General features: G+C 49.6%; 49 protein-coding genes (2 of these 49 only partly in view). 18 read left to right on the forward strand and 31 right to left on the reverse strand.

The window, feature by feature from the left end; genetic code table 11:
- On the reverse strand, positions 1-3517 hold the 5' portion of the coding sequence (locus tag F0L74_RS20465; protein WP_149839779.1) for a DUF6443 domain-containing protein. It extends 707 nt beyond the left edge of the window; the window shows 3517 of its 4224 coding nt (coding positions 1-3517); the start codon lies at positions 3515-3517; its stop codon lies off the left edge, out of view.
- A 22-nt stretch (positions 3518-3539) separates the two neighbouring features.
- Positions 3540-6794, reverse strand: a complete 3255-nt coding sequence (locus F0L74_RS20470; protein WP_149839780.1) for an RHS repeat domain-containing protein — start codon at positions 6792-6794, stop codon at positions 3540-3542.
- 663 nt (positions 6795-7457) lie between these two features.
- Between F0L74_RS20470 and F0L74_RS20475 the strand changes: the two genes are divergently transcribed.
- Positions 7458-8402: a metallophosphoesterase family protein gene (locus F0L74_RS20475; RefSeq protein WP_149839781.1), complete on the forward strand. Its 945-nt coding sequence runs from the start codon at positions 7458-7460 to the stop codon at positions 8400-8402.
- Between the two features lie 72 nt (positions 8403-8474).
- Here the strand turns inward: F0L74_RS20475 and F0L74_RS20480 are convergent, their stop codons facing one another.
- The 9 genes from F0L74_RS20480 to F0L74_RS20520 form a co-directional block, all read right to left on the reverse strand.
- The gene (locus F0L74_RS20480) at positions 8475-8807 is read right to left on the reverse strand and encodes a hypothetical protein (RefSeq protein WP_149839782.1); all 333 of its coding nucleotides are present in this window, start codon (positions 8805-8807) and stop codon (positions 8475-8477) included.
- 66 nt (positions 8808-8873) lie between these two features.
- A complete protein-coding gene (locus F0L74_RS20485) occupies positions 8874-9242 on the reverse strand; it encodes a hypothetical protein (protein ID WP_149839783.1) in 369 nt (122 codons plus the stop codon).
- Between the two features lie 283 nt (positions 9243-9525).
- The gene (locus F0L74_RS20490) at positions 9526-10230 is read right to left on the reverse strand and encodes a hypothetical protein (RefSeq protein WP_149839784.1); all 705 of its coding nucleotides are present in this window, start codon (positions 10228-10230) and stop codon (positions 9526-9528) included.
- Positions 10231-10442: 212 nt separating this feature from the next.
- Complete coding sequence (locus F0L74_RS20495; protein ID WP_149839785.1) at positions 10443-11255, reverse strand: hypothetical protein; 813 nt, start codon at positions 11253-11255, stop codon at positions 10443-10445.
- Positions 11256-11346: 91 nt separating this feature from the next.
- On the reverse strand, positions 11347-12429 hold the full coding sequence (locus tag F0L74_RS20500; protein WP_149839786.1) for an efflux RND transporter periplasmic adaptor subunit: 1083 nt from the start codon (positions 12427-12429) through the stop codon (positions 11347-11349).
- A 42-nt stretch (positions 12430-12471) separates the two neighbouring features.
- Positions 12472-15669, reverse strand: a complete 3198-nt coding sequence (locus F0L74_RS20505) for an efflux RND transporter permease subunit (RefSeq protein WP_149839787.1) — start codon at positions 15667-15669, stop codon at positions 12472-12474.
- Between the two features lie 4 nt (positions 15670-15673).
- Complete coding sequence (locus F0L74_RS20510) at positions 15674-17116, reverse strand: TolC family protein (protein WP_149839788.1); 1443 nt, start codon at positions 17114-17116, stop codon at positions 15674-15676.
- A gap of 113 nt (positions 17117-17229) precedes the next feature.
- On the reverse strand, positions 17230-17592 hold the full coding sequence (locus F0L74_RS20515; protein WP_149839789.1) for a hypothetical protein: 363 nt from the start codon (positions 17590-17592) through the stop codon (positions 17230-17232).
- A gap of 112 nt (positions 17593-17704) precedes the next feature.
- On the reverse strand, positions 17705-17914 hold the full coding sequence (locus F0L74_RS20520) for a hypothetical protein (RefSeq protein ID WP_149839790.1): 210 nt from the start codon (positions 17912-17914) through the stop codon (positions 17705-17707).
- A 196-nt stretch (positions 17915-18110) separates the two neighbouring features.
- On the opposite strand from F0L74_RS20520, the gene F0L74_RS20525 reads away from it, so the two are divergent.
- Entirely contained in the window at positions 18111-18602 is a 492-nt protein-coding gene (locus F0L74_RS20525) for a nuclear transport factor 2 family protein (RefSeq protein WP_149839791.1), read from the forward strand.
- A 147-nt stretch (positions 18603-18749) separates the two neighbouring features.
- Positions 18750-21095, forward strand: a complete 2346-nt coding sequence (locus F0L74_RS20530; RefSeq protein WP_149839792.1) for an ABC transporter permease — start codon at positions 18750-18752, stop codon at positions 21093-21095.
- A 7-nt stretch (positions 21096-21102) separates the two neighbouring features.
- Here F0L74_RS20530 and F0L74_RS20535 read toward each other — a convergent pair whose 3' ends face one another.
- The gene (locus tag F0L74_RS20535; RefSeq protein WP_149839793.1) at positions 21103-21786 is read right to left on the reverse strand and encodes a VIT1/CCC1 transporter family protein; all 684 of its coding nucleotides are present in this window, start codon (positions 21784-21786) and stop codon (positions 21103-21105) included.
- 153 nt (positions 21787-21939) lie between these two features.
- On the opposite strand from F0L74_RS20535, the gene F0L74_RS20540 reads away from it, so the two are divergent.
- On the forward strand, positions 21940-22194 hold the full coding sequence (locus tag F0L74_RS20540) for a hypothetical protein (RefSeq protein ID WP_149839794.1): 255 nt from the start codon (positions 21940-21942) through the stop codon (positions 22192-22194).
- A gap of 6 nt (positions 22195-22200) precedes the next feature.
- Here F0L74_RS20540 and F0L74_RS20545 read toward each other — a convergent pair whose 3' ends face one another.
- The 14 genes from F0L74_RS20545 to F0L74_RS20610 form a co-directional block, all read right to left on the reverse strand.
- Positions 22201-22806, reverse strand: coding sequence for an RloB family protein (locus tag F0L74_RS20545; RefSeq protein WP_149839795.1), 606 nt, complete (start codon positions 22804-22806; stop codon positions 22201-22203).
- A gap of 6 nt (positions 22807-22812) precedes the next feature.
- Positions 22813-24141 carry an AAA family ATPase gene (locus F0L74_RS20550; RefSeq protein WP_149839796.1) on the reverse strand — a complete coding sequence of 443 codons (1329 nt, stop codon included), beginning with the start codon at positions 24139-24141 and terminating at the stop codon, positions 22813-22815.
- Between the two features lie 151 nt (positions 24142-24292).
- Positions 24293-25186: a DUF6734 family protein gene (locus F0L74_RS20555; protein WP_149839797.1), complete on the reverse strand. Its 894-nt coding sequence runs from the start codon at positions 25184-25186 to the stop codon at positions 24293-24295.
- An 18-nt stretch (positions 25187-25204) separates the two neighbouring features.
- A complete protein-coding gene (locus tag F0L74_RS20560) occupies positions 25205-25708 on the reverse strand; it encodes a hypothetical protein (protein ID WP_149839798.1) in 504 nt (167 codons plus the stop codon).
- Positions 25698-27902, reverse strand: a complete 2205-nt coding sequence (locus tag F0L74_RS20565) for a peptidase domain-containing ABC transporter (protein WP_246197776.1) — start codon at positions 27900-27902, stop codon at positions 25698-25700. The genes F0L74_RS20560 and F0L74_RS20565 overlap by 11 nt, the downstream gene beginning before the upstream one ends.
- Positions 27903-27926: 24 nt before the next feature.
- The gene (locus F0L74_RS20570) at positions 27927-29222 is read right to left on the reverse strand and encodes a radical SAM/SPASM domain-containing protein (protein WP_149839800.1); all 1296 of its coding nucleotides are present in this window, start codon (positions 29220-29222) and stop codon (positions 27927-27929) included.
- A 135-nt stretch (positions 29223-29357) separates the two neighbouring features.
- Positions 29358-29594 carry a hypothetical protein gene (locus F0L74_RS20575; protein ID WP_149839801.1) on the reverse strand — a complete coding sequence of 79 codons (237 nt, stop codon included), beginning with the start codon at positions 29592-29594 and terminating at the stop codon, positions 29358-29360.
- Positions 29595-29624: 30 nt separating this feature from the next.
- Positions 29625-29867 carry a hypothetical protein gene (locus F0L74_RS20580; RefSeq protein WP_149839802.1) on the reverse strand — a complete coding sequence of 81 codons (243 nt, stop codon included), beginning with the start codon at positions 29865-29867 and terminating at the stop codon, positions 29625-29627.
- A gap of 36 nt (positions 29868-29903) precedes the next feature.
- A complete protein-coding gene (locus F0L74_RS20585) occupies positions 29904-30146 on the reverse strand; it encodes a hypothetical protein (protein ID WP_149839803.1) in 243 nt (80 codons plus the stop codon).
- Between the two features lie 28 nt (positions 30147-30174).
- Complete coding sequence (locus F0L74_RS20590) at positions 30175-30417, reverse strand: hypothetical protein (protein ID WP_149839804.1); 243 nt, start codon at positions 30415-30417, stop codon at positions 30175-30177.
- A 187-nt stretch (positions 30418-30604) separates the two neighbouring features.
- Complete coding sequence (locus tag F0L74_RS20595; protein WP_149839805.1) at positions 30605-30829, reverse strand: hypothetical protein; 225 nt, start codon at positions 30827-30829, stop codon at positions 30605-30607.
- Positions 30830-30865: 36 nt separating this feature from the next.
- On the reverse strand, positions 30866-33280 hold the full coding sequence (locus F0L74_RS20600) for an outer membrane beta-barrel family protein (RefSeq protein WP_149839806.1): 2415 nt from the start codon (positions 33278-33280) through the stop codon (positions 30866-30868).
- A gap of 237 nt (positions 33281-33517) precedes the next feature.
- Complete coding sequence (locus F0L74_RS20605) at positions 33518-33925, reverse strand: DUF3887 domain-containing protein (protein WP_149839807.1); 408 nt, start codon at positions 33923-33925, stop codon at positions 33518-33520.
- A gap of 165 nt (positions 33926-34090) precedes the next feature.
- Entirely contained in the window at positions 34091-34291 is a 201-nt protein-coding gene (locus tag F0L74_RS20610) for a hypothetical protein (RefSeq protein ID WP_149839808.1), read from the reverse strand.
- A 306-nt stretch (positions 34292-34597) separates the two neighbouring features.
- On the opposite strand from F0L74_RS20610, the gene F0L74_RS20615 reads away from it, so the two are divergent.
- Positions 34598-34951, forward strand: a complete 354-nt coding sequence (locus F0L74_RS20615) for a hypothetical protein (RefSeq protein WP_149839809.1) — start codon at positions 34598-34600, stop codon at positions 34949-34951.
- 71 nt (positions 34952-35022) lie between these two features.
- On the opposite strand, the gene selD is transcribed toward F0L74_RS20615, so the two are convergent.
- The 4 genes from selD to F0L74_RS20635 are packed head-to-tail and all read right to left on the reverse strand — an operon-like array spanning position 35023 to position 39575.
- Positions 35023-36060: a selenide, water dikinase SelD gene (gene selD / locus F0L74_RS20620; protein WP_149839810.1), complete on the reverse strand. Its 1038-nt coding sequence runs from the start codon at positions 36058-36060 to the stop codon at positions 35023-35025.
- Positions 36061-36065: 5 nt separating this feature from the next.
- Positions 36066-37109: a tRNA 2-selenouridine(34) synthase MnmH gene (gene mnmH, locus F0L74_RS20625; protein WP_149839811.1), complete on the reverse strand. Its 1044-nt coding sequence runs from the start codon at positions 37107-37109 to the stop codon at positions 36066-36068.
- 35 nt (positions 37110-37144) lie between these two features.
- Positions 37145-38719, reverse strand: coding sequence for a Na+/H+ antiporter (locus F0L74_RS20630; RefSeq protein ID WP_149839812.1), 1575 nt, complete (start codon positions 38717-38719; stop codon positions 37145-37147).
- A gap of 19 nt (positions 38720-38738) precedes the next feature.
- Positions 38739-39575: an alpha/beta hydrolase gene (locus F0L74_RS20635; protein ID WP_149839813.1), complete on the reverse strand. Its 837-nt coding sequence runs from the start codon at positions 39573-39575 to the stop codon at positions 38739-38741.
- A 116-nt stretch (positions 39576-39691) separates the two neighbouring features.
- Between F0L74_RS20635 and F0L74_RS20640 the strand changes: the two genes are divergently transcribed.
- The 4 genes from F0L74_RS20640 to F0L74_RS20655 all read left to right on the forward strand — a co-directional run bounded on the left by F0L74_RS20640 (position 39692) and on the right by F0L74_RS20655 (position 43222).
- Positions 39692-40276, forward strand: a complete 585-nt coding sequence (locus tag F0L74_RS20640; RefSeq protein WP_149839814.1) for a Crp/Fnr family transcriptional regulator — start codon at positions 39692-39694, stop codon at positions 40274-40276.
- Between the two features lie 87 nt (positions 40277-40363).
- Positions 40364-41116, forward strand: a complete 753-nt coding sequence (locus F0L74_RS20645; protein WP_149839815.1) for a pirin family protein — start codon at positions 40364-40366, stop codon at positions 41114-41116.
- Between the two features lie 62 nt (positions 41117-41178).
- Positions 41179-41790, forward strand: a complete 612-nt coding sequence (locus F0L74_RS20650) for a Crp/Fnr family transcriptional regulator (RefSeq protein ID WP_149839816.1) — start codon at positions 41179-41181, stop codon at positions 41788-41790.
- 76 nt (positions 41791-41866) lie between these two features.
- Positions 41867-43222 (forward strand): serine hydrolase domain-containing protein, encoded by a 1356-nt coding sequence (locus F0L74_RS20655; protein ID WP_149839817.1) that lies wholly within the window; start codon positions 41867-41869, stop codon positions 43220-43222.
- 1 nt (position 43223) lies between these two features.
- Here the strand turns inward: F0L74_RS20655 and F0L74_RS20660 are convergent, their stop codons facing one another.
- Positions 43224-44840 (reverse strand): hypothetical protein, encoded by a 1617-nt coding sequence (locus F0L74_RS20660; protein WP_149839818.1) that lies wholly within the window; start codon positions 44838-44840, stop codon positions 43224-43226.
- Positions 44841-45271: 431 nt separating this feature from the next.
- Here F0L74_RS20660 and F0L74_RS20665 point away from each other — a divergent pair, with 431 nt between their 5' ends.
- From F0L74_RS20665 to F0L74_RS20705, 9 genes are all read left to right on the forward strand, one after another.
- A complete protein-coding gene (locus F0L74_RS20665; protein ID WP_213087040.1) occupies positions 45272-48661 on the forward strand; it encodes a SusC/RagA family TonB-linked outer membrane protein in 3390 nt (1129 codons plus the stop codon).
- Positions 48661-50112, forward strand: coding sequence for a RagB/SusD family nutrient uptake outer membrane protein (locus F0L74_RS20670; RefSeq protein ID WP_306462927.1), 1452 nt, complete (start codon positions 48661-48663; stop codon positions 50110-50112). The genes F0L74_RS20665 and F0L74_RS20670 overlap by 1 nt, the downstream gene beginning before the upstream one ends.
- Positions 50113-50143: 31 nt before the next feature.
- A complete protein-coding gene (locus tag F0L74_RS20675) occupies positions 50144-51052 on the forward strand; it encodes a zinc-binding metallopeptidase (RefSeq protein WP_149839819.1) in 909 nt (302 codons plus the stop codon).
- A 12-nt stretch (positions 51053-51064) separates the two neighbouring features.
- The gene (locus F0L74_RS20680; protein WP_149839820.1) at positions 51065-52378 is read left to right on the forward strand and encodes a DUF4302 domain-containing protein; all 1314 of its coding nucleotides are present in this window, start codon (positions 51065-51067) and stop codon (positions 52376-52378) included.
- Between the two features lie 53 nt (positions 52379-52431).
- Positions 52432-53043 (forward strand): hypothetical protein, encoded by a 612-nt coding sequence (locus F0L74_RS33665; RefSeq protein WP_213087041.1) that lies wholly within the window; start codon positions 52432-52434, stop codon positions 53041-53043.
- A gap of 135 nt (positions 53044-53178) precedes the next feature.
- A complete protein-coding gene (locus F0L74_RS20690; protein WP_149839821.1) occupies positions 53179-53874 on the forward strand; it encodes a LytR/AlgR family response regulator transcription factor in 696 nt (231 codons plus the stop codon).
- Between the two features lie 131 nt (positions 53875-54005).
- A complete protein-coding gene (locus F0L74_RS20695) occupies positions 54006-54218 on the forward strand; it encodes a hypothetical protein (protein WP_149839822.1) in 213 nt (70 codons plus the stop codon).
- 198 nt (positions 54219-54416) lie between these two features.
- Entirely contained in the window at positions 54417-56627 is a 2211-nt protein-coding gene (locus tag F0L74_RS20700; protein WP_149839823.1) for an ATP-binding protein, read from the forward strand.
- Between the two features lie 133 nt (positions 56628-56760).
- Positions 56761-57671, forward strand: partial view of a TIGR03118 family protein gene (locus tag F0L74_RS20705; RefSeq protein WP_188316088.1) — the 5' portion only. Its footprint extends 196 nt past the window's final position; the window shows 911 of its 1107 coding nt (coding positions 1-911); its start codon is at positions 56761-56763; the stop codon falls past the right edge of the window.

The raw sequence follows: 57671 nt of genomic DNA on the forward strand, positions 1-57671 counted from the left end.
ACCCAAATGGATAATAATGCGTCTCCTCCAACAACGGACCGGAAGCAACCCCTAACGTTACATTATCAAAGAACACATCCTGCGTGGTCTCATTACTCGTATACACATACATAAAGCCACTCTTCTTCACCACCATCTTATCCACTCCCAGCGTCTGCAGCTCATCCGGCTCTCCCTTCACCTGCCTTACCCCGCTATTATCTTCCACTAAGTTAAACTGATCATCGAATAAAGCAAAATTCAGATAAGCCTTCGGTTTATCCTCCCGGTTCTGGTCAGGGTCCTTTTCCTTTAAGCGCTGATAATCATTGCTATTAAAGTTCCTGAAAGGTGACAAGCTTTCTGCCTGACGAGCGCCATGCGCAGCAGTTGCGGAAGCGCCTCCACCGAACGCGTTCAACAGCGACGCCACCATATCCTCCGGCGTAGCCGGCTTATTATCTCCAGGGCCAACCGATTTATAAAATGCCCGCGCGCCTATCTGGATGGTATCACCCACCATTACCCGCAACACAATAGACGGCCCTATCTTTTTACCACCTTCTTTCGCGCTCAGTTTCGCTACAAACTTGTTTTGCGGTGCAGTCTCATCCTGCGGATAACCTGCCGGTTTATCTGTCCGCGTTTCTTCGGTATTGCTGAACAAGGCCGCTTCTTTTGCCGCGCTCTCTGTTTCCATAGTGGCGGTATACATACTAAAGTCTGTCTGCTCAGTCAGCACCGTCCTTACGTTCCCCAGGTGATCCTTCAGGAAGTAGTCATACACATAAGATACAGGGCTGCCGGTTTTAAACACCGCACGTATCCTGCCTTCTTCATGCCCCAGGAACTGCAGTGTATCGTTCTGATATACAAAACCACCAATATAAGTGGTCGTGGTCACCTTTGCCGGGCTACCTGTATTATCCGTAACCACCTTCTGCAGCTTATTACCAGTGGCATCGTATTTATACTGAATGCTCCCTTTACCGGTAACAGTAATAAGCTCCGGCAGGTTCAGATGATTATAGATGATGGTGTCAATCCCCTTATTAAGGTCCGTAGCCAGGTTACCATTCGCATCATAATCATAATCGTCACCGGTATTGGCGCCATTTACAAAATCGCCCAGTTTGGCGCTGGCAGTAACTTTTGGATCCCCCACAGCTGCCAAACGGTTACTGGCCTCACTGATTTTATAACGATAGCTAAGCTGATCAATAAGTTGTGGTGGTTGTGCGCCTATCATGCCCATCTGGTTCATTGTCATGATGTTGCCATTCGCGTCATAGCTAAGATTGCTCACGGAAAAGTCCATCTGGTCTTTTGTCCAGGCGCTGCTGCCACTGTTCTGCTGCGCATAATCTGCTACTGTTAACCGATTAGCATTATCATAATTATATCCATAAGAGCGCTGAATGCCGTTACTTTTACTTTTCCATTTTATACCCGCTATGTTGCCATTGTACTGGTTGGTGGCATACCCATAATCGTAACTGAGGTCCTGCCCAAACCAGTTGGCGGTGCTGCCGGCGGTACTCACAAAAGCCTTGTTGATGCTCTTTAGCCAGCCACGAAGATTATACTCATAGTTCAGGGTCTCCAGCTGGGTGCTGGCGCCGGTTACGCCCAGTCTTTTTGTTTTCAGCTGTCCCAGTTCATCGTAACTGTTTTCTGCAATTGTTTTAACGGCGCCAGCGTCATTCAACTGTTTTTTAATGGTCTTTACCCTGCCGGCAGCATCATACAACTGCTGGGTCATCACTGTCGTTTGCGGTGTTACCCCACTGCGTGGGTTGTTATGCCGCTGGTAAGTGCTGAGCAGCTTCCCGCTAAAATCATAAAGGCTGGTCACAATGTCTTTTCCACCGCTTACATTATCAGCAATCGTCTGCAGCGTACGGCCTTTATCGGTATAATAAATGGTGGAGGTCAGCCACTGGTCCGTACCCAATACCCTTACTTTACTGCCCGTTACCAGTCCTTTGGTAGTACTGCTGGTGCTGGTAATTACTTCCGCATAAGAGCTACCGCTATATTGAGGCTTGGTAAAATCCCCGGTCACGGCATTCTGCTTACCTGTAAAATTGTAATCATCATAAAAAGTATAGGTAAGCGGCATTAAAGCACTGGCAGGGATATTAGGCAGCGGGTTGGTAACGGTAATATTTGTAACGCCCTGGTTGGCAGAGGGATTAATATCCCCCTCTGTTTCGCCGGCGCCAGTGTCAAAGCCATCCTCAAAGTAAATGCTGTTGGTGGCTTCATATACTGCCCGGCCATCATAGTTAGCCACCACCAGATCGGCCACTCCGGGAAAGGTATAGCTGATGCTCTGGGTACTGCTGGTGGCGCTGTTCATACTGGTCTGCAGCGCATCCCGTGTAGCGGCAGAGCTGTAGAACGCTGTCATGGTGGGGCGGTTCAGCAGATCGTAAAAAGTAGCCATCCATTTAGTATCTTTCTTCAGGTTACCATCACGGCTAAATACCAGGCGGTCCCGCACGTCATACACCATTTCTACCGCAGCGGCCCCGGGTACTTTTTTCACGATCAGGCGGTTGCGGCCATCATACTGGTACTGAAAACACAGTTCATCAGCAATACTCTGGGAAATTACCCAAGTGGACGAAATCAAACCCACCGCCTTGGGAGGGATCACAAACCGCAGGTTCCCCAGGTCGTCGTACACATAGTAAGTACATAGCCAGCCGGCATGCCCATCAGCCGCGCCGGCCGTAAGCTCTACCCTTTTCAGCATCACCCGGCCATCTTTATCCTTAAATTCCACTACACGCAGGCCTCTTTCATCTTTTGTGATATTCTTAAAAAGCGTTCCGGCGGCATATACCCGGGTGGCGCTGCTGGTGGGGATAACAGCGCCAGGCGGCACATCCCAGATACGCACGCCATCGCCGGATGTATTTACCTCATACTGCAGCGTTGCCGGACGGCTACCTCCCTCCTTCGCCCAGCTATTACCAGGGCCGTAGCTTTTCGACACACGGTTCAGCGGCGATGCTTCATATTCTGTTTGTCCATAGTAGATGCTTTCTCCCGCAGCGCCAGGCGTCAATGTAGCATCCTGGTAAAACGCCTGCTGCCCGTTAAATGGATCAGCTTTAAATTTACCGTCATTGGTATTGCCGGTTTTAGGCACGTAAGGCAGGTACTTATATTGCTCACGACCAAACGCATCATATACAACCGGCGCTACCAGGTCTTTAAGACCAGGGGTAATAGCTTTGGTTACGGTTTGCAATGGCCTTCCCAGGCCATCGAAATACTGCGTGCTTTGCCTTACAGCATTTACATCTGTGGATGCGCTTACCGCTGCAGGATCCGCAGAGGGCATGCTGGGCTCCCAGCTGCGGACATAATTGATCGTAGTATTGGTATAGGCAGACGGCACCGTATTGGCTGTGGCAGCAGGCCGGATACTGGTATTGGGCACATTCTGAGCAAATGCAGCCTCGCTTTCTCCCAACACCATCAACCCTGCGGCTATTCTTAGTATAGGTATTATAAATCTTTGCATGTTGTTGTCTTTATAGGGTTAACTATTGGGTAATAGGATTTTGATACTGGTAATCATATTGTTTCAGGATCTTTCCATCCTTGTCCTTCACCAGTTTCAAACGTCCAAAACCATCATATTCAAAATAGGAAGTTTGTGCCTTGGGATCCGTCTGGCTGGTAACGCCTAATAAAGGAGAATAAGTATAAGTACTTACCTGGGCGCCAGTCAAGCCCGTACGCAGTTTCTGCAGTTCCGTCCTCAGCGCCGCATCACTGCCAGGGTTATCTAAAATGTTTTGCGTAATAAATTGTTTGGCAGTGTTATAGTCTGCGCCTTCTATACTTGCTACCGGATACTGACCACTGTACCCCCAAAAATAAGCGTGGTTAATATTGTTCTGCTCATGATAGGATAACAGGTTCCCAGCATCGCTATAGGCGTCAAAATAAACCTGCGGCTTATAGTTAGGATGCAGGACGGGCTGCCCGGCACTGGAAAAGGATGATTCCGTAAGGTCACTTAGCGGAGCAGCTGCCTCTATCTTATAGATCAGATCTGGTTTAAAAAACCCGGAAGCATACTGCCGGTAACTTGTAAATGTGCCTGACAACAGCTTCGTAGCGCCATCCCTCAGTAAAAACGCTTCCTGTTCCACTACCGGAGACAGCAGATGGCTGTTCCTCATTTTCTCCACAAAAGACAGATTACCGGATACAGTGTAGTCATTGGGTCTTTTATATTTTGTAATCAGGGTACTGCCGTCACTCCTTACAACATCCTCCCTGGTGGGCAACCTGTGCACGGCGTTCTGGTAATAGCTTGTCTTTATGGTAGCGATTTTCCCGGAATTACTGTATACAGTCTCTGTATCAGTAACAGGAACCACCCAGCTGGAAACATTATCATAGAACCGCATGTTGTAAACATATTTGGCGTCCGCTACTGTTGCCGCGGTCATTAATTTTACGCCTTTCAATGAGGTGGATTCATTTACGGAATAAGTGTACCCATTCCTTTTTAACACATCACCCTGGGCATTATAAACAATAACCGCAGTGGGTTTGCCATTTAGTGGGTTACCAACACTTGGGATGGTCGGGAAACCATCTGTATACTCCTCCGCATTGTTATAATAATACTCCATTCTACCGTTCTCCCCGTTCTCCCCTGCAAACTCTGTCACTTTTGAATATCCTATAATACCAGATCTGGAAGATAATCCGGAAGGGAACAGGGAGCTTGACTGTACTCCATAAAACCTGGCGGTATAATCACACGGTATAACAACGCCTGTACCAACGATAGGGCTGGAAAATCCTATGTCAATAGAATAATCATACTTTGGCTGGGATAATAATACCCCGGAAGATATTCCATTATCACCTACATAAGCATACCTTCTTACCGATTGATTACCCAGCGCATCGTAATCAGTGATACGTTTAATACGTATGCCGCCTCCTTTCCGGTAGGTCAGCGGAACAGTTTCCTTTTCCTGCCAGGAAATGCTCATATAGAAAGAATATCCCCGGGTGGCCAGTATAGACATGGTGTAGTTTCCCGTATCAAGCATACGGTCTGTAAAAACCGGGCTTGGGTTAGGCTGGTCATAATTTGCACTTGTACAGCCGGCAACAGTATTCAGCGTGCCGTTATCCTCCACCTTCCACACATTTGTATAACCCAGGCTCACAACATCCGTAACATTCGGATCAACCTTCTGATAACTGCACATGATACTGACGGGTATCCTGTCTGTTGGTGGTATCATGCCCACGGAGGAAAGATGGAAGTTGGCTGTTATCACATCCCCGGAAGGATGATTGGAATTAGATTGCACATAGGCGCTTTTATTAATTGTTCTATACGCCTGCTCACCGTGCAGGTTTGAATAATCGTGTAATTCGTATTCAAAATCCGTGTGCCCGCCTGTAGGATATATAATTTCATACAACACGCCATACATCGGGTAGTTAGACAGGGTATCCGCGCTTTTGTCAGCGCCTGTAAAGGATAATGGGGCCAAAGGAAAAATGGTGCTTGGCAATAAGCTGTAATTGACAATGCCATTATAGTACCCCCAATGGTCAATGGACTTCGTGTACTTGGGAGCAATGAGATTAGGATTAATATAATTAAAAGCATAAGGCGGCTTCCGGATATCACCAGCCCCCAGCTCTGCAACAGAGTCCAGTTTCAGACGGGTGCTCTGATCCAGGCTGAGGAAGTACGTATAATAAAAAGAATAAGCCTTTATACGCGCACCGCTCTTATTTTTAATAATAATACTATCCAGCTTGGATGGCTTCACCAGGCCATCGTCATTATCCAGGTAGTCGACATCTGTTCTTTCGGATATCTTAAATTCAACGGAACCATTCTGAAAGGTGATCTTCTGCAAATAGGCGTCCTGTATTGCCTGTCTCGAAGCGTCGTATGAATGGTAATCATTACTGAAGCCGGACGGTGTCTGCGCGCTGCAACCTGTAACAGCGATCGCTCCAAATTTGATCAGCATCTCAGATTGGTTCACCAGGCTCAGGCTTTTGCCCCGTACATATGTAAAACTCACCTTTTCAGCGGTAGGCGCTACAATGGAATCAAGGTACCAGGCAGTCACGGGCGATGAGTTAATATCCATATTAAGCCCCGTAACACCATCAAAACTGGTGAGCTCAAAAGAAGAAGACCGGTTATAATCCTGTGTTCTCTCTAAAGTGCCAAAATAATATTTATATCCTTCGGCATCCGTTGCAATCCACTTGCCCGCACTATAAATAAACTCCAGGTTATTTTTCTGGTCAGAAAATATAACGGAACCGCCGGCCTTCTTACCTATCACGAACCGGCCGCTGAATTCCCCAAAGTTATAGTTAAACATATCCGGCTCCCCATCCATCTGCCCGTCATAAACATTGTCGAAATATTGCCTGTCAGACTGTACCGTAGCTGGATTGTATAAATAAGAATTGCCAGCCGTACTGGCAGGCAAAGCCTGGGAATTATAATAACCATGCTCTATAAAATCATCCTGCTGCCTCACCACCCGGGTAATGGCCCCACCTGCATTCAATGTCCATCCAAGCCCAACCCAGGAAGCATCCTGTAACACCCTGGTACCGCTTGCATCGTATTGCAACGCGATCTTTAAAGAATGATTGGGAGTAACTATATCATACAACGGAACTGCAATATTGGGTGATCCATTATAATAGCTTACCGGTATATTTCCAAACTGTCCAAGAGCAGCCGCAGTTGGAGATGGCGGTACAACTTTGGCAGACCGGTATGGCATATCCTGCCCTTTTGTGATGGCAGAACAATAGCAAAAAACAAACAATATCAAAAATATTCTTTTCATATTTTCGGCGCTCATAGTAATACATTATAAATACAATAACTCGTTCTGTGGTAGGCCCCCCTGCATTAGCGGCATGTGCATTTTACACCTCTAAAGTGGCGTCATCAGGGTAATAATTATGGATCCCGGGTACTGTGCAGTTGATGATCTGGTTACAAACAGCAAACATAGTGCAGTTAAAATCTTCTTCATTCACTTTGATATAAGGACGTTTAACAAAATAACAGCTATAATACGCATACTATCTGCGTGGGTAAGATATACACATCACACATAAATGTCTAAACCCAACGAATAAACTGAGAAAATACGGGTTATACGCTCTTGGGCAACAACACTTTCCAGGTATAGCTTCGAAACAAAGAAAGAAAATCTTTGGTGTTGTTACAATAAGTTTCCAATATAATATAATTTAATATATATGAGCTTTAAAATATTATATCCGGATCGTCCTGTCAACAGCAACTTATCCCACCAAAGTGCTAACAGAATTTTGAACACCCCCCCACATTAACTTTACATTAATCTTCCCCACCCCCCTGGCAAATCTTCCCATCTCCCAATAAGTTTGCGCCTGTACACCTAAAAATAACTATCATGGATCGTCGTTCGCTCATCAAGCGCCTCGGACTGGGCGCCATACTCGGTACCCTGCCGGGTGCAAACATCCTCCAGGCAGCCACCCAGCCTGCCGGTATCGCCGGCAAAAAAAGAGTGCTCCGTTTTGCCCACCTTACAGATGTGCACCTGGAACCGGAGCTCAATGCCCCTAAAGGACTGGCCGCCTGCCTCCATCATATCCAATCGCAAAAAGATCAGCCGTCGTTTATTATGAATACCGGCGACTGTATCATGGATGCGCTCAAACAGCCCAAAGACCGCGTTGAAACGCAATGGCAGCTCTGGCATGGCCTCATGAAAAGCGATAACAGCCTGCCGCTGGAGTATTGTATCGGCAACCACGACTGCTGGGGCGCCGGACAAACCACAGACCCGCTCTATGGCAAAAAATATGCGCTGGATAAAATGCATCTGGAAAAGCCCTACCGCAGCTTTGATAAAGTAGGCTGGCACTTCATCGTGCTGGATAGCATCCAGACCAAAGCCGATGGGACCTGGTACACCTGTACCCTGGACGATGAGCAGTTTGCCTGGCTGGAGCAGGACCTGGCCGCGCATACAGATAAACCCGTGATCGTGGTATCCCACGTACCTATCGTATCCGCCGCCACCGTAGTGGTTGACAATAAATTCAAAGAAGAACAGGGTTATGTGCTGGGCCTGGGCTCAATGCATATCGACGCGCCGCGGATCGTAGCATTGTTTGACAAACATCCCAACGTAAAACTCTGCCTGAGCGGACATATCCACCTGTATGAGCAGATCATGTATAACGGCGTTACCTACATTAGCAACGGCGCCTGCAGCGGCGACTGGTGGAAAGGCATGCGCTACCGTACAGATAATGGCTATGCCATGGTGAACCTGTATGACGACGGTAGCTTTGACAATACATACATCCCCTACGGGTGGAAGGTATAACCTGACTACTGCTATAAAAATAAAGGGCGCACTCCAAAGCTGAGCGCGCCCTTTTGTTATCTTAAATCCAGATCATGCGATACAGCCCACCGGGTTAATGGTAAAATACTCCTGGCTAACGCTGCCATCAGACCACCGCCAGTAATAATAGCAGTGATATTCATGCTTCACGTTATCCCACTCGCTCCGGGTCCAGACACGCTGGCCGGTCTCACATATGCCATTGATCAGCTTTTTGTCCTGGCCAACACAGTCGGCAGGCTTGATCCGCTGTTTAACGGCGTTCCTTTCATGACTTACGGCATGTTTAGCTTTTGATGGCCCGTTATCTTTAACAACTGGCCCGTTTGCAAACGTTACCTGGAAGGACAATGCGGCTGCCAGGCAAAATAGTAGCTGTTTCATTGTACAAAATGTTTGTGGGTGAATGAATATTGGTGGTATGACACTGCGCTTACGCAACAGTAACTATCATGGGCAACCGGGAAAGCTCATAAAAAAGTATTCCCCGCTAACAGTGAAGTCAGAGAAATGATACTCATAATAACAAGTCCATTCATGCGTGGTACTATTAAATACGCTCCTGGTATATTTCAGCTGACCAGTCTCGCATACGCCGTTGATCAGCTTCTGCCCTTCGCCTGAACACGGCGGCTTAACAATGCCAGGTGCGGAAGGCTTACCCAGGGTGGAGGGCTGCGCAACGCAGGGATCAGGTGCTGTCTGTTGGCTGGAAGTGGCGCTCACGGCCGGCTTTGTAGTTTGGGCAGTAACGCTTTGCGCCATGGAAAACTGCGCAAACAGGAACATGGAAGCCATGCCTAACAATAGGTGTTTCATGCGGGTTATTTTTGAGTGTTAATAAAAACTATATGGTAATGACGGGGTACTTTGCTGTGGCATAGTATCAGGTATAGGTGTCATTGATTCCGGTATAGGTTATTCGTTGATCACAGGCAACAATACTAAATTAAGAAAGCGCTGTATACAATCAGTTTTTTTAATTGCAAAAAAATCGCTATATAACAAAAAGGCTCCCCGTCAATACAGCGGTTCTAAAGCTAGCTGCTTTCAAACCCGCCGCACTCCTGGTAAGCCCTTAATATAATGCGTTGACTACAGTCTATTTATACACGGTAGGATTGGTCGATAACCTGAAATAACTATCGCTGTTGAACAGGATACAGGGTGTTGCCCCTGTTTTATCACATACGCTGATGGCAACGGCTATTTCGCGGCTCGTATCTTTTTGCGGTACCGTTACTGCTTTACCGCCGTCCAATACAAATATGCCCGGTTGCAGGCCAGAGGAAGGGTTGATAAGATCCCCGGCCCGCCATTCGCGCCGGTTCTTCACCTTCAGGTATAAAGTATTGCCTTTGATACGGTAACGACCATATACGCTCAGGAATGGGTTCAGATCTTCATACTGGCTGCGGTGATAGGCAAACTTACCATCCCGGTAAAACTGCAGGCAGGCCAGCCAGGCGTCTGCCATCTGCGGCGTTTTCTCCTGCCATACGCCAATAATGTCCTTGGAGGAAAGCAGGCCGTCTTCAACAACCGGTTCTTTAGTGATTTCTTTGGCGGCTGCCGCGGTCACGGTAGATGCAGTCTTTGTACGTTTGGCAGTACTCGTTTTGGCCGTACTGGTCTTTGATGTGCTGGCCTTGGTGCCTGTTTTCTGTGCGCCGCTTTTCGTCGTGGTTCGTGATGCTTTAGCTTGTGTGGTTTTAGTCTGCTGCGTAGTCTTTGTACGCTGCTGGGCCAATGTTTCACGAGGATGAATCCCTGCCGCCAGGAGCAGGATAATAAATAACGTTCTCATTTTCTCTAATCTCTTATTCGCCCGCAAAGTTAATTCATAAGAAATAAATATTTAACTTTTTTGTAATGAATAATGATAAAGGACAGGAAACCAGGGCTGAAGGGGCTATTCAAAGGATGATATCACCACCCGGCAATGCTACCCCGCAATCCGTGGCAGGGTGTAACCTTTCATAGCAGTTGCAGTAACGTTGCGCAGCAGTTGCCATGCAATTACGCTGCAGTGGGTATCACCGCCACAATATCCGCAGCCATATAACGACGGTCAGCCAGCGGATATACCATGCCCCTGTCCACTATACAGGCGCGCAGCTGCAATACTACGAACAACACGCCTTTACCGGGCGCCATCAGCGGCAGCTCCAGCGCAGGCAAACGCAGGGACGCCAGGTCTGCCACGATCTTTGTTTCCAGCGCCTCCAGGATCTGCTGCTGCTCAAAATCAATGCCTACGCCAATCGCCCGCACTTCCAGGTGTGTAGCAGGGCCCATCCTGCGCAAGGGCTGTGGCGGGATCTGTAATACGCCTTCCGCCGTAAATGCCGGCATCTGGCTAAGCAGTTTATTGATACCCTTATTGCCATTAAAACTAAAACCTTGCAGCCCCCGCAGGCAATCGTCCGGATGTACAACCGGCGCCGGCGTGACTGGCAGTATAGGCTTCGCCGTTACTGGCCGCGGATCTATAGGCCGGGAAGCTGCATTGGCCTCATCCAACGGGTAAGGCCGCATAGCAGTATCTTGGTTAAGAGCTCCCGGCTCCGGCTTGCCGGCCATTACCAGCGCCTTATTCAACCGGTTCACTAAACTGCCGTCATACGTAAGCCCCAAATGGGGTACAATGGCCTGACGGATCAGCTGCCCTTTCCGGCTGATGGTCCCAAAACCTGTGGCGGCCCGTTTGGTGGCCACCGTTTGCTGTACCGTTTCCGGTATCCTGCGGATCACATGTTTTCCCTTCCGGTAATAGCCGGTCACATTACCCAGCTTGCCGGTAAAGGTCAGCGTGCCTGTTTGCTTTGCCATAACATATTGTTTTTATGCTCATTAGGAATATATTTTCAACTAATTTAGCTAAAATATAAATACGTTTAGCAAAAACAGGCACGCCTTCCGCCTAATGCAGCTCCTCTCCTTCTTTTATCTCGTCATTAGCGTTCACGATCACCCGGTCAGTATCCCGGAAATCGCCAAACACTTCTATCTTATCATCCGTAGCGTTACCCGTGATCACGTCCTGTTTGACAGTTTTACCATTGCGCACCAGTATCACATACTTCCGCTCTGTGGAGGTGACCACGGCAGAAACAGGCACGGAAAATGCGTTATGGCTGCTGCCCGCGTCCAGCACCACATCCGCGTACATACCCGGGTGCAGCTGCCCGTCCTTGTTCCAGATATCCATTTCCACCCGCTCCATACGGTAGGCAGTATTTACGTTTTCTGAGCGGCGGGCTATCTGTGCAGACATCCGTTTGCCGGGAAAAGCGCTCAGGTAAAAATCCATCTTAGTGCGGTTATCCAGGCTGCCGGCAATATTCTCCGGTACGTCTACCTGTAAGCGGAGGCGGTCCTCCTGCTTCAGCTCCAGCATGGGTTTGGCGTCTTTGGCAGTAGGGCCCACCAGCGCGCCGGGATGCACATTCCTTTCCGTGATCACGCCATCAAAAGGGGCCGTCACCTGCAGATAGCCCATCAGGGCTTTCTGCATTTCCCAGCTGGCCTTTTCAGCGTTACACAGCGCGCTGTCTGCCTGCATCTTGGCTTTGGAGGCTGCCAGGTCCATGGGCGAAATAGCGCCTTTTGTCTGGGAGGCCTCCAGCAGGCGGGAATAGTTCTCTTTTGAGATCGCATAGTCTGCCTGTGCACGGGCGTATTTTTCACGTGCCTGCACTGCCGCCGCATCCAGCTCCGGATCTTCCAGCGACATCAGCAGCTGTCCTCTTTTCACCTTAGTGCCAATATCTACCAGCACTTCTTTCACATAGCCGTTCACTTTAGGGAACACAGTGATCTCCTGGTAGGCGCTTAGCTGGGCAGGCAGCTTCATGGCCGCTGCCACGCCGGCTTTGCTCACCGGCGCCATTTCATAATGCGGGCTGGCGGCAGTTGCCGCAGTGGGCTTCTTCTCCGCAGACTGACCGGAGGAACAGGCATATAAACCGCCTGCTATAATGAGGATAATAATATACTGTTTCATGATCTACTGAACTTGTTTATGATCTTTTTTAATACACATCTTTTAATGTACCGCTACCGCTTCCTCTACTTCATCCTCCGGCAATAAAGACACGGAACCAAATGTTTTGCTTTGCTGTACCCAGCCATATACCAGCGGCACAATGAACAGCGCCGCAAATGTGGACGCCGCCAGACCGCCAATTACGGCGCGCCCCAGCGGGGCTGACTGATCACCGGACTCTCCCAGCCCGCTGGCCATGGGGATCATACCCGCGATCATGGCCAGACTGGTCATAAGGATGGGCCGCAAACGGATACTCGCAGCCACAACAGCCGCTTTAAAAGGGTCTTTATATTCCAGCCGCAATGCCTCCGCATTGGTCACGATAAGGATCGCATTGGCCACAGATACCCCGGTAGACATGATAATACCCATGTATGACTGCAGGTTCAGCGTAGCGCCCGTGGCCAGCAACAGCAGCATAGCGCCTAACAGTACCGCCGGCACTGTGGCCAGTACGGTAACGGATAAGCCAAACGATTGATAGTTAGCGGCCAGCAACAGCAGGATCACCACAATAGCGGCCAGCAGCCCATTTTGCAAAGAGTCTAATGTTTCCGTAAGCAGGGACGACATGCCTTGCACTTCCGCAATAAGGCCGGCCGGTTTCTCGCCCAGGCCGTCCAGGGCATGCTGTACGGCCGTGGTAGCGGTACCCAGGTCCCGTTTGTATACATTGGCGCTTACGGTCAGGAACCTGCGCGGCCCCGCACGGTCATATTCTCCTGGAACGGTATCCACCTTCAGTGTAGCCACATCAGACAATACCGGCCGCATAGCGCCCGGCACCAGCGGAATGGCGCTCATCTGCTCCACAGAGTTCATGATATATTCCGGTACCTGCACCTGCGTTTGGTAGGTATAGGAAGAGCGCTCATCCAGCCACAGGTTTTTACTGGTATACCGGCTGGAGGAGGTGGCCTCCGTAATGCTCCGGGATACATTGTCAATAGTAAGCCCCATCTGTGCCAGCTTCTGCCGGTCAATACGGATGCTGATGTTCTGGAAATGCTGCGGCTGCGCAATCTGCACATCCCGCAAATAACTGATCTCCTGCAAGGCCTTCACCAGCCGTTGCGAATAAGCGGTAATATCCGCATAGTTTTTGCCCGCTACCCTCACCTCTATTGGGGTGGATGCGCCCTGCGCCATGATCTTCTCCGTCAGCTCAATGGGCTCAAAGGACAGCTTCACTTCCGGGTATTGCTGCAGGATCTGTTTCCGCAGCTCGTCTTTCAGATCATCCATCTTTACCTTATAATCCTCATCCAGGTTTACCTGTATCAGCCCTTCCTGCGTGCCGCTGGAAAATATATACAGGTTACTGGTGCCAAAATTGCTGGGCACCAGCCCCACGTAGGCGGAGCTGATGTTTACATGATTATGCACCGTGGAGTCAATGATATGCAGAATGCCTTTTACCGTGCGCTCCGTTACTTCCAGGCGGGCGCCGTCCGGTTCCCGCACGCGTAACTGTAACTGCCCTACATTGGATTTGGGCAACAGGTCCTTGCCTATGATCACAAAACACAACCCCGCTGCCCCAAAGGCCAGCACCAGGTAAGTGATCACAATGAATTTCCGTTTAGGCATCCAGCGTTCCAGCCGGTGGGCCAGCCCTCTTTTCAAGCGGGGAAAGAAACTTTTGTCTTCCTGCTGATGGTGGGCGTTCACTTCGCGTATCTCGCCATCATCCAGTGCCAGACCGGCATGCGCGTGCTGGAACATTTCCGCCTTTAACAGCCAGTTCGAGATCACCGGCACCAGGGTTTGCGCCGCGATAAACGAAACGATCATGGCAAAACCAATAGACAACGACAACGGCAGGAACATGGCCTTTGGCACGCCGCTCATGATAAAGGAAGGCGCAAATACCGCCAGTATACACAACAGTATCAGCAGCAGCGGAAACGATATTTCGCTGCACGCATCCAGGATAGCCTGCCGTTTGGATTTACCCATCTCCAGGTGCTGGTGTATGTTCTCGATGGTAACCGTGGCCTGGTCCACCAGCACGCCAATCGCCAGGGATAAACCGCTCAGCGTCATGATATTGATGGTCTGCCCGGCCAGGTGCAGAAAAAGGACCGCGCTCAGTATCGCTACCGGGATGGTCACGATCACCACCAGGCTGCTGCGCCAGTCGCGCAGGAACAGCAGCACCATCAATCCGGTAAGGATAGCGCCCAGTATACCTTCTGTCATCAGGCTCATGGCGGAGTTGATCACAAATACAGACTGGTCAAACTCGTAGCTGATGTTCACATCATCCGGCAACAGGCTTTTCATTTCCGGGATCTTATGTTTCAGGTTTTGCACCACTTCCCAGGTAGAGGCGTCCGCCGTCTTTACCACCGGCATGTATACCGAACGTTTACCATTTACCAGCGCATAATCCACCGTAATGTCCGCGCCATCTGTTACATGGGCAATATCCCGCACAAACACAGAGGTCACACCCCGGGTGGTGATGGGAATATCTTCAAAATGCGCCACCTTCTCTTCCAGGGAGTTGATAGATGTTACATACATCGTATTACCCACCCGCAGGTTGCCGGAGGGCGTAATGGTATTATTCTTTGCAATAGCCGTCACCACCTCGTCCGGCGAAAGATTATAAGTGCGCAGCTTCTGCGGGTCTACATTGATCACCACCGTACGCGCATTGGAACCAAAAGGCGGCGAGGCGGAGAGGCCCGGCACCGTAGCAAACAACGGCCGGATCCGGGTCAGCACCAGGTCAAACATCTCCTTCAGCGATCTTGTCTTACTGCTGAACACCAGCTCGCCCACCGGCAGGGACGATGCGTCAAAACGCACTACCTGCGGCGGCAGCGCCCCCGGCGGAAAAAAGGACTGGCTCCGGTTCACCTGTAACGCCACCTGGGCGGAGGCTTCGGCCATATCCGTGCTCTCATAAAACGTGAGCTTAATGAGGGAAAGCCCCTGTATATTCTTACTTTCAATATTCTTGATCCCATTCACATACAGGAACTGGTCCTGCATACGGGTGGCAAAGAAACCCTCCATCTGCTTGGGCGACATACCTCCATACTGTTCTATTACATAGATGGTAGGCAGGTTCAGCTTGGGAAAGATATCAATAGGTATGCTGCGGATGGCCACCACCGAGAACAGCATAAGGCCCATAAAGAGCACCAGCACGGTGATTGGTCGTTTTAATGCGGCTCTTACCATACAATTAGTTTTTAACGGATTGAATAAACTGGTCCAGGTTACCGGTAGCCGCGGCTTTATCCAGGTTGGCCTGCAGCCAGTCGTTTAAGGTCTCTACATAATCTGTTTGCGCACGGTACAGCACAAACGAAGAATTGGTAAGGTCCACCAGGTTAATGATACCTGCGCGGTACTGCGCCATCTTCTGGGAATAAGCATCCTCAGCGGCCTGCAACTGTACCGGCAGCTGGTGCAGGTTCTGCTCATCTACATCGATGGCTGTCTGCGCCTGTAGCAAGGCCGTCTTAAGCGCTTGCTGCTGTTGCTGCAAACCATAATCGCTGGCCTGGATATTATACCGGTTCACAGACAGCTTATCTTTCCGGTGCACGCCGTCAAACAGGTTATATACCACGGTAAGCCCTACCCCATAGTTCACGCGCTGGTATCCCAGCCCGGTAGAGAGGGCCTTGTAGTTATAATCATTATCATAATCCACGCTGCTGCCGCGGGCCCAAAAGCCGCCGGCCAGCAACACCTTGGGCAGGTAACTTTTTTTGATCAGGTTGGCGGTAGCGGTATATACTTCTCGCTGGTGACGGTAATAGTCCACCAGCGGGTTATTGATCGTATCCGCCAGGCTGCCCCAGGCGGTATCCGCCTGCAGCGAATACTGTTTCCCGGAAAGGTCCATGGTCAGGCTGTCCTTTTTCATTAAATGGGCATACCGTTGTTCGGATGTATCAATGGAGATGCTATCTATCCCCGTCAGGAAAGAAAGCTGCTGTTGCAGCTGCCTTATCTCTCCTACCCGCTGGTTATAGCTGATCTGCGAGCGGGATAACTCTGCGCCCGCCAGCGAAGAATCCACCCCGGCCCGGATCCCGCTTTTGGTGATCGCCTGTATCACATTGTAGATGGCCTCGTAACGGCTGATGTTCTGCTGATCCACCCCCAATTGATAAAGATTGCGCAGCATAGTAAAATACAGTTTGCCCACCTGCAGCCGGGTAAGATAAATTTCGCGGGAAAGGTCCGATGAACGCAAATCCCTGTTCACTGTGGCATTTGCTACGCGGGCCTTATTCAGCCCAAAATTCAGCAGCTCGTATTCGCCATATACCATCCCAATATTGCCGGTAGCCGGCTGGTAGATATTGGCATTACGGATAGCCCCGGAGGTAGAGATAGCGCCGGGAAAATAAGTACCGGCGGCGCCATTGGCGGTGGAGAGGATCACCTGGTCCTGCAGCTTAAGGCTGGGCAGGGCCGCATGCCGCACGTCTGTGATGTTTGCCTGGGCGCTGTTAACCAAAGCCTGTTTCTGTAAAATAGCGGGTAGATGATGCGCTGCGGAGTCTGTTAACGCCTGCAGGGAATACCCCTGCGCGCATACTTTTTCCTGTATTGCAACGAGCATAATAATGCCAGCTACAACACCTACTGCTTTACTGCAATAGCCTGTCATTCAGTTTAATTTACTGTGAAAGATTAAAGGGCGCAGGGTAATGCATATAACACTGCCGCCGGCTGTTCATTGCCGTCAGACAAGCATTTGCGCCGATGTTGGAAATGGGAAGATCAGGCTACGGGAGGGCCGCGCCAGTCGCTCAGGTCAATGGCTACCGTAATAAAGGGCTGCACCTGGCTGTAATAACGGGTATGGATATATACAAACTGCGGGCGTATATGGCAGGAGTAAATGACCAGTCCTTCTTCATGACCATCATTCAAACCTACCGGCCTGCGTTTAAAGTATTCTTTCCAGGGCTTTAACTGGTGTAGTGTGCTGGCTACGGGGCGGGTGGGCAGCTCTGCGGCGGTATGCGCAGAGTAAGCGGTGGCATCGGCGGTGGATTGCCATGCGGCTATACGCTCCCATCCGTGCGGGCCGGACAGGAAAAGCATGCTGGCAAGGAATAAGTATTCTATTAGCCGTCTCAATGCTCCCCGGTTTATGGAGCGCTAAAGTATTATATTATGCGCAAAATGTGGAATATATCCACAGGTTTTAATGAAATTTTAATAGGGCAACAAGCCTTAATCACTATACAATTCAGCCACCGGTAACATTGCGCCCGCGTTTGCGCTGCGCGTCTGCCTTGTCTTTGTTATCAAATTCATTTTCATCATAACCCTCCAGCGTATTATTCTTATCATCATTAAATTCCTTCTTGGGCGCTTTCTTATTTACAGGGGTGGCCGCTACCTTACGTTTTACGCTTTTGATAGCGCGTTTCTGATTGGTGCTCTTTTTCACTGTCATAACACAAAGTTTATACAATAGCAGGGCTGCAAAAATGCTGCCATCGGACGAATGATTCCGCCTGTAGCCCATTTCTGGACAACAGTGTTCAAAAGCGAACGGCCGGGGCAGTTTCCCCATCCTTCTAAATAGTTAAATACCATCCCCTTACGTATTTGGCACAGCAAATGATCCTTCCACTATACAATCACACCATATGCAACGCATTAAATACATACTATTCGTACTGCTGCTCCTTCGTTTGGCCCCTGCGCATGCCCAGGTTCCGCTGGACTCGCCCCTGTATAAAACCCTGAGAACACAGGACAGCCTGCTGTTTAACGCAGCATTTAATAAATGTGACACAGTAACGCTGGAAAAGCTGCTAAGCGACGATTTTGAATTCTATCACGATAAAGGTGGCATTACGTCCAGCAAAGCCGCTTTTATCAGCACCATAACAAACAATATCTGCAGTCAGCCTAACAGGCCCCGCCGGGAGCTGGTGGACGGCACGCTGCAGGTCTACCCGCTTATGCAGAACAATGTGCTTTATGGCGCTATACAAATGGGCGACCATCGTTTTTACGCACAGGAAAACGGCAACCCGGCGCACAGCCGGGCTAAATTCGTACATGTATGGATCCTGGAGCAGGGACAATGGAAGTTTAAAAGAGGGTTAAGCTTTGACCACCAGGATAAGGAATAACCCTATGAACAAAATCGTAGCGCAGGTGTTCATATCCGGACAGAAAGCGGATAGCCAAAATATATAGCAGCCTGATAACGATATATCTACTGCATTGGCAGCTTTATTGCGGCAACTATTACATGTTGCCTGCTAAACTGTTCAACCATGATCAAAAATTACTGCAGCATCGCCTGGCGCAGCCTCTTAAAACATAAATTCTATACCGCCGTCAATATTGGCGGTCTTTCACTGGGACTGGCCGTAGGCATACTTATTATCCTCTGGGTACAAAATGAGCTGAGTTATGACAGGTTCCACCGGGATACCCGGAACATTTACCGCGTGCTATCAAATATGGGCAGCGGGAGCGACAGGCAGATCTGGGCTAATTCCCACGCCCCTTTGGCAACCTACGCTAAAAAAGACATCCCGGAAGTAAAAAATGCAGTACGCATCCGGGGGAACTTTGACTTCACCCTATTTGAATACAAAGACAAACAGTTCACCGGAGAAAAGAAAGGTTATGTGGATCCTTCTTTCTTCACTGTTTTCGATTACAAACTATTAAAAGGCAGCCGGGAAACTCCCTTTGGCGGAGATCACTCCGTTATCCTCACTGCATCGGCAGCCAAACGTTATTTCAATAATGATGATCCTTTAGGCAAGATCCTTCAGGCCGATAACAAGGAGAATTTTGTGGTGACCGGCGTCCTGGCAGACTTTCCGGAAAATTCCAGCATTAGCTATGATATGCTTTTTCCCATGAGCCTGTATGCAGGCAAAGCCAGGAATATGGACGAAGACTGGGGCAGTTTTGACTATAATACATTCCTGCAACTAACCCCCGGAACATCTCCAGGCATCATCACCCCCAAACTGGCCCGGATGCTCCGTGATCATTATAAGGATATAGGTATTCAGGACCCTTACAGCCTGCAGCCACTGGCAGATATGCATCTTTACAAAACAGACGGCAGCGAAGGGCAAATGCAAACCGTCAGGATCTTCCTGATCGTAGGTATCCTGATCCTGGTTATCGCCTGCATTAACTATGTAAATCTGTCCACCGCCCGCGCCCTGGTCCGCGCAAAGGAAGTAAGCGTACGCAAGATGATCGGCGCCGGGAAATCCCAGCTCTTTACGCAGTTTATAGTAGAAACGGCCCTTGTATTTGTTATTGCCACCGTTATAGCGCTCTTATTGGTTTGGCTCCTGATCCCCCTTTTCAATGAAATAGCCGGCAAGAACATAAGACCCGCCTTACAAAGCGTACAGATCTATATCATAGTGGCCGGTACCCTGTTAGCTACCCTGACCTTATCAAGTATTTACCCCGCCTTATTATTATCCTCTTTTGAGCCGTTAAAGGCATTAAAAGGAAAACTCTCTGCCGGCTTAACTACGGTTTTCTTCCGGAAGGCGCTGGTAACTGCCCAGTTTGTAGTCTCTGCCGCATTGATCACCGGCGCCCTTATCTTCGACCGGCAGCTGGCTTATATGCATCAGAAAGAACTGGGATACGATAAAGAATACGTATTTACTTTCGGTATGCGTGACATGCAGCCGCATGCCGCCGCCATTAAAGCGGAGCTGCAGCAGCAACTTGGTATACGGGGCGTTAGTTTTGCCGGTGATAAGATCGTCAATATTGGCGTTACCACCGGTAAGACCGATTGGGATGGGAAAGGCCCTGACCGGCGCTTTTTAATTCATCCACTAGCCATAGATAAGGATTTTATGACCGTCTTTAAGCTGCAACTAACAGCCGGGAAAGGTTTTACTGGCGTGGCTTCCGATTCCGGCCACTACATATTAAATGAAACAGCCGTAAAGGAAACAGGCATTACTGACCCTATTGGCAAACGTTTTAAGCTGTGGGATAAGGAAGGTACCATCATCGGTGTGGTCAGGGATTTTCATTTCGCCTCCCTGAAGCAAAAGATCGAGCCCGCCGTTTTTCAATATCAACCGGAAAGCGCTGAGATCTACGTAAAAACCACCGGGAAAGACGCCCCTACGGCCATTGCAGCCGCAGCTAAGCTATGGGAACGGTACAACGGCGGCTTCCCGTTCCAATACAGTTTCCTGGATGAGACCTATGATGATCTTTATAGATCGGAGCAACGTACAGGACTGCTGTTTGATACATTTTCCATAGTGGCCATCCTGATCTCCTGTCTGGGTTTGTTTGGCCTGGCCGCCTACACGGCGCAGGTAAAGACCAAAGAGATAGGTGTCCGTAAAGTGATGGGCGCCAGTGTTGCCGCCATTATACGGCTGCTGGTCAGGGATTTTATACAACTGGTGATCCTGGCCATCCTGATTGCCGGCCCGCTTACCTGGTATGCCGCTCAACAATGGTTGCAGGGATATGCCTACAGGATACCATTGCAATGGTGGATGTTTGCCGTAGCCGGCCTGCTCTCTGTAACAGTTGCCCTGCTCACCGTGAGCGCCCAATCCATTAAGGCAGCGCTGATGAGCCCTGTAAAAAGCCTGGCATCAGAATAGCCGGCCATTAAGACAGCCACCTGGCTACCCCATATGCCGCCGCTGCCGCCACCGCGCCAATCAGCATCACCTTCAGGGCGCCGCTCAATAACGGCTGTCCGGTGGCCTTGCTCTTAAAATAGCCAAATACAAACAGGCAGATGAGCGTTACCAGGGCAGATATCTTAAACCCTTCCTGCGGATGGCTGGTCAGGAAATAGGGCGACAGCGGGATCAATCCCCCCACAATATAGGAGATCCCGATGGTCAGGGCGCTTTTCCGGGCACGGGCAGGGTCCGGCTGTTGCAGCCCCAGCTCATACTGCATCATAAACGATACCCATTTGTCCTTATCCATGGCCAGTTCATCGGCTATCCGGTGCTGGGTTTCCTCGGTGATCCCGTAATCCGCAAAAATGGCGCGGATCTCTTTCTTTTCCTGCTCCGCCATATGCTCCACCTCGTAATATTCCCGTTTCAGCTCCGAATGGTAGTGGTCCCACTCTGTTTTGCCCGCCAGGTAACCGCCCAGGCCCATGGCAATAGCCCCGGCAATGATCTCCGCAATACCCGCCGTAACTACTATACTGTTGTCGCTCACGGCATTACTGATGCCGGCTGCCAGGGCAAAAGGCACCGTCAGCCCGTCTGCCATGCCAATAACCACGTCCCGGATAAAATCAGAGCTTTCTAAATGCTGTTCTTCGTGCATATTGATCAGGATAAAATCGGCCTGAAATTATGTTAAAATTTATGTAATTTACTATTGCGGGACAACCCGGGTAGTGTTACATCCGTATATCCATTATAAACCAATTCCATATCCGTCATCACCCTTAAGAGCAATCTCAAAAAAGTAAGACTAATGTACTATCACGATCCCGTCGTCTCTATACTCGTCATTTACCTCGTGAGCAAAGCGGTAGTGTTATGCGTATTATTGATCTGTTACCTGTTTGCCCCGGAAAAAGAGCGTCCGGCGCCGGTGTCCCAGGAAAAGGCGGCCGCTACACGGTTAACACTTACCCTTACCAATCCGCGTGCGCAGCGTCCGGAGCCTTGCCGGCATAGGAAAACGGCTTTGCAGCAAACGGTGGAGGAGACGTTTTCGAGTAATTAGAGAACCTCATTTCCCCATTTCTAAATACCATTGAAAAAACCGGAAGGTCTCTGCCCTGGGATACAACGGTCCCTGAACAGCCCTGCTTTTCTCCAATTTACGCGCATTGGGAATGGCCTGCGTTGCCAGCAATTCCTTATAGGCCCCATAAAGCCGGGCGTTCCTTAAGAACCGCTCACTCTTTTCATAATTCGGGATCCGGCATTTTGCACGTAATTGTGTACACACTTCCTTGCAACTGGTAAATGAACGGCCTGTATGCATAAAGTGTAACAATAACCAGGTCTCAAAGCAGGGATTATTTTCAAGCACTATAACACCTGCAGCTTCCGCCGCGGCTTTATCCCTGGCATAACAGGCCTGCTGCCCATCCTGGATCACTTTGTCAAGATCAACCAAAGCGTAAACACGGTCATAGGTCTCCTGCAACGCTAACGCCCGGTCTAAAACGCCTTTGTAATGACCGATCTTCCGCGGATAATCCGGGAAAATAGAAAGATTGGCTGGCCGGTCTGTATCCCGGACATCTGAAAAATAAATACGCTCCGTTTGCCCGTCTCCTACTATCGCCACCGTATTCCGATGCTGTTGTGTTAGGGTAACTCTTGCCATAAATACTTATTCGTCTCTTAAATAAGGTGAACCAAGATTGGGCTTCGCGCCCAGTTTTCCGGACCGGTATGCATTAATGATACTGGCGTCTTTCCTCAACGTGGCGCTGTCAAAATCCGCCGCCGAATAAAGGGAGATAGCGCCGTTGTCTTTTTTTTCGCTAAACCACAACGCATCCCTGCGGATAAAATCCTGGTTTTCCAATAGTGATATGTTATGCGTGGTGACAAGCAACTGAGAACTTTTAGCGTTCAGCAGGAATACCTGCAAAAAGTGCTTCATAAGATCAGGATGAAGAGAGGTCTCAAGTTCATCAATACAAAGCAGCCGCGCACCATGGATCAACTCGTGCAAAGGCCCTCCAAGGCCAAAATAACGTTTGGTGCCACTGCTTTCAGCCAGTATGGACAGTGGATAGAATTGCTGGTCGCTCGTTTGGTGAATAAAATCTATCCTGCGTTGGCTGGGACCTCCATAAAATGGATAGGTACCTGCATTTGACTGAGTTACTTTAACGCGCCCCTCGTTTGAAAAACGGTTCCCAAAGTTTGGAAAAGCATCATCCAGCGGAACGCCTATTTGATCGTTGGAATCAGACACATTTACCGCTACGATCTGATAGTCCGCCTTATTTAGAAACGTATTGATCCACCGGGTGATCATCGGGTTTTGATCTATCAGGGTAGCAGTGGTCTCCGTGAGATCATGCGCAGAAGAGATCATACCCAGCAGAAACACATTAAACCACTTATCCAATTTCTCAAGCTCTGGTATATCCACATTGGTTTTGGCGTATGCGCCAATTACCGTGTTATTATGCAACGTATTACTTTCCAGTAAATCCCTTTCCCTTACCGGCACCTTGATCTTGCTGCCAAATTCGATACTCGCTAACCTTTTCCCCATATCAGTTGACCTGGAAAATATCTCAGTTGGTTTTGCTGACCAATAGGCAACAATTTTTTCACTGATCACCGCCTGCTTGGTAAAAGAGATTTCATAAATATACCTTGTGCCCTCTGCATAAAAAGACAATTCAAAACGCGAAGGTTGCTCATAGGGCGCCTCCTGAAATAAAAAGGGCTCAAAGTCAAGCGTCGCAGATTTACTAACGATTGGCTGTAATAACAATTTCCGTAAAAATTCGAATGCTTTCAGTACCGTTGTTTTACCGGAGGCATTGGCACCGTATATATAGGCAAGCTTGAGCAATTTCCTCCCATCCGGCATGGTCACCTCATATGCATCTTCATCCACCTGCTCCGCCACCTCGAAGTTTATTTCAACCTCATCCTTAACAGGACCAAAGTTTGTTATTTTTACGTAATGGATCATTATTTTGTCAATTTTCGCTAATATACCGCAAATATAACAAAAATAATTAGATCCTTCACAAATCACCCACAATTTCCCGCCGCAGAATCAGAACTATCAGCCTACCCAACACCCTCGTCACCAATTAGACGTGCTCCGGCATGCCTAATTATTAACAATGCGCAAAATACCCCTTCTGCTGCTGAAACAGCACATTGATCCTGCAATAATACTCCGGATAGTGCTGAAACAACAACTGCCCCATTAGCGTACACGCTTCTTTATTCCGCTTATGGCCGCCCAGCAGATGCAGGTACTTCTGCTTATACGGTACAGCGGAAAAATCCCAGAAATCTTTGGTATAACCGTTGTCTACGATCGGGTCTTTAAAATAACATGTTACCGGCTTGCCCTCCCTGGCCGTCAGGGAATAAAAAAGTATCTGCTCAAAAAGTATATTAAAGTCCAGGTTGGCTTTATGTTTCATTTCACCCTGGTAATTATTGTCCGCCAGCTCCATAGCCATTTTAGCATATTGTCTGAAAAACTCAATATCGCTGCCTCCCAGGATACCGGCATTATAAGAGGGAATAGAGTCTTTATCTATCTCTTCCTTCAGAAACTCCGGGATATAGGTAAGATCTGTGCGGATATAATCCATTTTATCCTTATAACAGGCAGTGCCTATCTCCAGGTTCTGCGCAATGAGCGGGGCGTTTTCCAGGTCAGGGCTGAAGCGCTCCCAGATAAAAACATCACCGTCTACATGAATAAAAGGTTTCTCCTGGGTAGCATAGGTGTTTATCTTGGATACCGCCCACATCTTTTCACTGTAGTCTCCGATATTATCATAATGGAGATGTACTTTCTTATAAGGCAGCCGCAGGTAATCGATCAGGACTTCGCTTGCCCGGCTGTCTGTGTACAGGTGTATATCATCATAATACTCCTGTAACCGGAGACAGCTGAGCGTCCAGCCCATTAAATGGTACATGGGCGATAGCCAGCCGAAATCATTTTTTAGCAGGCTTTTATTATTGGACCATAATGTTTGAACGATCTTCATAATTGTAGTGCTTTAAGGTCAGAATTTAATGCGGTCAAGTAACATGGAGAACAATGAGCGCTCCTGTATGTTGATGGCAACCACGCCCGGCATGCCGGGCTTTATTGCCTGGTCGCGATGCCCGGCTTTAATAAAAATAAGCGGTACCCCGTATTGGGCATAGGCAATACTGTCTATGGCGCCGGATAACGATAGTGGCGGTCCGCCATCCCGTAGCGGGTTGATGGTCAGTTGTGCCGGCAGCTGCGTTCTTACCTTGGTGGGCATGGCTATATTAAGGGTCAGTATCACCGTAACGCTATCCTCCTCTCCTGCTTTCATGGCAGCAACAAGTACGGGCAAATGCAGTTTTTCATGTATCCGGAACCGGTCCAGCACAACAAAAAGGATACATAATACCGCCAGGATCATTACAATACCCCAGGTGATCAGCATGTGCGGAGGATTATTCATTACCTCCTGCACATCATCACTCCGCAGCTCATACCTGTTAACAGCTTTGCCGTTTATTTTAGTTTCCAAGCTCCAATTGGTTTCTTACAAGTTCAAAATATTGCCGTTTTGTCTTTATCAGGTGCTCATGGCTGCCATTTTCCACTATACGGCCATTCTCCAAAACAATGATCTGATCCGCATTCTTTACCGTGCTAAGGCGGTGTGCGATGACCAACACCGTCTTTCCTTTAAAAAACGCCTGCAGGTTATCCATGATCACCCTTTCATTATTAGCGTCAAGACTGCTGGTGGCTTCATCAAAGAACAGGTAATCAGGATCTTTGTAAACAGCCCGCGCCAGCAGTATCCTTTGCCGCTGGCCGCCACTGAGGCCGGTGCCGGAGGCGCCTATCTTAGTGGTGTAACCCAGGGGCAGGCTTTCAATAAAGCCTTTCAGGTTGGCCGTCACCACCGCCCTTTCCATGCGCGCCGGGTCAATTTCTTTACCATCCACGGCAATATTGCGGGCAATGGTATCATAGAATATGTACCCATCCTGCATTACGGTACCGCAATGGCTTCGCCATACTTTAGGCGAGAGCTGCTGCAGGTCGTTATCGCCCACCAGTATGCTGCCCTTTACCGGTGCATAAAAGCCTAACAGCAATTTGAGCAGGGTGGTCTTGCCGCTGCCGCTGGTGCCTACGATGGCGGTGATCTTGCCCCTCGGGATGCTGAGTGAGATATCCTTCAGCACATAGGGCGAGTTAGGCCCTTCATACTGGAAAGAAACATCCGCAATCCGTATGGCGGCATGCTCTGGTACGGGGCGCTGTTCTCCCTTAACAGCGCCGGTATCTTCCTCATCCTTTTTACTCAGTATCTCCTGCAGGCGGTCAAGGCTTAAACGGGCGTCCTGGGCGGCTTTGATAAAAGCCACCGCCTGCTCAATAGGCCCGTTGGTCTGCCCTACGATATACGAAATACTGAGCAGCGCGCCCAACGTAATATGGCCGTTAATTACCTGGTTAGCCGCCAGGAAAGAGATAATGATATTCTTTAAGGAGTTGATAAAGATAAAACCGGTATGCTGGTACTGTTCCAGGGCCAGGCTGCGCATATTCAATTTGAAAGACTTCACCTGCAGCTGCTCCCATTCCCAGCGCTTGGGGGTCTCGCTGCCATAGAGCTTAATTTCCTGCATGCCGGTGATCACTTCGTATAGCTTATCCTGGTTCTCCTTATTCCGCACAAAACGTTTATAATCCAGCTGTCTTCTTTTTTTCTGGAAAAGCATCACCCAACCTAAGGCCAGTGTGCTAAAGGCGCCAAACACCACGAAGATCATCCAGTTAAAATAAGCCAGTATTACCGTGAACAGCACAATGTTGATCAGGGAAAAAACAGAAGTAAGCACCACCCCGGTCAGGAAATTCTCTACCCGGTGATGGTCGTTGATCCGCTGCGACAGATCGCCAACAGCTTTGGTGTCAAAGAACCGGATGGGCAGCTTTAACAGCTTAATCAGGAAATCCGAGATGATATTAAGGCTGATACGGGCATTGATATGCACCAGCAGCCAGCTCCTGATAATATCGATAGCGGTGCTGCCGGCAAACAGGAACAATTGTGAGAGCAATACCAGGTAAACGATGGAGAGGTTTTTATTACTAACCCCCTCATCTATCAGCAGCTGCGTAAGAAAGGGAAAGGCGATGGCGATCGCGCTGGCCGCCGCCATGCCCACTACCAGTTGCGAGATATACTTTTTAAAGGGCGCCAGGTAACGCACCAGGAAACCATAACCACGGTGTTTATCCTTTACCGCCTGCCGGGAATAGAAATTGGGCGTGGGCTCCAGGACCAGCACCGTTCCCTTGCCTTCAAAATTGGATACCCAGGCCTTCAGGAAAGTGTCCTTATCCACTTTAACGATGCCATGCGCGGGATCTGCCACAACAAAGTACAGCTTACCCGAAAGCAAATGTTTACGCACGTTGTACAACACCACAAAGTGGTTCTGATTCCAATGTATGATACATGGCACAGGACAATCCTTCATCAGCATATCCACGGTAATATGCGCCATCATGGTCCGGAAACCCATCTGCTCCGCGGCGTCATTGATGCTTAGCAGGCTTACCCCTTCTTTGCTCAGGAAACAGGCTTCCCGCAGGTATTCAAGGGAATAATGCTTCCCGTAATACCCGGCAATCATCTTCAGGCAGGAAGGACCGCAATCGATCGTATCAAATTGACGCTGAAAAATAAATTTTCTCACGATAATAGATTCCTGTGTTAAGACTTAAGCTTCCAGCAATGACTCCAAAAACCGGTCGATCACTACCTGCTTCTTTTTGTTTTCGTCAAAATCGTGTACGCAGTAGTCAATGCCCTCATGCTCAATGGCCTGCTGGGAGCAACCGCCGTTACAGATAGGCATAATGGGGCACTCCAGGCAAGGCCGGTTCTTGAACTTGCTGTTCAGCCGTTTTTCGTATTTCGGGTTCCATTGGATCTGGCCATCACCGCCTAGCAGCCCTTCGCTGTTTTTAGTGGTGAAGTCCCGGGCGGTGCATTTGAACACTTCGCCGTTATAGTTGATGGTGGCGTGGTTGCGGTGATCCCCATAGCAGGAGTTCAGTACCGTATCATAAGCCGCCGTGGATACCACAAAGCCTTTCTCCCGGTAAAGCCAGCGCGCGTCACTCAGCGCCTCGTTATCTATTACATCATGTTCCTGCCAAACCTTATGGATATCAAACGAGATAAAATTGCGCTCAAACTCAGTGAGGTCTGCGAAATCATTGACAATATCTTCCAGGCCGGCTATCGTTTCCGGTGAACAGTTGATCCGTACCAGCACCCGCAACTGGTTTTTTATCAGCAGTTTAATATTGGACACAATGGCGTCGTAAGAGCCTTTTTCTTTAGAAACAAAGCGCACCTTATCATGGCGTTCCCGGTGCCCGTCAAGCGTGATCTGGAAAAACGAAAGATTAAATCTTTTGGCGTGATCAATAACCTCCTGGTTTATCAGCAGGGCATTGGTTGTCATGGCAGAGGAAAAGGTGATCCCCTTCCCGCGGCATATCTCATAAGCCTGTTCCAACAGGGGCATGATCACTTTTTTGTGATACAGCAGCGGCTCCCCGCCAAACCACGACATAGAGAAATCCCTGATGGAGGGCCGTTCCTCCAATATCGCGTTCACAAACCGGATCACATTTTCCCGTGTATGCCCGTCCATCCGCGAATCCTTTATATGGGTCTCATAACAATACCAGCACTTGAAATTGCAGTTCATCGTGGGATTGATATGAAGCTCAAAGCGCGACTCGTCATTATCTATCATGTTTACCAGCTTCTTTACCTGCTCCAGCTCATCCATATCCGGCTCAACTAAAAATCCTTTTTCTACAAGAAAATTGTAAAACTCCGGGTGTACTTCGCTCAGCTCCAAAAAGTCAGCGCGCCTGGCGGAGGCCTCATACATTTCATGCAGCATGGGATCCAGCGCTATATATTCCCTTCTGTAGCTGTTAAATCCAATTTTCTGGCCTTCGTAATCAAAGAATATATTATATCGGCTTGTTTTCATAAACTAAAGTTTAAGCAGTGATCATTTAACAATTATGCAGGGGATGCATTTGTGTCCTTTAAGGGAAGGGGGCTTCCGTTGTCTTTGGGTCAACAGCTTCCACCCCCTTCCGGATGTAAAGCTTTATACTGGCTGTCAGGAGCACGAGAAATTCGTGCAAGCCTCTATGGGGCTATTGGATCCTGAGCAGGTACCATTGGTACAACCGCCGGAATTGCTGCCGCTGCAGGTACCGGTATTGATACAGTTGTTATTATTGGTGCCAAAACGGGATAACGTAAAGCCGCCCCTGATGGATCCAAAACCGCCGGAAATGGTGCCATCCTTGTTTTCCTTTAGCTTTTCAAGGAAAGATAAAATGTCCTTTTTCATATTTTACCATTTAATCCTGGTTAACAATGCTTAGGCAAAACAGCTGGAGAGGTTCGTACAGCTCGTATTATTGGTAGAACCGGAGCAAGTGCCGGAATTTACGCAGCCGGTTTCGTTAGTACCGCTGCAGGTCCCGTTCTCGCAGGTGAAGTTCTTACCAAGATCCAGTACGGACATATTACCTCCCCGGATAGCGCCAAACCCTCCGGAAATAGTGCCATCCTGGTTCTCTTTCATCTTGTTGAGGAAAGACTGAATGTTCCTTTTTGTCATGATCTGTGTGATTTGAGTGTGAGGATCGGGTTTTACCTAGCTGCAAACACCCTGGTTGCTGCAGTGGAGACTATTAGAGCCGGAGCAGCTAACAGTGTTGGTGCAAACAGGCGAATTGCTGCCGCTGCAGGACGTGCCGCTGTTGGTACATCCGCTGGTGTTGGTGGAGAATAGCACTGAGCTGGCCCCGCCGCGCAGCGCGCCAAATCCACCGGACATAGTGCCATCCTGGTGCTCCTGCAACTTGTTAATAAAAGACTGGATGTTCTTCCTTATCATAATTGTTAGTCTTTAGGTGAATGTTTGCTCAGGCAAAGCAGGTGCCTGTGTTATTACACTGGGTGCCGGAATTGGTCGTACCGCTGCACGTGCCGCAATTTGTGCAGCCGCCGGTATTTGTTCCGCTGCAGGTCTTGGAGTTATCGCAGGCCTCGTTTACGGTAAACGGGTTAAGGCTAAAGCCGCCCCTGATAGCGCCAAAGCCGCCGGATATAGTGCCATCCGGATTTTCCTTCAACTTCTTCATGAAGGAATTGACATTGTTTTTCATGGTGTTTTCCTTTAATGATCAGATTGAATTCTCTGGCCGTAAAACAGGAAATTTTACAGAATGCGGGCGCCATTCATACGGTAACAAGAGTGATCAGCGGGTTATCAGATAGTATGAATCAAACGCTGCGATCTAACGTGGGTTACGGGTTAATTAAATTGTCTGTACTGCTGTAATAAGGGTCTGCTCAGGAGCAGTTACCGGTGTTGCTGCACTTGATCACCTTGTTGGTCGATCCGGAACAGTCGCCCGAGTTAACGCAACCGTTGCTGTTGGTGCCACAACATTCCGCATTATCCGTTGGCGAAGCAAATGGATTAAACCCTCCCCGGATAGACCCAAAACCACCGGAAATAGTACCATCTTTGTTGGCCGTCAGCCTGCTCATTAGAGATTCGATGTTCTTTCTCATGATGCTTTATTTTAGTTAAACAATAAAAAGACCATGTTAACTGCCCGCCCTTCCCTTATTTGTTTCTGCGGAGTGGGCCTGCCCCTTCTTTAACCTGTTGTTCCCGAAATTGTACCGCAGGGAAAGCGTAACCCGTCTGCTATCATTGTTGGACATATCCGTGGTAAGGATACCGTTTACCAGGTATTGAGAGCTTACATTCCTTGTTTTGAACAGATCGGATAACTTAATGGCCACCTGCAGTTTGCTCTTCAACAACAGGTACCGGGCGGACACATCGAAATAATAATACCGGGCATTGTTGTAAATACCACTTACATCCGGGAACTGGTAGGAGAAATAAACGCCGCCGGCAAAGGTTTTTGCACTGTTAAAGAAAAAGCTGTTATCACTGCTGAACGCGGCCCCCCAGCCGGAAATTTCCGGCGCCGTATAACCCAGCGAAGAAACAGACCTGTTATAGTAAAGATCAAATTCATTAATGCTCTGGAACCATTTTATCTTATCAATGGTATAATTCACGCTTAACAACGCAGACCTGGTTGACAGAAAATTAAAGAATTTCAGTACCGTTGTGCGGGTATTGTCCTGCACCAGGGAAATAACGCCTGTCTGGTCATTACTATAACTGTACTGCAGCGATATATTCAGATTGTCGTTGTATGTTTCTGACAACGAGAAATTATTTGAAATGGAAGGTTGCAGCAGGGGATTGCCCTCTCCATACTGGTACTGGGAGTAGTACTGGCGATATGGATTAAAGCTATTAAAGCCCGGCCGGTTAATACGCCTGCCATAGTTTAACGTTAGGGTATGCTTGCTGTTCAGCTTATATAAAAGGTAGATGGTGGGAAACAGGTTGAAATAAGCGTTTGTATGAATGCTGTCCGGTATGGTGTAAGAATGCCCTTTGGTTTGGGTATATTCCCCCCGCAGGCCGGACTGGAATGACCAGTGGCTGCCAAGATCCGTTTTATAGTTAACGAATAAAGCCTGCGTGTTTTCGTTGAACGTAAACAGGTTCTTGTTGTTGATATGGGCAGCGCCGTCGCCGCTGACGTCCAGTAATACATCGTTCGTGTTTTTGATGAAATTGACACGGCCGCCAAAGGAGAGCTCATCTTGCCGCCCCGGCAGGTACACAACCCCGTTTAAAGAATACAGGTCCGTAGACTGCGCATTACTGGAAATGGTGCTGGAAAAGCGCCCCGGCAACGGGTTGCCGTCTGCTCCATACAATATATTATCGATCATATTGGGGCGGTCAAAACTGGTCGCGGCCCAATCTGCATCCACCACCAACCGTTTACGGTTAAGGGTGTCAAAGGCTTTTGCATAGTGGATGTTGGAAGAGATCGAGCGGTATGCAACCTTCTCCCTGTTATGCTGTTCCGAAATAGAGTCCGGTAGCTTATCCTTATTGTCAATGAACAATGCCCTCACAGTATTGGTCTGGTAAGGATAAGAGTAGAAAAAATTCACTGAAGCCCCCAGGGAGCTGGTGGTAGACAGATCCGCATCAAATCCGGCCTCGCCGTTTACGAACTGGGAAAGCTCTTTGGTCTCCGTACTTTCCTGCTGGGTCTGGCTTTCATAGAACACCGTCCTGTTATAAGTAGGGATATGCGCGCCTTTAGCGGAGTTTATGCTGCCAAAGTAACGCATCTTCCCGCTGTTGTAATTGAGGTTAACTCCGCCAGATGCACCGCCTGATTTACTTTTTGACAGATTTAGATTAGCGGTGCCGCTATAGCCCGGGTCTTTCTTCTTCTTAAGGACAATATTAACAATGCCGCTGCTGCCCTGTGCGCTATACATGGCGGGTGGGTTTGTCATTACCTCAATACGTTCAACAGATTCCGCCGGGATGGACTTCAGATAAGCAGCGCGCGCTTCAGGCCCCAATTGCAGGGGTCTGTCATTTATCATAATGGTAACGCCCTCCTTTCCTATGATGGAAATACTGTTCCCGTCCACTTTCACCTGTGGCGTATGTGACAGCACCTCTAAAGCATCTGAGCCAATCACATTTATATTATTGCTGACATTAAATATCAGCCTGTCGATCTTCCGTTCCAGCACCGGCTTCCGGGCGTTTACGTTTACGGCATTCAGCTGCCGCGAAGAGCGGGACAGGGAAAGGTTAACAATAGTATCTTTCCCCAGGTTAAGCGGTAATATACGTTCCGTAAAATTGATAAAAGATAGCACAAGCTTATAGCGGCCGGGTTGCAAGCCGGTAAATGTATAACCGCCCGCGCTATCGCTGGATACTACCTTTTCCTGCATAGCGGCAGATTGCAGCCTTACTGTCACAAGCTCCAGCGCGCTATTTGTACTACTATCAATAATTTTACCTGAAACTGCGATCTGGCCGCTCGATACGTTGGCGATAAAAAGCATAGCGATCCCTGCCAGACCAGGTATAACTTTAGTCAGCGTGAGTTTCATAGCCTATTTTCTATGGGTCTTTACCGGTGCTAGTTGATCCGATGTATTAAATACTGCTCGTTTATTTCTATAACATGGTTATGATTTACGGGTTTCCTGATTGGGTCCGGATGGTTATTATTAATTCATTGACTTGTAGTACTAATGACAGCATTAATGTAGGGCAAATAAATTCCCGGTGCAAGTTTTTTTTATGACTGGTAGCAAAAAAAATGCAGATCGGTTATAGGACCGGTATCACTTGGCGGTACCACTGCCGGCCACCGGCGTAATACCGGCTACAACATACCCCAGGATCTTATGGCTTTTGGAAAAAACGACCCTCAGATCAACAACGTTCTTTTCAAAGGTGCATTTTTCATAGACCGCATTATATCCTAATTCTTCTTTTTGAGAGGTAAAATGTGCAGCAATAAATTTGCCATGCCTTGCCACCAGCTGTTCCTCCCAGGCTTTTTTGAGCTGTGCCGCACTCACCGTTTTTGTCGCGAGCGTGTCGAGCAGCGCATGCGCTTTTTCGAATTGGCCGGTTTGCTGTAACATTAAGAAGGTCTTTGCGGTAGTGGTATCATTTGATGATTGCGCATGAACGGCGCTAACGCATAATAACAAACATAAACTGAGCAGGATATTTAGCTTTTTCATAGTGCTGTTAATTAGGTCAACAATGTTTCGATGCCTAAGGTAATAAACATGCCGGTAGGATGTTAGCTGATTGTTACCAGCGGTAGTCCGGGATACTCCAGTACTAAAATAAAAAAGAGGATGTATCTGATCAGGTACATCCCCTTTTGTTTCAAACCAGGTCCCTTATGCCTCCGTCCATGGATCACATCCCCGCACCGTTGGGCATACCACATCCGTACAGGTGATCACGCTACACGTACCACAAGACACCTGGCAGGTACTGGCGTCGCTGGCAAATGGCGTGTTGCCGCCTGATCTTACATGATACAGTTTCGCGATCTTAATGGGATTTAACTGCAGCTTTTTAGCTTCGAGCTTTTTCATCAGTGATAGTATTTAAAAAATGATCCACCCTTATCTTTAGCCAGGGCACTGCCGTAGGGCGGTTGTTCAGCATTTATAGCTTGCGGGGTTGTCCAATTCTACAGTACAATGGAATTTAATAAAAATTATCTTACCATCATCTTTTGATACCCGTGGTCTTACCTGTTTTTTTATGAATAGCGCAGTGCCGTCATATAAAGTACGCATGGCAACGAACAGGCTATCTGATAGAAATATGATGATAACGCCAAAAGCATGGATTTTCGACCAGAAAAAACTTAACTTCACATTTTCAATTAAACATTCATGAACTACGAAGAACTGGTAAATAATAACGCCGGGAAAATGATCGGAGAACTGCTGACAGCGCTACGCGCCAAAGCGAATATTGATATCCGTTTCGATTACTCAGACACAGAACAATGGTCGGTGGTAAGTATGCATACGGATGAAGATAATGAGATCTCCCTGCGCGTACATGCCGATAAATCTACCCTGTATTTTGGTTATTATGATGAGGACGATGATTTCCTGGAGATCATTAAGGTCTTAACGCCGGAAGAAGTAAACCTGGTTCCAAAAGGACTAAAGAAAGCTATGGATAAAGTACTTGCAGATGAGGAAGGCATGCGTTTTCCCGCTAGTCTGATGTCGAAATAAAGCGAATGATATAAATACAAATGGACGACTTTCATCGTCCATTTGTATTTTATACCAGCTGATGTTTCCAACTATCTAACCGTGATCAGCGCCCCTTCTCCCCTTTCCTCCAACCACCCGATCGCCTGTACCGGCTGCCCTTCTTCCTTCATCCGCGCTTCAAAAGCATCCGCCGCAGCTGCCGCAACAGCCACCAGCAAACCGCCACTCGTTTGCGGATCTGCCAGTATGTATTGCTGCTGATCGGTCACCGGTCCGATCTTACTGCCATAACTATTCCAGTTGCGGGTAGTACCGCCAGGGAAACACCCCTTATTTAGGTAGTAAGGCAGGGAAGCGATCACCGGTACCTTCTCAAACTCCAGCACGGCCGCCACATTACTTCCTTCGCACATTTCAGACAAATGCCCCAGCAGGCCAAAACCCGTTACATCTGTCATCGCCTGCACGCCCGGCATCGATCCGAATAATTTACCTAGTCTATTCAAAGTCGTCATACTCTTTAAAGCAATAGCCGCGTCCTCCTCCAGTAACAAACCCCGCTTCTGCGCGGTAGACAAAATACCTACGCCCAATGCCTTGGTTAAATACAGCTTACAACCTGGTACAGCCGTTGAGTTCTGTTTTAGATCAGGGATGTTCACCAGCCCATTTACCGCCAGTCCAAATACAGGCTCCGGACAATCAATGCTGTGGCCTCCGGCTAAGGTAATACCTGCCTCCGCACAAATAGCCCGCGAGCCTTCCAGCACTTGCTGTGCTACCTCAGGCGGCAGTTTGTCTACCGGCCAGCCAAGTATGGCAATGGCAAGCACCGGCGTACCTCCCATGGCATACACATCGCTGATGGCATTGGCAGCGGCAATGCGCCCAAAATCATAAGCATCGTCCACGATCGGCATAAAAAAATCAGTAGTGGAGATCAGGGCCGTGCCATTTCCCAGGTCCAGCACAGCGGCATCATCGCGTTTATCATTACCCACCAGCAGCCTGCCATCAGGCGGCAAAACGGTAGCGCTATGCAGTATCTTGTCAAGTATGGCAGGGCTTATCTTACAACCGCAGCCGGCGCCGTGGGAATATTGCGTCAGTTTAAATGTAGCTTCCATCAGGATCATGCTTTTTCAGTAGCAGGGAAATTAGTAATAAAGGAGATCAGTTTTTGCGCGCCGGCCGTAGTATCAAGGCCGGTCATCGTTACCGGAAATATATGATCCGGCGCCCGCTTGCCCAGACCTGTCCGGTAAGTTTTATCGTAATAGACCAGGACTATCCTGATAAAGTCTTCCATACGGTCTTCCCGGATGGCGGCAATGGCATTTTTGGTTTGTTCGGGGCCCAGGCGTTTGTGGATCCGTTCCGTACACGCCACCAGGAAGTCTTTGTCCAATATACCGTATTCCTGTACCAACGATGCTACCCGCTGTTCCAACGGTACTTTAAGGTCAAACAGTACCGCTTGCCGCATTCGGTTCCAGAGCGCGTGGGGGATCAAACATCTGCCAATATTGAGGCTTTCATCCTCTATCCATATCGGGCGGCGGGTATCCATATCTTTTATACGGTCCGCCAGGTTATTTTCAAATTGCTCCTGCGTTGGCTGCACCAGCTTATTCATGCTACCATAGGATGAGCCCTGGTGTTGCGCCAGCTCCTCCAGGTCGATCACCTGCTGGCCCAGGGGCATCATCTGCTGTAAGATCCTGGTTTTACCGGAGCCTGTCATGCCACCTAGTATCCATAGTTGATGATCCGTTGCAAATTGCTGATGCACCCAACGGCGGTAATGTTTATAGCCACCCTGTATAAGGTATACGGTAAACCCGTACAGATCAAGCGCCCAGGCCACAGCGCCGCTGCGCATACCGCCCCGCCAGCAATGAACGGCTACTTTTTTGTCCGGCGCTATTTCCAAAGCCTTCCTGATGATATCAGACCATTTAGGCCCCGTTAGATCAAAACCTAACAAAATGGCCGCTTCCCTGCCGGTCTGCTTATACGTGGTACCTACCTGCACCCGTTCTTCATTACTGAATAACGGTATATTAAAAGCGCCGGGTACATGGCCTTTTTCAAATTCAGCAGGCGTACGCACATCGATCAGGGGAACCGCTGTCTGCCGTTTTATGAGATCGTCTATGGTCGTATTTCGTATCATTAGGTCCCTAAGATACGGAATACCAGTGCACTAATTCAGGATTCCCGTATGCTGGCCTCTTCCATATCCAGTTCGCGTTCCTTTGCGCGGATCAGCTCCACCGTAAATTCCTGCCGCCGGTGCATATGTTTGAGTTCTGCCCGCCGTACGGCAATGATCTCCAATAACATCTCCTGGTGGGTTTTCATTAATGCCGGCGTAGCGTCTGCGCTCATCAGGCCATTACCGGCCGCTTCGGCTATCCGTTCAAACCGTTCCCTGGTGCGGCGGAACACCGGGTTCTCCATCACTTCCTGCTGGCAATGCGTATCAAGATGAGCGATTACGGCCTCCGCCAGGCGGTGCGTGATCTCCTGCTCCTGTTCCGGGCCTTCTTCCTCCACTTCCAGCTTCATGAACCGTAAGATAACGGGCAGGCTAAGCCCCTGCAGGATCAGCGTAACAAGTATCACCACAAAGGTGATGAACAATACCAGGCTACGCTGCGGGAACGCGCTGCCATCCACCAGGGTTAACGGCACTGCCAGCGCGGACGCCAGCGATACCACGCCGCGCATACCGCTCCACCCTACGATAAATACGGATTTCCAATCCGGACGGCCAATAGTTTTGCTGCGCAGAATAGGCAGATAAGCAGCCATAAACACCCAAAGGATACGGATCACAATGGTCAACAGGCTAATGGCCACGGCAAAAAAGATACAATCCTTCAGGGAGTATTCGCCAATGCCCTGGATAATATCCGGCAGCTGCAGCCCTATCAGGATAAACACAATGCCGTTCAGCAGGTAAGCCAGCACATTCCACACGGTGTTCGCCTGCAGGCGCGAATTATAGGAAAAGATATCGGAAGAGCGGAACGAGAGGAAAAGACCACCGCTCACCACCGCCAGCACACCGGAACAATGAAAATGTTCCGCCGTCAGGTACATCAGGTAAGGCGAGATTAGCGTCAGCGCCGTATCGATACTGGGCGTAGTAGGTAAAAACCGGTGGATGGCATACACAATATGCGCAATGGCCAGTCCTATCAGCACCCCAAATATCACCACGGTAAAGAAACTGCCAACCGCCTCGGAGAATACAAACTGCCCGGTAAAAATAGCCGCCAGTGCAAACCGGAACACGATCAGGCTCGATGCGTCATTCACCAGGCTCTCCCCTTCCAGTATGGATACCACCTGCTTCGGCACTTTTAAGCTTTGAAAAACAGAAGCCGCAGCCACCGCATCAGGCGGAGAAATAATACCCCCCAGTAAAAAACCAAGTGCCAGCGAAAAATCAGGGATCAGCCAGTGGGAAAAGAATGCCACCGCCGTAGCAGTAAGGATCACCAGACCAAAGGACAGCAGCCCTATGGGCCGCCGCAACCGCCAGAAATCGCCCCAGGAGGTATTCCAGGCAGATGCGTATAGCAATGGCGGCAGAAAAATGATAAAAATGATATCCGGGTCCATTTTTATCACCGGCGCCTTGGGTATAAAGCTGATAAGCAAACCTGCCAACACCAGCAATATCGGGTAAGAGATCTTAAGCCGTTGACTCAGCAGCGCCAGCATAGACGTTACAAACAGCAGCGATAAAATGATCAGCAGGTTCGCTTCCAGCATGTTATTAATATTTTAAGGATCAAATTTTTACAGTACTGTGTTTCGCCACAAAATGGGCCATATCACGCAGCGCCTGTTGGGATGCTTTTGTATCAATTTCATTAAAAGGCCATACATGCAGCTCGCCTTCAAACAGCTCAAGCGTGGCGTCTACACCGCATTCCTGCAGCCGCTTATGCAAGTGCACGGAATCATCCTCCAGTATCTCATACGTACCGCACATCACAAGCACCGGCGGGCATCCGGTAAAATCCGCATTAACCGGAGAAAGTAATGGGGTGGTCAGCTCCCGGCCGGCTGCATACATCCCGGCGGCCTCCATTAAATAAGCACGCCCTAAAAGGGTATCCACTGTCTTGTTCCGCTCGTAACTGGCATTCTTGCATTCCAGGTCCACCCAGGGAGAGATGACAATACTGTACAACGGCAAAGGCCCATTCAGTGCCTTTAAACTCAGCAACGTTGCCATGGTAACATTACCGCCCGCGCTATCGCCCATCAGGCCAAAATTAACCTGGGGATACTGTTCACGGATGGCTGTAATAACAGCCACGCAATCCTCCACCCCTGCCGGGAATGGATGTTCCGGTGCAAGCCGGTAATCTATCGCCAGTATTTTCCGGTTGGCCGCGGCCGCAATATGGCTCACCATGGGAGCATGCGAATTAATGGAGCCAAAGATAAAAGCGCCACCGTGTATATAGATCACGATATCATCTTCGCCCGCATCCGCAGGGGTAAACCAGGCGCAGGGAACGCCTGCTACAGTAATGTCTTTACGGGTAACATTCCCCGCCGGGGCATATGCGTTACCAAAGTTCTCAAAGCCTTTCCGGCCGTCTTTCAGGTTTATCATGGTTGTCAGAATTCCTCACAAAACTCCATGATAGCCAGCTTAAAAAACTTAATGTTTCTTAATTTTTCTTAAACTTGGGTAGGGTACCTTTTCACTGTCGTAACTATAATCTGATCATGACTTTTGATAATATCTTAAAGAACATAAGGCGTTACACTACGCTGTCACCGCAGGAAGAAGCGGCTTTTTGCGCACTGCTGACCATTAAAAAGATCAAAAGAAAGGAGTTCCTGGTACGGGAAGGCGATATATGCATGTACGAGTATTATGTAAATAAAGGCTGTCTCCGCAACTATTTTATCGATAAAAAAGGGCTGGAGCATAATCTTTATTTCGCCATAGAAGACTGGTGGATCTCAGACCTTTACAGCCGCACCCGCATGGCCCCTACCTTCTGCAATATCGTTGCGCTCGAAGATTGTGAGCTGGTAGAGATCAACCACCATGCATTGGAAAAGTTTATGGAAGAAGCGCCCGCATTGGAACGCTTTTTCCGCCTCTCTTATGAGCACGCGCTCGTAAACCAGCATCTCCGGAACCTGGAAATGCTGCATATGAGCGGGGAAGAGCGCTACATCAGCTTTATGGAGAAATATCCAAAAATGGCCAACCGCATACCGCAAAAACACATCGCCACCTTCCTGGGGTTAACGCCGCAATTCTTTAACCTCATCCATGCAAAAGTGACCCGCGGCCGTTAATTATTCCCATGCCCGCCATTTCTTAAGATTTCTTAATCGCCGGCAATCTGCATCGCGATAGTTTTACTGCCAGAAAAAACAACGATCATGTCTGATTTAAAACTATCCAGCATCGTAAAATTGGCCCAGACAGGCAATGCCTCCTTCTCCGCCTTTCGCGCAAACAGGAATAACTACGCCGGCCTGTTCACACCACTTATGGGGTTTGACAATTTCCGTTTAAGCAGCGATGTTTTTGGTCCGCATGAGCATAGGCACATGTCCGCATTAAGTTATCTTTTTGATGATTCTGCGGCATACCATAACAAGGATTCCATGGGCTCAGACCTTACCATTACGCCCGGCAGCCTGTTGTGGACATGGGCTGGCAGTGGCGTTACCCACCACGAGTTCCCGGAAAAGGATAACACCAGCATCCATGGCCTGCAGCTTTTCCTGGAAATACCCGCCGCTACCAGGAACATGCCGCCTAAAAGCGTGCTGATCCCGGTAGAAAAAATGCCGGTAAAAGAAACAGAAGGCGTACATATCAAAGTAGTGTCAGGCGCAACAAACGATTTGGTAAACCCGGTAAAAACACCGGAGGATATCACCTTTCTGGATCTGTTGATCGCGCGTGGCAAAACATTCCAGCACCAGCTGCCCGCCGGTTGGAACGGCACTATTTATCTATTGTCAGGGAAATTGGCGGTAGATACCCCGGCCGGGAATATAGTGATGGACGCCAATGATACCATTGCCGTAGGCGCCGCCACGGAAAACGCAAAACTGAGCTTCCGTGCAGAAGCAGATTGTCAGTTGTTATTTATAAGTGGTCAGCCAGACCACATAAAAAATTAAGGTACCATAATTTTTTCCGCCCCCGGGAGTCGCGATATTTGTCTTATCTAGTTAGATATCATATGGACTTTCAGGGCATTCTGTCAACTATACGCCGTCATGTTAAGCTTACGGAGGAAGAAGAGCACAAGCTTTGCGATCTATTGAGCATAAAGCAGCTAAAGCGCAAAGAGTTTCTGGTACGTGGTGGAGAGGACGCGCGTCACGAGTATTACGTGAACAAAGGCTGTTTACGCACCTACTATCTCGATAAAAAAGGGATGGAGCATAATATCTACTTCGCGGTAGAAGGCTACTGGGTCTCAGATATCTACAGCCGAACCTTTAATACCGCCGCCCTCTGTAATATTGTGGCGGTAGAGGATTGCGAATTGGTGCACATCTCCAACCTGGCATTGGAATCCTTTCTAAAGGAAATACCCGCGCTGGAGCGCTTCTTCAGGATCTCTTACCAGAACTCCCTGGCCACCCACCATATAAAAACTATACAGCTGCTGTCTATGACCGGCTGCGAACGATACAATTATTTCCGCGCAAAATACCCGGAGTTTGACAAGCGGATCCCACAAAAACATATCGCCAGCTACCTGGGTTTTACCCCGGAATTCTTTAATACCATCCGCTCAAAAGCCATCCGCAGTGATAATAACGGGATGGTTGCCGGCCGTTTCTGATCAACGTGACAGGAAGGGCAAACAGCAAGGAATTAAAATCGTATATTGATGGATATACCGGTTTATATTCCATGCTATGTTTAAATTAGCCCTCTGCATTATCATTTGCCTGTTTGGCGCTGCCATTGCTCACAGCCAGGACAACCGCATCCCGCAGCAGCTAGATAACCTGCTAACAAAACAGTTTCCGGCAACCCGGCCCGGTTGTGTGGTACTGGTGGCAAAACGGGGCCAGGTGATTTACCACAAAGCATTTGGCAGCGCAGACCTGGAGCTGAACGTGCCCCTCAATGCCAACATGGTCTTTAACCTGGGTTCCATCACCAAACAGTTTACAGCCGTGGCTATTCTCCAGCTGGTAGAGCAAGGCAAAATTTCACTGCAGGATAGTGTACAAAAGTTCATTCCTGATTATCCGTCAAAAGGCCATACCATCACAATTGAACATTTGCTCACGCATACATCAGGCATCCCTAACTACCTGGAATCCAATGACCCGCATTTATTTATGGAAAGATGGGACTTCAGCCCCAAACAGATGATCGACAGCTTTAAAAATTACCCGCTGGAGTTTGACCCCGGTACCAGATTTTCCTACAGTAACTCCGGGTACTACCTGTTAGGTTATATTATCGCAAGGGTTTCAGGCGAAGGTTATCAAAAATATATAGCAGATCACCTGCTTGCGCCGCTAAAGCTCACGCATACTTATTTTGACAGTGCGGGCATCATTATTCCCCATCGTGTACACGGTTACCGCCAGGAAAACGATGCCTTAAAAAATGCGGAATACTGGAGCCCGACCGTTGAATATGCCGCCGGCGGATTAATTGCCAATGTGGATGATCTGTTTAAATGGCATAAAGGGCTGTATACTTACCAGGTATTGAGAAAAACAAGCCTTCAAAAAGCCTTTACCTCCTATCAGCTCAGGGATGGGACCTTAACCGGTTATGGTTATGGCTGGTTCGCTAAGACCTCGAACGGTATAAAATCCATCGAACATGCGGGCGGCCTGCCTGGCTTTCTGTCTAATGAGATCTATTTCCCCGATGAAGATGTGTTCGTGGCCATTTTATGCAATAACGACACAGCGCCCATGGATGAGTTATCCATTAACATTTCCGGCATCGCGCTTAATAAGCCGCTGCAGCGGGATCTGAAACTGGATAAAAAAACGCTTGAAAAATATACTGGTGTTTACAAACTATCCGTTGACACCGGAAAAACGATCACCATCCTCCCGGAAAATGGCCATCTCGTGGCCAGGGTTTCCGCAGACCAGGTGATCCCGCTCCTTTTCCAATCTCCCACCAAATTCCAGTTTAAAAACCTGTTAGACGCCAACTGTGAATTCGTGACAGAAAAAGGTCAGGTGGTAAAGATCAATGTTACCCAGAACGGCCATTATGAATGGCTAAAAGCCCAATAAGTTAAAACGTTATCCACGCGATCTGCGCTTTCTTCTCAGCCGCCGTCCGCGTGATCAGTATCGTGGCATACTTATTTTCCCCCGCCTTACGGTCAGAGGCGCCCAGCATACAATAATACGCCTTATCCGTTTCCGGCTTGCCAAACAGGAACATACGCTCCGTTTGCGCCCCGCTGTGGTAATAACAGATAATATTCGCCTCTGTCAGGTAACGCAGGGGCTTGCGGTCTTCAAACTGACCGCCACGGTCCAGGAACTGCAGGTAATCGTTAAACAGGGTATAATCGCCGTGAGCAGTATGTATATAGTCAAAAGACAGGTACGGCGTGGTATTCAGTGCCGGCACACGGTTGCGGAACACCCAGGCGCCGCGGTTCTTCCGTTGCAGGTACAGGGGCTGAAATCCGCCATTGGCTACCTGCTGTTTAGGTACCACATAGCCGCTGTCTTCCTGTCCGGCGGGGCTAATACTGCAAATACCAACATCGCCCAGGGTAGTATGCAGCATATTATACACATTCTTGCCCTGTGAAAACTCCTGCATCTGCTCCAGCTGCAGGGTGGTAATGCCATTGGGCTGCACGGTCATCAGCTGGGGCTGTCCGCTGTAAGGGCCCGGCGCTATCTTATCCAACTGCAGCGGGCGCTGTTGCAGTAAGGCGCAGGTGGCGGCGTCCAGGTAGTTCATAAAATAACGGCGCTCGTCCGGTTTGGCTTTAGCCTCCGGCGCGGCCAGCAGCAGCAGTTGCAGCTTTTGCGTAACGGGCGACCATTGCAGGTCTGCATAGGCGTTGCCAAAATTGGCCGTATAGCCCATGGGCTGGTGGGTGAACTCCGTTTGGCCGGCTTTAAGGGCCGATACCCATACCTCGGACTGTGGCCGGTCTTCCATCTTTTTAGTATTAAAAGCCACCGTGCACAGGTATACGCTGTTTTTGCCCTGTACCGCCATATCCAGGTAAGAGAAATAAGGATAGGTGGTGCTATCCGGCAGGGTGTAAAAAGCCTGGTTCAGCAACTGATGGTCCGGTGCAAAATGCAGCACCTTTATCCGCTCCCGCGGCGTTTCTTTACGTGATAGCTCCCCGCCGGCAAAGAATGCCACGGCATAATGCCCGCTGTAAGGGTCTTTGGCCACATAAAAATCGTGGGAGGCCAGGTTGTTAAGGGCAATAGCGTCCCGGTGCAGCACCGTAGGCAGCTCCCCTATCTTATCTTCCTGTACCCAATGCCCGGTATTGCCGTCAATGACAATCCGGAACAGGTTGGGTTTGTATTTAATAAGCTGCTGCAGGAAAATGACCACTTGCCCGTTTATCTCATACACCCCATCTATCTCCGTATCATTCATATCCCGGGTATCCCAGCCTTTGCCGCTGATCTTATCAGACGCCAGCAGCTCCCGGTTGGCATTGTACAGCGCCGTTTGTATGCCGTCGCTTTTGTCAAAATGCAGGTAACAGGTATTGCCATTGGCCAGCAGCACCAGTTTGTCCCAGCCGTCGGCAGAGGGCTCCGGGAAAGAGGCGCTAAGCGCCACCTGGGGCGTCTGGGCCATAGCTATGGGGAATCCCGCAATGATGCACAAGATAAACAGGGATACAGATCGGATAGTCATTCTCATTACTTTAATAAATTATCAATATCAAACATATTAATAATTATTCATTTATTAAAATAGCTGGTATCATGATCCTGTAAAATTTCATACAGAAACTTGTAAAATATTGTTAACTTCAGTAGCGATATGCAACTGGGCTAATATGCTGATGTGCTGCTGCAACCTGAGCGAAGATTAACTATTTTATTTATCAACCAACAGCATTTCCGGTATATCAGCATATTAATTAACTAATCTGTGCAGGGGGTACTCAACATATGCATCTATACCAGGATCATTTTGCGCCTATACAAGAACACTAAAAAAAGGACTATCAACCAACATTCCGGGCTTATTTCAACAGATGTTTACTAGAGCTTAACTCCGAACCTGTGATGTGACATTATCGTCAACCGCTATACGAATACGAACCAAAATCAAAATCGTCTATGATTTTAACGGACAACTATTGTCATATCCACAGATTGATAAAATGGTTCCGGCTCATGATCCTGGCGTTGTGCTTAGCGCCGCTGCTCCCCGCCCATGCGTACTCCCTCCCCATGGCTGCTTTCCAGGATACGGTCCCTTTGATCAAAGCGAGTGGTAAAGTGTCGGATGCAAAAGAAGGCGTAGCGCTGCCCGGCGCCACTGTTGAGAACCTGGTTACCCACAGGGGCGTACTCACCAACGCATCCGGCGAATTCATTATCAATGCCCGTATGGGCGACAGCCTCCGGTTTTCCTATGTAGGCAAGGCCTCTCAGATCAGGGTCTTTAATGGTCAGCGGTTTAACATTTCGTTAGGCGCATTGGAAGGCGCCCTGTCCGAAGTGATCATTACCGGTTTCCAGAACGTGGAGAAGCGCAAATTTGCCGGCGCCGCCACCACCCTGAAGGCAGAGGATATTAAGATAGACGGTATCGTGGATGTAAGCCGCATGCTGGAAGGGCGCGCGGCCGGCGTATCCATCCAGAACGTATCCGGTACCTTTGGCGCAGCGCCAAAAGTACGCGTGCGCGGCGCTACCTCCATTAACGGTGATAATAAACCGCTATGGGTGGTGGATGGCGTGGTACTGGAAGATATCGTTAACATCTCCAACGAGCAGCTGTCCAGCGGCGACCCTACTACCCTGCTGGGTTCCGCCGTAGCCGGTTTAAACGCCAATGATATCGAAAGCTTCGATATCCTCAAAGACGCCGCCGCTGCTGCGCTGTACGGGGCCAGGGCCATGAACGGCGTGATCGTGATCACCACCAAAAAAGGCCGGGCCGGCAAACCGGTGGTTACCTATACCGGCAACTTCAGCACCCAGCTTAAACCTGCTTACAGCAACTATAATATCATGAACTCCGGCGAGCAGATGTCCGTACTGGCGGAACTGGAGCGCAAAGGCTCCCTGAGCCCGGAGATCCTGAACCGCGCGGATAACGGCGTATATGGTAAAATGTATGAGCTCATGGATGCGGACAGCCGCGGCAACTTTCCCCTGGCCAATACGCCGGAAGCTAAGGCAGAATTCCTGAAACGGTATGCCCGTGCCAATACGGACTGGTTTGGGCTGCTCTTTAACCAGAACTTTATGCAGGAGCATTCCCTCAGCATCTCCTTTGGTACAGACCGTTCCCAGTCCTATTTCTCTACCAGCTACTATGGCGATAACGGGTGGACGATCGCAGACCGCGTGCACCGGTATACCCTCAACTTCCGCAACACCTATAAGTTTAACGACCGCCTTACGGTAGGCTTTTCTACCCTGGCCTCCGTACGGCAACAGAAAGCGCCCGGCGCCCTGGCCCGTAACAGCAACCCGGTGTCCGGACAGTACGACCGCGACTTTGATATCAATCCCTTTAGTTATGCGCTCAATAGCAGCCGCACCCTAACGGCGTATGATGAACAGGGCAACCTCGAATACTTCCGCCGCAATTTTGCCCCCTTTAATATCATCAACGAGCTGGCTAATAATTATATGGACATTAACGTGGTGGACCTGCGCCTGCAGGGAGAGCTCAACTACCAGCTGTTCAAAGGGCTGCGGTATGAGTTCGTAGGCGCGCTGCGGTATGTAAAATCCACCCGGGAGCACCAGGTAAAAGAGCACGCCAATATGGCGGAGGCCTACCGCGCCGCCGGCAACTCCACCATCCGGCAGAACAACCGTTTCCTGTACCGCGATCCGGATGATCCGGAGTCAGAACCGCAGGTGGTATTGCCTTACGGCGGATTCTATAACCGTACGGAAGACCTGCTGGTAAGTTATGATTTCCGCAACAGTCTTAACTATCAACATACGTTTAACGACGATCACGCCATTACGGTCTTGGGCGGTATGCAGGTAAAATCCGCAGACCGGCAGAACTTCAATAATACCGGTTATGGCTACCAATACGATAACGGGGGTACGCCATTGTACGACTATCGTATCCTCAAACAAACCATAGAGACCAACTTCCCTTATTTTGGTATGAGCAAGGATTATGACCGCTTTGTAGCCTTTTACGGCACCGCTACCTACTCCTACCGCTCTAAATATAATATTACCGGCACCGGCCGTTATGATGGCTCTAACCGCCTGGGTAACTCCACCCGCGCGCGCTGGCTGCCTACCTGGAGCGTAGGCGGCGCCTGGAATGCAGACCGCGAGCCTTTCCTGCAATCCGTTAAATGGCTAAATTACCTGACCCTGCGCGGCAGCTACGGCCTTACCGCCAGCATGGGCCCCGCTACCAACTCCACCATCGTATTACGCAATATTAACACCAGCCGCCCCTACCTTACAGAAGTGGAATCTGTAATACAGCTGGCCAACCTGGAGAATACAGACCTTACCTGGGAAAAGCTGTATACCGCTAACGTAGGCGTAGACGCGGCCCTGTTCGATAACCGGCTTAACTTTAGCGTAGACGTATACAAACGCAACAGCTTTGACCTCATCAGCATTATCAAAACCTCCGCCATTGGCGGGGAATCACTCAAGGCCGCCAACTACGCGGACCTGGATTCCTACGGTACGGATGTGCTCATCGGCGGCCGTATCATCCGCAAAAAGAACTGGGGCTGGAGCACCAACTTCACCTTTGGGTATAACCGCAATAAGATCACCAATGCCCGCAATGAGCCCAACATCTTTTCATTGGTAGTGGCAGAAGGCGGCAACAAGGAAGGGTATCCCGTTCGCGGGCTGTTCTCCCTGCGCTACCAGGGCCTGGACCACCAGACCGGCGTACCGCTGTTCATGGATGAAAATGGCAAGACCGGCCGCGCTGTATACCTGCAGGACCAGAACACGGATTACCTGGTATACGAAGGCCAGGTAGACCCTGTGTATACCGGCGGGTTCTCCAACACCTTCAACTACAAAGCCTTTTCCCTCAACATATTCGTTACTTACCAGGCAGGCAACAAGATCCGCCTGTATCCCGCCTTCCGTACCGGCTACTCTGACCTGGACGCCATGCCAAAGGAATTTGCAGACAGATGGGTGTTACCCGGCGATGAGAAACTGACCACCGTGCCCTCTATACTGGGCGCTTTTGAGCAATCCCGCCTGGATGGGTCCTATCCTTACAACAACTACAACTACTCCAATGAACGGGTAGCCAAAGGCGATTTTGTACGGCTGAAAACAGTATCGCTTACCTACGTATTACCCGCCGCGCTGCTGCAGCGCCTGCGGTTCAATAATATCTCTGTAACCGGCGCTGCCATCAACCCCTGGCTCATTTATTCCGATAGCAAGCTAAAAGGCCAGGACCCCGAGTTCTTTAACTCCGGCGGCGTAGCGCAGCCCATACAGAAACAATTCACGCTTTCATTAAAAGTTAGTCTCTGATGATGCAAAAGCTAATTGTATATACCGCTCTCCTCCTCCTGTTCACAACAGCCGGCTGTAAGAAATTCCTGGAGCAGCCGCCGGATAACCGGGCGGAACTGAAAACGCCGGAACAGGTAGGCCAGCTGCTGGGAACCGCCTACCCGCAGGCCAACTATATGTCGTTCTTTGAATCCGCTTCCGATAATGTAGGCGATAAAGGCGCCGGCACCCTGGAGAATACCAATATAGACCCTTACTTTTTCCGCAATGTGGATGATAATGGCCAGGACTCCCCGGAGTATTACTGGGACGCCTGTTATGCCGCCATTGCCGCCGCCAACCAGGCATTGCAGACTTGCAACACCGCTCCCAATCCCAGCGCCTACCGCTCCCAGAAAGGAGAGGCATTGCTTGCAAGGGCCTATGCCCATTTTATGCTGGTAACGGTCTTCTCCAAAGTGTATGATGAAAGCAGCGCCGGATCAGACATGGGCATCCCATACGTAACAGAGCCGGAGAACGTGGTGCTGAAGAAATATGAAAGAAAAACGGTCGCCTATGTATATGACATGATCGAAAAAGACATTGTGGCCGGCCTGCCCCTGCTGGATGATAAGCGCTATACCATTCCCCGTTATCATTTTACCCGCGCTGCCGCCCATGCCTTTGCCGCCCGCTTTTACCTGTTTAAGAAGGATTACGCCAAGGTGGTGGAACATGCCAACCAGGTCTTCAGCGGCAATATAGCCGCAGTATTACGGCCCTGGAATACCCAGTACACCAGCATTACCTACCTGGAGCTGTATGCCCGCTATGCCCGCGCTACGGAGCCTGCCAACCTGCTGCTGATAGAAACGCCCTCCTGGTGGGGCCGTAACTACTACACCGTAAGGTATGCGCTCACCGCCCAGAAACGCGACCAGATCTTTGAGGAGAATGTAACCGGCGGCAACTGGTCCTTTAACTTCCAGACCTTTACCGTAGGCGCGGAGAATTACCTGTTGCCCAAGATCAATGAATATTTTGTGCGCACCGCCATCAATGCGGATATAGGCGTGGCCTATATAGCCCTGCCCGCCCTTACCACAGAGGAAGCGCTGTTTAACCGTATTGAGGCCAACGCCTACCTGGGTAATACCACCGCTGCCCTGGCAGACCTGAACACATATGCCAGCACCCGTATTGACCAGTATAATGCTGCCGCGCATATCATCAACGCCCAGAAGATCAGGAACTATTACGGGCTTAATAGCTTGCAGGATGGTATACTGGCCACGCTCTTCAGCTTTAAACGGGCGGAGTTTGTGCACGAAGGCATGCGCTGGCTGGACCTGATCCGCTATAATTCGCCCATCACACATTTCACCGTTGACGGACAGATCATCAGCATCACGCCGGATGACCCGCGAAAAGTGTTCCAGCTGCCGGAATCCGCACGCATAGCAGGCCTGCAGCTAAATCCGCGATAACCCTGTTCCATTAAAAGACAAAAACGAAAACATGAAAACAAGGATCAATATCTTCTTATACATACTGGCGCTGGGGCTCATGACCGCCTGCAGTAAGGATGATGATCCCGGCAACGTGGATAACATTCCCGGCCTGGGTGGCGATACCTGGACGCCCGGCCCTATCGATATCTGGATCCGGGACAGCCTCACCACGCCGTATAATATCTCCGCCAAATACAAATGGGACCAGGGCGAGCTGGATTTTAACCGCACCCTTACGCCCCCAAAAGAAGAAAAGATCATCCCCGTGATGAGCGCCGTAAAAAAAGTATGGATCAATAACTACGTGGCAGAAGCCGGCGAACTGTTCATGAAACAGAACTGCCCTAAATTCTTTGTGCTGATAGGCAGCGGCAGTTATAACAGCGATGGCACCGTTACCATTGGCACCGCAGAAGGTGGGCGCCGTATTGTGCTGTACGTGATGAACGATTTCCGCGTTAAGGGCATGCCCGGTTATGTGCCTTTTGACTCCCTGAATGTAAAGGAGATGTTCCATACCATCCAGCACGAGTTTGGGCATATCCTGCAACAGAAAGTGCTGTACAACCCGGACTTTAAACGCATCACCGTTGGCCGTTATACCTCTAACTGGAACAATGTATCCAATACCGAGGCCAACCAGGATGGTTTTGTGACCGCCTATGCCATGTCGGCCCCGGACGAGGATTTTGTGGAGATGATCGCTTTTATGTTAACAGAAGGCAAACGCGGCTTTGATGCGCTGGTGGATAATATCAGCGGCACCAGCCCTAACGGCACTACGGCAGCGCAGGCAAAAGACAAACTGCGCCAGAAAGAAACGATGATAGTGAACTATTACAAGGATACCTGGAACATCAATTTTTACAACCTGCAGGCGCGCACCAGGGCCACCATTGAAACAATGATCCGCTAAATAACATTGCAGATGAAACTTACGTCCATATATACACCTTTACTGCTTTTTATGCTGGTCATAGGCGCCTGCCGTAAGGACGATGATCCGGTCTTTGATAAGACTGCGGATGAACGGATCAACGAAGCGCTCAGCAAATACCAGGCTGCTTTAATAGGCGCGCCGGATGGCTGGGAAGCGCGTATTGTAACCGGTACCGGCGGCATCTTTAACTTCCATTTCCAGTTTAAGCCCAACAACCGGGTAAGCATGTACGCAGATATTGACACGGCCACCGCCGGCAATGCCCGTGAAAGCAGTTACCGCCTCAAGGCCCTGCAGCAGCCCTCCCTTATCTTTGATACCTACTCTTACCTGCACCAGCTGGCAGACCCGGACGGCAACGTAAATGGCGGTGACGATGGCAGCGGCCTCGTATCAGACTTCGAATTTTCCATAGACACCGTTACCACGGACAGCATTAAACTCACCGGCCGCTTTAACAATACAAAAGTAACGCTGCTCCGCGCCGCACCACAGGACGCCGCCGCCTGGCAGAACGGCGACTGGCGCAATACCCTCTCTTTCCAGTACATCGCTAACATACAGGAGTACTTTAAGCGGTTAACATTTAGCGGCGCTGCCTATGACCTGCGCTTTAATGTGCTGCAACGCACCATCACCTTTGTATGGGCAGACGCCGGCGGCACGCTTCGGCAGTTCACGTCCGCCTATTTCTATACCCGCGAGGGGCTGATACTGGAAACGCCTTTTAACGACGGTACCCGTACCATTACACGGCTTACCGGCGCCGGCTGGAACAACAACACCCTCCGCGTAACCATAAACGGCAACACGCCAGGTACCATCGCGGGCGCCATCAGCCCCATTAAGAATGACCTGGGCGCGCCCCGCCGCTGGTGGGAAACAATGGCCAGCCAGCAGGGTTACTGGATAACCGGCAACGGTTTCCATGTAAATGGCGTAGACGATGCCTTTCGCATGCGCTCCATACCCAATTTCTATTTCGCCATCTACTGGCCGGAGTATAACACACAGGATGGCGTCACCTACGATGTAATGGGTTACGTAGTGGTAGCTAACAATTCCCTGGCCCTGCAATTTGGCTCCGCCTGGGAACCGCCCACTTTTACTGCCAATGGCCGCGTGATCTTCCGGCTGTTGGGCACCCTGGGTACCGTACCAGCATCCGCTGTCTCCATTTATAACAACATCAATACACAAATGGAGGAGCCCAGCGGCTATTACCTGGTACAGACCAGCACGGGCAGTTATGATATGGTGAGCGCAAAAGACGCCCGGGCCTGGATAACATGGGAACAATAATTATTCAAGGACAATAATCATTATTCATTCTCTCCACCTCAAATCGAAAATGTATGAAACTACTCCTAAAGCGGTCTACCTACCTCCTGCTGTTACTGGCTGTCAGCGTATTGTATGTTGCATGCTCCAAAGACGGTCCCGCCGGCCCAGCAGGACCTGAAGGCCCGGCCGGCGCTAACGGCGCTGCTGGCCCGGCCGGTCCCGCAGGTCCCAAGGGCGATTCCGGCACTGCTAACGTCATCTATTCAGAATGGCTGGATGTGGCGTTTATCCCGGACTCTGTAGAGAGCACCACTACCCCTGGCACATGGGATACCGTTGGCTACCATGCTTTCATCGACGCTCCCAAGCTCACTGCAGACATCGTAAACCAGGGCGAAATAAAAGTGTACATAAACCTGGGTACCGCAGCCAACCCGGATGTAGCGCCCCTGCCCATGTATGATGGTCTCTTTTTTAATTTAAACCTGCTGGTCGAATTTGTAGTCGGCAATATAATATTGTATGCCAACCAGGATGCAGGCACCGGCCTCACGCAACAGGGCGACAAGGTATTGCAATACCGGTATATCCTGATACCTGGCGGCACAGCGGCACGTATGGCCAAAACGGTTGACTGGAAAAATTATAACGCGGTAAAAGCGTACCTGAAGCTAAAGGATTAGCCCTTGCATTTGACACGCTAAAGCCTGGCGCCGGAAGTGATGATACGGGTAACTTACCCGCAGCGCCGCTTCCTGCCCCGGGCTTTTTTGCAAACGGTACCGCCATAATTGCGCAAATGCCTTAAATTAGCGCCTATGAACTGCCTGATCGTAGATGATAACAAGCTGGCCCGTACCGCCATGAAACAGCTTACCAGCCATGTGGAACAACTGCAGGTAGTGGCGGAATGCAGCAGCGCTATGGAAGCCTATAACCTGCTGCAGAAAGAAAAAGTGGACCTGCTGCTGCTGGACATAGAAATGCCCGGTATGAGCGGTATTGAGCTCACCCGCAACCTGGGCCGCAAAAGACCCATGATCATCTTCACCACCGTAAAAAAGGACTACGCCGTAGAAGCCTTTGAGCTCAATGTGGCAGACTATCTCATAAAACCCGTTAGCCCCGCCCGTTTTATACAGGCCATCGAAAAAGCCCGCGAAATACTGGACAGTAACAGCCGGGAACTCCAGGTCGCAGATAATGAATTTGTATTTATCCGGGATAACGGCGTACTGAAACGTATCAAAATGGAAGACATCCTCTTCCTCGAAGCCATGGGCGATTATGTAAAGCTGCACACCGTACATAAATTCCATGCCATACACACTACCTTAAAAGCAGTAGAAGAAAAACTGCCCGCCAACCGCTTTATGCGCGTACACCGTTCCTACATAGTAGCATTGGATAAGATCGAAGCCATAGAAGACGGTACCATCAACATACAGAACAACGCCATCCCCGTGGCAGACGCCTACCGCGGCGCGCTGAACAACCGCCTGAACCTGCTGTAATACCTTAACCGACAGTTTTTCCCATTCCACCGACAGCTCCTGCCCGTTGAACCATTTATGATAAAATGGCCCTGCTCCCCCCTGTATCTTTGGGTCGTTATTCATTTATATCACAGCAAAAAATTACAGCAATGAAAAAGTTAGGAATGTTGATGGCCGTAGCTATGCTGTTTGCAGGTACCGCCACATTTGCCAATAACACGGCCAAAACCGTAAAACACAACACACAACAAACCGCGCCCGCACAAAAAACACAGAAAGCGCATAAGGTTCATAAGGCCCACGCTAAACACCATACTGCTAAATCAAAAGCTGCCGGCACTGCCGCACCTAAAGCTAAATAGGCCCGTTCGTTATGGTAAGCAATATAGTATAGGTTTAAGTATTCGTTAAACGGAAACCATCTGGTCCGATAGCATATCGGGCCAGATTTTGCTTATCAGGACTGCTATTTCTCCGGAATACAAACCAATACCTCTTAAAATCGTAATTTAGAGTTATTGCATTAGCACATCAGCATATTAGCACATTAGCACATCATCATGCAGTCTAAACGGATCAAATACTACTTACTGGGCCTGTCCATCACAGGCATGATCCTGTTTATCATCCTGCAGTTCAATTCTTCGCGGAATATCCGCCAGCTCATCTCCGGCAATGAACAGATGCTGCAGGAACTGAAAGTGAAGAACGAGCTGCAGAAACTGCAAACCAATATCGCCAAAACAGACAGCAAGGTAAGAGGCACCGTTATTGCCCAGGATACCCTCCACATCACCGGCATTGAGGCAGAAATAGCCATTATCAAATCAGACCTCAGTACTATCAATAAAATGATGCTGGACGACAGCACAGAAAAGCTGCTCACCCAGCTCAATTACCTGGTGGATGAAAAGAATAATTTCAGCGTACAGGTATTGGATACTTTTTATGGCCAGGGCAAATATGCGGCAGAAAGGATCATCAACAATGAGAAAGGCAAACGCCTGGGAGAGGCCATTAATAATATCCTGCATTCACTGGACAGCACCCGGCAAACAGCCGTGAACCACACCGTGCACATCGTAGATACCAGCGGGCAGAAAGCCCTGCACTGGGGCACTGTACTGGTGTGCTGCGCCTGTATTGCCAGCCTGCTGGGCTTTGTATACATTGCCAGCCGTATCCAGAAACAGGAGCAGCTGATAGAAGCGTTGGACGAATCACAACAGCAGGAACGTAAACTGTCTGCCATCAAAGAGCAGTTCCTGGCCAATATGAGCCACGAGATCCGGACGCCCATGAACGCGGTGCTGGGTTTTACCCGCCTGTTACAGGGCCAGCCCCTCAATGAAAAATCCAGGGAATACCTGGGCGCCATCCAGAGCGCCGGTGAGAACCTGCTGGATATCATCAATGATATACTCGACATTTCCAAGATAGAATCCGGTATGATGCGGCTGGAGCCCGTTTCCTTCAGCCTGCGCGGCAGCCTGCATTCCCTGCAGACCATGTTCCTGCCCAAGGCCGCGGAAAAACGCCTCAGCCTCAGCGTGCTCATTGACGATAATGTGCCGGATATATTATACGGCGATGCCTTACGCCTTACACAGGTGCTGGTAAACCTCATCAACAACGCCATCAAGTTCACCAACGAAGGCGCCGTTACTATCCGCGTGGGCCGCATTGGAGGCAACGATACTTTTGTTCGTTTGCTCTTTACCGTTAAGGATACCGGCATTGGTATCGCCACGGATAAACTGCCGCATGTATTTGACCGCTTTAACCAGGCAGAGGCCAATACCACCCGCAAATACGGCGGCACCGGCCTGGGGCTGGCCATCGTAAAACAGCTGGTAGAGCTACAACATGGCAGCGTAGCAGTAGAAAGCCTGCCAGGAAAAGGCAGCACCTTTAAAGTAGAGCTGCCCTATACCCTGGGCGAAGTGATCCCGGAATCCGGCATAGACCTGTACAACGGCCACAATGGCCATGGGCCGCTGGCCTCCACAGACGCTCACCTGCTCATAGCAGAAGATAACCGCATGAACCAGGACCTGCTGCGGCACCTGCTGCATAACTGGCGCCTGCGTTTCCAGGTGGTGAATAATGGCCGTGATGTGCTGAGCGCCCTCGAAAAACAGCATTTCGACCTGGTGCTCATGGATATACAGATGCCGGAAATGGACGGTTATACCGCCGCGCAGAAGATCCGCCAGGAGCTGCATTCCAATATTCCCATCATCGCCATGACCGCCCACGCTATGGCAGGCGAGCGCGAAAAATGCCTCAGCTACGGCATGAATGAATATGTGGCTAAACCCATCCGCGAAGAAGAGCTGTACCGCCTGATCCAGGTCTTTACCGGCAAAACAGCGCCGCCGGAATGGCTGGCCGCCAATGTGCATTTGCCGCTGCATAAAGAGGCGCCGCCACAGCTGATCAGCCTCCAGTACCTGCGGGAGCTCTCCAAAGGCGACCAGGCCTTTGAGCGCACCATGCTGCAACAATTCATTGCACAACTGCCGGAAGACCTTTCCCTCTTAAAAAAAGCCATTATGGAAGAGGATCTCACCGCTATCCGCAGCATAGCCCATAACATCAAGACCACCGTTTCGTTTATCGGATTGGAGCGGCAGCTCTACCCCTATCTCACCCCCATGGAGCAGCTGCACGCCGCCCATTATGATCCCGCACAAACCGCCGCGCAATTTGACACCCTGCGGCTACTCTGTATGCAGGCGGTAGAAGAAGCGCTGGAGATACTTGTCTAAGTAATTTTTCCCATCAAAGCAACGTTCCCCTTTTTTACTGCGTATATGCATGCATTCGCTTTTATGCGGACTTGACCGTATCCATGCTACGGGCAATTGTGTCTTTATTCAAAAACTTAAGAGAACAGCAACAATGAAAAAGAAGTTAACCATCTTCGCCCGCCCGGCGTTTAGAACGGGTATGGCCATGCTTAGCCTTGCATTTGCCGCAAGCTGCCACAAAGACGATCATAACCAGGATCCAATGCCGCAACCGGCCCGCAACGATTACCAACAGGTTAACCTTGTATCAGACAGACCCGGTTTTAATGCAGCCGTCATTGATACCAACCTGGTAAATGCCTGGGGCATCTCATCATCCCCGGCCGGCACCATCTGGGTATCCTCCGCTTTCAAAGGGCTTAGTACCCTATATCGGGGAGGCGATACCGTATTAGCGCCCGTGACCATTCCGCTGGCAGGCCCCGGTCTTCCGCCATTCCCCGGAATAGGTGTAGTGACCGGTCAGGTCTTCAATGATGACTCCACCAATTTCATTTTCCAGGTGGATAAGATCACCGCAAAAAGCCGTTTTATCTTTGTTACCATCACCGGCTCAGTGGCTGCCTGGGCAGCCGGCCCCACTGCTGTAACAGTAGTAGATAACTCCGCTACCGCGGTATATACCGGCGTAACCATAGCCAAAGATGCAGGCGCTGCTTACCTGTATGCAGCCAATAGCCTCTCAGGTAAGATCGATGTATTTGATAAGAACTTCCACGCTGTCACCAGCAAACCTTTTCTTGATCCGCAGATGCCAACCGGTTTTACGCCGTTTAACATCAAACTGATCAACGATATGCTGTTTGTTGCTTATGCCAAACCCATACCCGGCGGTGCGGAAAAATTAGTGGGCAGCGGTTATGTTGATATTTTCAAAACAGACGGTACGCTGGTGAAACGTTTTGCATCCAAAGACTCCTTAAACGCCCCCTGGGGCCTGGCCCTGGCAAACGCCACATTCTCCGGCGGTAAAGAGACCATCCTGGTGGGTAATTTCGGCGA

Source organism: Chitinophaga agrisoli (assembly GCF_008386695.1).
Taxonomy (GTDB): Bacteria; Bacteroidota; Bacteroidia; order Chitinophagales; family Chitinophagaceae; genus Chitinophaga; species Chitinophaga agrisoli.

Bases quoted from the DNA above. Each gene is read 5' to 3' on its own strand.
- F0L74_RS20650 (WP_149839816.1), top strand. From the start codon at position 41,179: ATGGACTTTCAGGGCATTCTGTCAACTATACGCCGTCATGTTAAGCTT.
- mnmH (WP_149839811.1), bottom strand. From the start codon at position 37,109: ATGATACGAAATACGACCATAGACGATCTCATAAAACGGCAGACAGCG.
- F0L74_RS20595 (WP_149839805.1), bottom strand. From the start codon at position 30,829: ATGAGAAAGAACATCGAATCTCTAATGAGCAGGCTGACGGCCAACAAA.
- F0L74_RS20490 (WP_149839784.1), bottom strand. From the start codon at position 10,230: ATGAGAACGTTATTTATTATCCTGCTCCTGGCGGCAGGGATTCATCCT.
- F0L74_RS20700 (WP_149839823.1), top strand. From the start codon at position 54,417: ATGCAGTCTAAACGGATCAAATACTACTTACTGGGCCTGTCCATCACA.
- F0L74_RS20645 (WP_149839815.1), top strand. From the start codon at position 40,364: ATGTCTGATTTAAAACTATCCAGCATCGTAAAATTGGCCCAGACAGGC.
- F0L74_RS20525 (WP_149839791.1), top strand. From the start codon at position 18,111: ATGCAACGCATTAAATACATACTATTCGTACTGCTGCTCCTTCGTTTG.
- F0L74_RS20665 (WP_213087040.1), top strand. From the start codon at position 45,272: ATGATTTTAACGGACAACTATTGTCATATCCACAGATTGATAAAATGG.
- F0L74_RS20655 (WP_149839817.1), top strand. From the start codon at position 41,867: ATGTTTAAATTAGCCCTCTGCATTATCATTTGCCTGTTTGGCGCTGCC.
- F0L74_RS20520 (WP_149839790.1), bottom strand. From the start codon at position 17,914: ATGACAGTGAAAAAGAGCACCAATCAGAAACGCGCTATCAAAAGCGTA.
- F0L74_RS20675 (WP_149839819.1), top strand. From the start codon at position 50,144: ATGAAAACAAGGATCAATATCTTCTTATACATACTGGCGCTGGGGCTC.
- F0L74_RS20670 (WP_306462927.1), top strand. From the start codon at position 48,661: ATGATGCAAAAGCTAATTGTATATACCGCTCTCCTCCTCCTGTTCACA.
- F0L74_RS20555 (WP_149839797.1), bottom strand. From the start codon at position 25,186: ATGAAGATCGTTCAAACATTATGGTCCAATAATAAAAGCCTGCTAAAA.
- F0L74_RS20635 (WP_149839813.1), bottom strand. From the start codon at position 39,575: ATGATAAACCTGAAAGACGGCCGGAAAGGCTTTGAGAACTTTGGTAAC.
- F0L74_RS20695 (WP_149839822.1), top strand. From the start codon at position 54,006: ATGAAAAAGTTAGGAATGTTGATGGCCGTAGCTATGCTGTTTGCAGGT.
- F0L74_RS20680 (WP_149839820.1), top strand. From the start codon at position 51,065: ATGAAACTTACGTCCATATATACACCTTTACTGCTTTTTATGCTGGTC.
- F0L74_RS20510 (WP_149839788.1), bottom strand. From the start codon at position 17,116: ATGACAGGCTATTGCAGTAAAGCAGTAGGTGTTGTAGCTGGCATTATT.
- F0L74_RS20630 (WP_149839812.1), bottom strand. From the start codon at position 38,719: ATGCTGGAAGCGAACCTGCTGATCATTTTATCGCTGCTGTTTGTAACG.
- F0L74_RS20480 (WP_149839782.1), bottom strand. From the start codon at position 8,807: ATGAAACAGCTACTATTTTGCCTGGCAGCCGCATTGTCCTTCCAGGTA.
- F0L74_RS20530 (WP_149839792.1), top strand. From the start codon at position 18,750: ATGATCAAAAATTACTGCAGCATCGCCTGGCGCAGCCTCTTAAAACAT.
- F0L74_RS20590 (WP_149839804.1), bottom strand. From the start codon at position 30,417: ATGAAAAACAATGTCAATTCCTTCATGAAGAAGTTGAAGGAAAATCCG.
- F0L74_RS20535 (WP_149839793.1), bottom strand. From the start codon at position 21,786: ATGCACGAAGAACAGCATTTAGAAAGCTCTGATTTTATCCGGGACGTG.
- F0L74_RS20495 (WP_149839785.1), bottom strand. From the start codon at position 11,255: ATGGCAAAGCAAACAGGCACGCTGACCTTTACCGGCAAGCTGGGTAAT.
- F0L74_RS20600 (WP_149839806.1), bottom strand. From the start codon at position 33,280: ATGAAACTCACGCTGACTAAAGTTATACCTGGTCTGGCAGGGATCGCT.
- F0L74_RS20505 (WP_149839787.1), bottom strand. From the start codon at position 15,669: ATGGTAAGAGCCGCATTAAAACGACCAATCACCGTGCTGGTGCTCTTT.
- F0L74_RS20585 (WP_149839803.1), bottom strand. From the start codon at position 30,146: ATGATAAGGAAGAACATCCAGTCTTTTATTAACAAGTTGCAGGAGCAC.
- F0L74_RS20545 (WP_149839795.1), bottom strand. From the start codon at position 22,806: ATGGCAAGAGTTACCCTAACACAACAGCATCGGAATACGGTGGCGATA.
- F0L74_RS20580 (WP_149839802.1), bottom strand. From the start codon at position 29,867: ATGACAAAAAGGAACATTCAGTCTTTCCTCAACAAGATGAAAGAGAAC.
- F0L74_RS20660 (WP_149839818.1), bottom strand. From the start codon at position 44,840: ATGACTATCCGATCTGTATCCCTGTTTATCTTGTGCATCATTGCGGGA.
- F0L74_RS20575 (WP_149839801.1), bottom strand. From the start codon at position 29,594: ATGAAAAAGGACATTTTATCTTTCCTTGAAAAGCTAAAGGAAAACAAG.
- F0L74_RS20640 (WP_149839814.1), top strand. From the start codon at position 39,692: ATGACTTTTGATAATATCTTAAAGAACATAAGGCGTTACACTACGCTG.
- F0L74_RS20570 (WP_149839800.1), bottom strand. From the start codon at position 29,222: ATGAAAACAAGCCGATATAATATATTCTTTGATTACGAAGGCCAGAAA.
- F0L74_RS20485 (WP_149839783.1), bottom strand. From the start codon at position 9,242: ATGAAACACCTATTGTTAGGCATGGCTTCCATGTTCCTGTTTGCGCAG.
- F0L74_RS20615 (WP_149839809.1), top strand. From the start codon at position 34,598: ATGAACTACGAAGAACTGGTAAATAATAACGCCGGGAAAATGATCGGA.
- F0L74_RS20500 (WP_149839786.1), bottom strand. From the start codon at position 12,429: ATGAAACAGTATATTATTATCCTCATTATAGCAGGCGGTTTATATGCC.
- F0L74_RS33665 (WP_213087041.1), top strand. From the start codon at position 52,432: ATGAAACTACTCCTAAAGCGGTCTACCTACCTCCTGCTGTTACTGGCT.
- F0L74_RS20475 (WP_149839781.1), top strand. From the start codon at position 7,458: ATGGATCGTCGTTCGCTCATCAAGCGCCTCGGACTGGGCGCCATACTC.
- F0L74_RS20550 (WP_149839796.1), bottom strand. From the start codon at position 24,141: ATGATCCATTACGTAAAAATAACAAACTTTGGTCCTGTTAAGGATGAG.
- F0L74_RS20540 (WP_149839794.1), top strand. From the start codon at position 21,940: ATGTACTATCACGATCCCGTCGTCTCTATACTCGTCATTTACCTCGTG.
- F0L74_RS20690 (WP_149839821.1), top strand. From the start codon at position 53,179: ATGAACTGCCTGATCGTAGATGATAACAAGCTGGCCCGTACCGCCATG.
- selD (WP_149839810.1), bottom strand. From the start codon at position 36,060: ATGGAAGCTACATTTAAACTGACGCAATATTCCCACGGCGCCGGCTGC.
- F0L74_RS20605 (WP_149839807.1), bottom strand. From the start codon at position 33,925: ATGAAAAAGCTAAATATCCTGCTCAGTTTATGTTTGTTATTATGCGTT.
- F0L74_RS20610 (WP_149839808.1), bottom strand. From the start codon at position 34,291: ATGAAAAAGCTCGAAGCTAAAAAGCTGCAGTTAAATCCCATTAAGATC.
- F0L74_RS20470 (WP_149839780.1), bottom strand. From the start codon at position 6,794: ATGCCATACCGGTCTGCCAAAGTTGTACCGCCATCTCCAACTGCGGCT.